Here is a 57,671-nt window from a genome sequence, read left to right on the forward strand (position 1 = left end):
TACTGTTCATTATAAATTTATTGAACGTGATTAATATAAAATTCAACCTCAAAACCTACCATCTCTTTTTTGTAGTTGCATTGCTATACTTGCTAATTTGTATCAAAAATCTTTATGAAGACACCAGTTTCGACATTAATTTGCACGATACTTATTATGTTATTCCATCGTTTTATTTAACTTTTGTAGTTTTTATATTTTATTTTTTTCAAGGATTTGTTTATTGGATTTTGCAAAAAATGATGAGAAAGAAATTAGTTAGATGGTTAACCATTCTTCATTCTTTTATTTTGATTGGAAGTTTTGCCTACTATTGGTTACTTATTGGTTATTACAAGTATTTGGCTGAAAACTCTAATCCTTTGTTGTATGATTCTTATCAAACGATCAATATCACTTTGACAATTTTGACTTTGCTTATATTCTTAATTGCAGTTCCTGCTTTCATTATCAATTTGATTATCGGCATTTTTAGAAAAGCTAATTGTTAATTTACACCTAACAGGTTTTGTCCCGAAACTTAGGGACTGTTAGGATCTTGCAAACGTTTTTTCTGATGTTCCCCAAACTCAATTCACTTTCCCCCTAGCCCCGACTTAAGGGAAAATCCTTTTTGTTTTTTTCTTTAAAAAACAAAAAGATTTGGAAAGAAGGCGGGAAAATGCCCCGAAGCTTCGGGACAAAAACGCCCTAACGATTCGCTCCTAAAAAAAAGCACTTTCGCTCGAAAACTATTGTGCTATTCCTTTGAATGTTAAATGTAGTTGCACTACTTTTGCACCTTTAAAAACTACAACACAATGAGCACAACTAAAACGATCAAATCTGCATTAATTTCGGTCTTCTCAAAGGACGGATTGGAACCAATTGTTAGAAAACTACACGAACAGAATGTCACTTTTTATTCGACCGGAGGAACAGAGGATTTCATCAAAAACCTTGGTATTCCTGTGGTTCCTGTTGAAGATGTAACTTCGTATCCGTCTATTCTTGGTGGAAGAGTAAAGACGTTGCACCCGAAAATTTTTGGTGGTATCCTTAACCGTCAAGATCATGAAGGTGATGTGCAGCAAATGGAGGAATACAACATTCCGCAGATCGATTTGGTGATTGTGGATTTGTATCCTTTTGAAAAAACGGTGGCTTCGGGAGCGAGTGAAGCGGATATTATTGAGAAAATTGATATTGGTGGGATTTCGTTGATTCGTGCTGCTGCAAAGAATTTCAAGGATACGGTTATTGTGGCTTCTGTTGACCAATACAGCGCTTTGCTTGATTTGATTACGGAGCAAAATGGAGCTACAACTTTGGAGAACAGAAAATTGTTTGCCACTAAAGCATTCCACGTTTCGTCTCATTATGATACTGCGATTTTTAATTATTTCAATACAGACGATACTATCTTCAAACAGAGCATCGCTGACGGACAAGTGTTGCGTTATGGAGAAAATCCGCACCAAAAAGGATTTTTCTTTGGTGATTTTGACGCAATGTTTACCAAACTTCACGGAAAAGAATTATCATACAACAACTTGCTTGACGTTGATGCTGCCGTGAATTTGATCTTGGAATTCAAGAATGAAGATCCAACTTTTGCCATCTTGAAACACAATAACGCTTGTGGTTTGGCTACAAGAAGCACGATGAGGGATGCTTATTTAACGGCTTTGGCTGGCGATCCTACTTCTGCTTTTGGAGGTGTCTTGATTGCAAACGGAAACATTGACGAAGCTACGGCTTTGGAAATCAACAAGCTTTTCTGTGAAGTAGTGATTGCTCCAAGCTATGACGAAAAAGCGATTGCAATTTTGGAAGAAAAGAAAAACAGAATCATCTTGGTTCAGAATGAGGTTGAATTGCCAAACCGACAAGTGAGAACTTGCTTGAACGGAATTTTGGTTCAAGATAAAAACAACATCACGGACAATAAAGAGCATTTAAAGACCGTTACAAACACTACACCTTCTGAACAAGAGATAGAAGATTTGATTTTTGCATCGAAAGTTTGCAAGAACACAAAATCGAACACGATTGTCTTCGCAAAAAACAAAACTTTGATTGCTTCTGGAACTGGACAAACGTCAAGAGTAGATGCCTTGAAACAAGCTGTTGAAAAAGCAGAAAATTTTGGCTTCAGCCTTAAAGGTGCTGTCATGGCAAGTGATGCTTTTTTCCCTTTCCCGGATTGTGTAGAATTGGCTCACAATGCAGGAATAACGGCAGTAATTCAGCCAGGTGGTTCGATAAAAGATGAATTGAGTATTAATTTTTGCAACGAAAATAAAGTTGCAATGGTATTTACAGGAACACGTCATTTCAAACATTAATTTGTTTAACTTTGCACGTTGATTTTATAATAATTTAAACCCTTAACAAACGTATGGGATTTTTTGATTTCATGACCGAGGATATTGCGATTGACCTTGGTACCGCAAACACACTGATCATTCACAACGACAAGGTTGTAATTGATAGTCCATCTATAGTAGCTCGCGACAGAATATCGGGCAAAATCATTGCCGTTGGGAAGGAAGCGAACTTGATGCAAGGTAAAACACATGAAAATATAAAGACCATCCGTCCGTTGAAAGACGGTGTTATTGCTGATTTTGATGCTTCGGAAAAAATGATCAGCATGTTCATCAAAAGCATTCCTGCTTTAAAGAAAAGACTTTTTACTCCTGCCTTGAGAATGGTGGTTTGTATTCCGTCTGGAATTACAGAGGTGGAAATGAGAGCCGTTAAGGAATCTTGCGAAAGAGTAAACGGAAAAGAAGTTTATTTGATTCACGAACCAATGGCTGCGGCAATTGGTATTGGTGTTGACATCATGCAACCTAAAGGAAACATGATTGTAGATATTGGTGGTGGAACAACTGAAATTGCCGTTATCGCTTTGGGCGGAATTGTTTGCGACAAATCGGTGAAGATTGCCGGTGACGTTTTCACGAACGACATCGTTTATTATATGAGAACACAGCACAACTTGTTTGTTGGAGAAAGTACGGCTGAAAAAATCAAAATTGAAATTGGTGCTGCTATCGAAGATCTTGAAACTCCACCAGACGACATGTCAGTTCAAGGACGAGATTTATTGACAGGAAAACCAAAACAAGTTGAAGTTTCCTATAGAGAAATTGCAAAAGCCTTGGACAAATCAATTCAAAGGATTGAGGATGCGGTAATGGAAACGCTATCTCAAACACCACCAGAATTAGCAGCCGATATCTACAACACGGGAATTTATCTTGCAGGTGGAGGATCAATGTTGAGAGGTTTGGACAAGAGAATTTCTCAAAAAACAGATTTACCGGTTTACATTGCCGAAGATCCTTTAAGAGCGGTAGTTCGTGGAACTGGAATGGCGTTGAAGAATTTAACGAAGTTTAGAAGCATTCTGATCAAATAAAATTTCAAGTTTCTCAATCTATCATCATCAATCTATATACAAACCATTTATGAAACTAATAAAAGTAAAACTTAAATCAATTTACTTACTTGCATTTACATTAATTTTATTGACCGGATGCCAAAACGAACATGATTTGCATCAGCATGAAGATAGCATCATCAAAAAAGTTTCAGTTGACGAAATTCCAGAAATTAAAAATTTTATTGATTCTCAAAGATCATTAATGGGTCGTAATAGCGACATGAGTATTCTTGACAGCATTAGTTCTGCCGATGTTATAGTAATTGAAGAAGAAAGTGGCTTGAAATCCTACACTTTTGCACTGACCATAGTTGAACCTTCAACGAGAATGACCAATTTGGTTATAAGAGAAACTATAGAAGGTCTTGACTATTTTACCGTAACCTATGAGTCTGAAAATTTAGACACTTGGAAATATGAATTAGAAAATAACCAAGAACCAACAGTTGAAGTAGAAATAACCAAAAACAATGTTTCCAATTACAGCTCACGAGAGGCATATTGCGAAGTTGCAGTTACAAGCTATACTTGCCCCTCTGGTCAACATAGCGGTGCACTCCAAGGAGATTGTGTCTACTCGCATGCTTACTGGAGTTATAAAGTTACTTTTATGTCAGTTCCTTGCGATAATGATGGAGGTGGAAATACTGGAGGAGGCTCAACGGGAACCACAAGTCCTAATACAGGAAATACTCCCACTCCAAATGAAAAAGAATTTGCAAAAATAAAGAACGTACTAAACTCAAAAAATAGATTTGATCCTACAAAAACCTATAAAGATGAGATAGTCGATTTAGCCAATACAGTTAATGATGTTGCCAATGAAAACGGACGCTATTTAACAGACACTAATTTGGTAGGCACCTCTATCCCAAATTTTACAGTTAATTTTTTGTTTACTATTAATTACAAATCCATTAGCCATACTCATAATGCTGACCCTGCTGGTAAATACTCGATTTTTTCTTTTGAAGATTTAAAAGTATTTTCAGAATTATTACATAAAGGAAAAATCAACGGTGATTTTGTGGCCACATTAAGCACCTCAAAGGGAACTCACTATGCCTTAACTATTTCCGATGTTGATAAATTTAAAGCTTTTTTCTATGCTCAAAATAATGATGCTACAGGTAGTAACTCTGATCAATGGAAGAATAATTATTTTAAGATGGATGGGATGGCAGAAAAATATTATAACAATAAAACTGCTCCTTTAATAAGCCAAACCGATACAAACAATGAGAATGTCTTAAAAAAGTTTTTAGAAATGATTACTGAAGCTGATATGGGAATTGCACTTTTTGAAGCTAATGCCAATTTCACTACCTTTACAAGAGTAACAACAGGCACATATGGAACAATATTAAGAGAATCTTTTAACTTATAAACCACTGCTATGAAAAAAAATATTTTACTATCAATACTCTTTATCATCTTTGGACTGTTGAGTATTACTAAAGCATCTTCGCAAACCAACCCTTTTATTGGAACATGGAAATACCAAAATGGAAACGAGATTTTTTATGTTACATTTTTTCAGGTAAGATCTAAAATAGAAGGAAACTACCGAAAAGTTTTGGTAAACAACAATGGTATTGAAACACAAGAAATCTACCGTTCCAACAAGTTTTTTAACGGTACAACAATAGAATGGCCGACATGTTTCTTCATAAGTAGTGACAGTACTAGTTTAGGAGGCACAATCAACGACAATACTATAGACTTTTCAAATCATCCTGGTAGAAGTTATAAATCTGGTATTTTGAGTGTCAAATTATTACCCTCTTGCAATGCATGTCCTGTTACGGCCGAATGGAAAGTAAAAAGAGCACAAGGAATACAACTTGAAGGTGAACCAGACTATAATATCCCAACGGATATTATTTTGACTAAAGTTAATTAAAGTTATTTTGAAAATTAATAAAACGCAAATTCCAATTTCCGATTGACTGTGTTTAAATCAATTGAAAATTTAGAATTAAAATATTTCAAAGTAAAAACTATTCCTGAAATTCAGGATGAAAATAAACACTGAATACCTAGTAAAAGATGCAGCAAATATTTATTTTTATATTTAAAAACAGCTATCGATTGCTGTTTTTGCTGCTTTTGGGTATTTCGTTATCATTGACGATTCAATCGCATTCTTTTCATAAGAGCAAAGTCATCAGTTCGGCTAATTTCTTGACAGGTGGCGTTTATGCACAGCTTAATTCAATCAACGAATATTTCAATCTTCGATCACATAATGAAGATCTTGCAAAGGAAAATGCACGATTGAAACAATTGCTTTTCAACCGAGTAGATTCTATAAAACCTGCTGATTTTGATTCGATTGTTGGGGTAAAGAAGACAGAAGTTGTAGTTGCAAAAGTCATTAAAAACGAATATAATTCTCATGAAAACTACCTGACAATCGATGCTGGATCCAATCAAGGTCTGAAAACCGATATGGGTGTAGTGAACGATTTGGGAATCATTGGAATTATCGAAAAGACTTCTCCAAAATATGCAACGGTTTTGAGTATTTTAAATTTAAAATCGCAGATCAATGCGAAGTTTAAAAAATCTAATCATTTTGGGTCTTTGGTTTGGAATGGAAAAAGCACCGGATTTGCTCAGTTAATTGATGTCCCAAGGCTAGCCTCTTCCGTTCGAAAAGGCGACACTATCGTTACAGGAGCTCAATCGGTTATTTTTCCCGAAAATATCGGAATTGGAACGGTTCATAAAATTTATACAGATAACAAGACCAATTATTACACCATTGATGTGAAATTATTTAATGACATGACCAATTTAGGCCATGTCTATATCATCAAAAGCAAAGAACGCCAAGAAGTTATTAAACTAGAAACCGAAACAAAAAAAGTAAATGAATAGTGCCTTATTAATCAATATCGCCCGTTTCGTATTGTTGCTTTTTGCACAAATCGCTATCTTCAATCAAATTGATTTTTCGGGATATCTAAATCCGTATCCTTATATTTTATTTATCCTTTTATATCCTGTAAACGGAAATAAATATGGACTCCTTTTGGCTAGTTTCTTTTTAGGATTGATCATGGATATGTTTAGCAATTCCGGAGGAGTTCATACTACAGCAGCAATAGCTTTGGCAGCCTTGAGGCCTACATTTTTTAAGTTTTCTTTTGGTGTCAGTTATGAATACCAAACCGTAAAAATTAATGATAAGCTCACGCCTGAACGTTTTTCTTTTATATTGGTTTCGGTTGTAACCCACCATTTTATATTATTTTTGTTAGAAGCATTCCGTATCAGTTTTTTCTGGGATATCTTATTACGAACTTTATTTAGTACTATCTTTACCATAATTATCTGCATTACAATAATCTACATTTTCAAGCCTAGCAAAAGATGAGAAAAGCATTACTTCCTACTATCATTATCATAGCAGCTATCCTGATTGTGATAAGGCTATTCTATTTGCAAGTTATTGATGATACATTAAAGTTAAAATCAGACAATAATGCTATCAAAATTATTTATGACTATCCGGAAAGGGGGTACATCTACGACCGAAATGGCAAACTGATTGTTGCCAATCAACCTTCGTATGATATTATGGTAACACCAAGAGATGTCAAAAATATTGACACTTTGGAACTTTGCAAATTACTGAACATCACGAAAGGCGATTTTGATAGGATTCTGGCAAAAGCGATTGTTTACAGTCCGCGACTTCCTTCTGTTTTCCTGCCTCAATTAAATAAAAAAGAATATGCAGCTTTTCAGGAAAAACAACGAAAATTTCAAGGATTTGAAATTGTAAAGCGTTCCTTGAGAGATTATCAAACTACAGCTGGCTCGAATATTTTTGGGTTTATCACACAAGCAAGCGAAAAAATAATCGAGAAAAACCCTTATTACAAACCTGGCGACTTGATTGGAAAACAAGGGGTTGAGCAAGAATATGAAGAAATTCTAAGAGGCCGAAAAGGCGTAAAATACCGCCAAAGGGACAAATTCAACAAAGATATTGGTTCCTATAAAGAAGGTAAATTTGATACTATTGCGATTCAAGGAGAAGATATCAACCTTACAATAGATATCGCATTGCAAGAATATGGCGAAGAATTAATGACCAATAAACGTGGTGGTATTGTTGCTATCGAACCTAAAACGGGCGAGATTTTAGCACTTGTAACAGCCCCTTCATACGATCCAGCAATTCTGGTAGGAAGAGAACGCTCTAGAAATTATACTAAACTTTTTAATGATTCTATTTCAAAACCTTTATTTGACAGAGGTCTTTTAGCTGTTTATCCTCCAGGTTCACCCTCAAAAATCATTACTGGATTAATCGGTTTGCAGGAGGGTGTTATTGATGAACAAACTACTTTTATGTGCAACCACGGGTTTAGTTATGCCAGAGGAAGGTTCATGAGATGTCACGGCTCTGGCCCACATCAACTTTATAACGGTATCACACAGTCTTGTAATGCATACTTTGGGAATGTCTATATGAAAACCATCAACAAATTTGTTCGTCCTGCAGATGGTGTTGATGTTTGGAGCAAACACGCTAGAAGCTTTGGTTTGGGCGAATATATGGGATATGATTTACCCGTTGGAAAGAGAGGGTTAATCCCGACATCAAAAACCTATAAAAGAATCTACCCGAATGGAGGATGGAGAAGTACAGCAATTGTCTCGAATGCTATTGGGCAAGGTGAGATCCTGATGACGCCTATTCAATTAGCAAATATGATGGCGACCGTTGCAAACGAAGGTTTTTACTATACACCTCACATTGTCAAACGAATTAAAGACCATCAAATTGAGCAAAAATTTAAGAATAAGCACGTCACAACAATTGATAAAAAATATTTCAAACCTGTGATAGAGGGTCTTCACGGAGTTTATAATGGTGGTACAGCTTCTGCATTAAAAATTGAAGGCATCGAAATCTGTGGTAAAACGGGGACTGCCGAAAATTTTGCCAAAATTAATGGTGTGAGAACTCAGCTTACCGACCACTCCATATTTGTAGCCTTTGCACCAAAAGACAATCCAAAAATTGCTATTGCAGTTTTGGTTGAGCATGGCTATTATGGTGCTAGAAATGCTGGTCCAATTGCCAGTTTAATGATCGAAAAATACTTGAAAGGTGTTATAACAAGAAAAGATTTAGAGAAAAAAATCTATGATAATGATCTTCAAAAAGAATACGCTAAATATATCAGCGGTCAACCATTTGGTATAAACGGAAGATAATATGAAGAATCAAAGCGTTAGAAGCAATATCGACTGGGTTATCGTTAGCATCTATATCATTTTAGTGATTTTAGGATGGTTAAACATTTTTTCTTCTTCCTCGCCAGTTGAAGTTACTTCCATTTTCGACATGAATTATGAGTATGGGAAACAACTGCTTTTTATCATTGTTACTATACCGCTTATTATTGTCGTATTATCCATTGATGCGAAATTCTACGAAAAATTTTCCAGTATTATTTATGCAGTTGCATTATTGGGTGTTGCAGGTTTATTCGTGTTTGGTAAAGAAATTAAAGGACAAACCAACTGGTATTCATTTGGATCCTTCAGTTTGCAGCCTGCCGAATTTGCAAAAGCTGCTACAGCATTGGCTTTGGCCAAATACTTGGGAGATGTTCAAATCAACCTGAATGACGTTCGAAAACAAATAATCGGACTTGCCATTATAGCACTTCCGATCCTTTTAATTATTCCAAATGACCCTGGAAGTGCATTAATTTTTACTGCATTGTCACTTGTTTTGTATCGCGAAGGACTACCTGCTTGGTATTTATGGACAGGTTTTATCGCCATTATTTTATTTGTGATGAGTTTGCTTTTGCAACCCGTTTATATTGTCTTGATTTCACTGGTTGTCATCGCTTTGATTTATTTAAGAACACGACTTGTCAATCGGAATATTGTTTTTAGCGCCATCATCTTAGTGCTTATTTCGGCTTATACATTTTCTGTAAGCTATGTTTTTGACAATGTTTTCCAAGACCACCACAGGGATCGTTTTAATGTCTTGCTTGGAAAAAGAGTCGATGATAAAGGAATTGGATACAACATCAATCAATCTAAAATCGCCATTGGTTCAGGTGGTTGGTACGGAAAAGGTTTTCTGGAAGGAACTCAAACTAAAGGTGGTTTCGTTCCCGAACAGCATACCGATTATATCTTTACAACCGTTGGAGAAGAATGGGGATTCATCGGCTCGACCGTAGTAATCCTGCTTTTCATAGGACTGATCCTAAGGATCATTTATTTGGCCGAAAGGCAAAAAACAAAGTTCAGTCGAGTCTACGGCTATTGTGTAGCCTCGATTCTATTTATCCACTTTTTTATCAATACAGCAATGGTTTTGGGAATGTTTCCAACTGTGGGAGTTCCGCTACCCATGTTTTCTTATGGGGGTTCAGGTCTTTTTGCTTTCACCATTTTGATCTTTATTTTTGTAAAAATGGATGCAAATAAAGTCAACGAGTGGTAATTGTTAGTTTTCTATACTGTTTATATCCTTTCATCTACATTTTGCAACCAACTCATTGACTTAAGTTTAGATTTTATCATTTTCTAGCTTTTTATTCTTATATTTAACGAGGCATAATTATTGTTATACCACCAATTAAAATCAAATGCTATGAAAAAGAATTTACTATTGTTATTATTTATTTGCACTGCAAGTGTTTTTGGCCAAGAAAAAACGCCTTTAACAGCTTCAGATAGTTTGAATGCAAGTTTACAAACTTCTAAAATTACGCAAGAGCGTGTGCTAAACAACGAGCAAATGGCAGCTATTGCCGCAAAAAATCAAAAAGAAAACGAAGCAGCCCAGAAAAAAATTGAAAAAGAAGCTCGAAAGCTCGAAAAAGAACAAAAGAAACTTGACAAAAAACAACGAAAATTTGAAAAGCATCAAGACAAAATAGCTAGTGCTGAAAAAGATGTTATCAAAAGCAAAAAAAGATTAGAAAAAGAACAACGCTCTTTTGAAAAAAATTCAAAAAAATATGACAAGGCTAGAGCCAAAGGAAAATCAGCTATTGATCTCAAAAAAATGGAGATTAAATTGAGTAAGCAACAAACTAAAATTAAAGAGTTGCAACTCAAGCATCAAAAAGAAGAAGCTGATTTGCGTGATAAAAGAAAGTAAGCTTTTCGTCGCATTTTTTCAAAGTCGCATTTTTTTGCGGCTTTTTTTATGCTTATAAACAGCACTACTCGTTTCGTCAAAATCTTCTCAAAGACTACAATCAAAATCTTATCTTTGCACTGAATTACAATTTATACGACACTAATGGACAAAGCAGTTTCTGGGTTTTCAAAACTATCAAAGGAAGAAAAGATTGAATGGATTGCAAATCGCTATTTTTCTGAACCAACAGGGGCCATTTCACTTCTAAAAAACTATTGGAATGCCGATGAAAAACTTCAAAAGCTTCATGATGATTTTATAGAAAACACCGTTACCAATTTTTATTTGCCATTAGGAATTGCACCGAATTTCCTAATTAATAGTAAGTTTTTTACCGTTCCGATGGTAATCGAAGAAAGCTCCGTTGTTGCAGCAGCTTCAAAAGCGGCTAAATTTTGGGCAGAACGTGGCGGTTTCAAGGCAACCGTTTTGAACACAGAAAAAATTGGCCAAGTACATTTTATTTTTAAAGGTGAAACCTCCCTATTAGAAAACTTCTTTACTAAAAATAAAAGCCTATTTTTCAAAGAAACTGAAAACATAACCAAAAACATGCAAAAGCGTGGTGGCGGAATTTTAGATATTGTCTTAAAAAACAAAACCGATCTCCTTCCAAATTATTATCAGCTTCATGCTACTTTTGAAACGAAGGATTCAATGGGAGCGAATTTTATCAACTCTTGTTTGGAGCAATTTGCAAAAACATTGAAAAATCTAGCTCAAGAAGAAAAAGATTTCAATGAAGAACAAAAAAATCTTCAGGTAGTAATGAGTATTTTGTCGAATTATGTTCCAAATTGTATCGTTCGAGCCGAAGTTTCGTGCAGAGTAGAAGACTTGGCCGATAACAAGAAAACAAATCCACAGGAATTTGCCGAAAAGTTCGTTAGAGCTGTCCAGATTGCCGAAGTAGAACCTTATCGAGCCGTAACCCACAATAAAGGAATCATGAACGGAATTGATGCCGTCGTTCTTGCAACAGGCAATGATTTCCGAGCGGTCGAAGCGGGAATTCATGCTTTTGCAGCAAAATCTGGAAAGTATACAAGTCTTTCACATGCTAAGATAGAAGATGGTATTTTTAGCTTTTGGATTGAAATTCCATTGGCCTTGGGAACAGTTGGAGGATTGACTTCTTTGCATCCACTGGTGAAATTTGCTCTTGAAATGCTCGAAAAACCTTCTGCAAAAGAATTGATGCAAATTGTAGCCGTTGCAGGTTTGGCACAAAATTTTGCCGCTTTAAAATCGTTGACCACAACGGGAATCCAGGAAGGCCACATGAAGATGCATCTTGGAAACATCATCAACCAATTTGAAGCCACGGATACTGAACGTTTGCAGATTGTCAATCATTTTGAAAACCATCCTGTTTCGCATGCAGCAGTTGTAGCCTACATCGAAAATTTAAGAAAAATAAAACTATAATCCATTGAAACAAACTTTCTACAGTAACGGAAAACTGCTGATTACAGGAGAATATGTAGTTCTCGATGGCGCCAAGGCTTTTGCTTTACCAACAAAATTTGGACAAAACTTGGTTATCGAAGAAAAAGATGGAAAAAAAATAACATGGAAAAGTTTCGACAAAGATGGCACTCTTTGGTTTGATGACACCATTACATTTCAAGAAATTATCGATGGGCCTCAAAAAGAGCAAGAAGATTCTATTAAAAAAACATTAATTGGCATCTTGCATCAAGCCTATTTATTGAATGGGAATTACATAAATATTGCAGAAGGTTATCACGTAACCACCGAACTCTCTTTTCCTAAATTTTGGGGTTTGGGAACCTCATCCACTTTAATTAACAATATTGCACAATGGGCAAATTGTGACGCATTCGAACTTTTAAACAACAGTTTTGGAGGAAGCGGTTATGATATTGCTTGTGCTCAAAATAACACTCCTATTCTCTATCATCTTGAGAACGCAAAACCAATCGTTGAGCAAGTGATTTTTGAGCCCGACTTTAAAGATCAATTATACTTTGTATACCTGAATCAAAAACAAAGCAGTAAAGCGGCAATTGCTTCCTATTATGCCAAGCAAAACAATTTATCGAAAGCCATTAACCATTTGGAAAAAATTACAGAAAAGATACTGTTATCAGATGATTTAAAAATCTTCGCCCATGAATTGGAAAAACATGAAATCATCATGAGTGATATTTTAGAAATGCAAACAGTAAAGGAACGTTTTTTTTCCGATTTTAAAGGTGTAATTAAAAGCCTTGGAGCTTGGGGAGGCGACTTTGTTCTTGTTGCTTCAAAAGAAAATCCATCCTTATATTTCAAGGAAAAAGGGTTTACCACCATTCTTTCCTACAATGAAATGATATTATAAATAAAAAAAATCCCGGATGAACCGGGATTTTTCTTGAACTAATATATCAACTTCTTAATAAAATAATTTTCTATCATCTTCAATTTCAGCATCGGCTTTCAAAGCACCGATTACTCTTCCTGGAGCCGAAGCACTTTGTCCGCTCAATTTAGCTACATATTCTTTATAGTCTGTAATTGCTGGAGCTTTAGCAACGCTTTTTGGTTGTACTACAAATACGCCAGAAAGACCTTCAATTGGAGCTGAAACTTTATTTGGAGCTAAAGCAAATGCAGTCCCTACTACTTTTTGCTCTTGACCAAATCCAGGTAAAACTGCATTTTCTAAAGTAGCATCAGCAACAGTTTGAACTGTACTTCCAGCAGCTTTTGCCATATCAGCCAAAGAACTACCTTTTAGTTTCGCTTTGATTAACTCGGCTTTTTTCTTGTTTTTCAATTTTGGTTCGATAGAAAGTCTTGCTTGATCGATTGCCATCAAACCTTCTTCATTCACTTTTTTCAATTTCACGATTACGTGTCCAGCATTTGGCACTTCATATCTTTTTACATCACCAACGCTTGTTTTCTTGTCAAAAGCCCATTTAACGATTTGTCTTTGGTTTTGGATAGGACCAAAACTTTCGTCCATCGCCTGTACTTTCACTGAAGGATTTACCGTCACTCCGCTAGCCTTTGCAACAGCAGCAAAATCTTTTTCAGCAGCTTCCATTTCGAAATTTACCGCTTTATTGTAAACTGCATTACTTGTAGCTTCAGAAGCATCAATTTTTCTAGCAATTGTAGCCAAACGAATTCCGTCTTGCTTATCAGTTACATTAATGATATGGAAACCAAATTCTGTTTCAACCAAACCAATTTTTCCAATTGGATTACCAAATACGAAATCATTGAATTTTGGAGTCATTTGTCCTTTAGAAAAATAACCTAAATCTCCACCTTGTTGTTTTGAAGAATCATCAGAGTTAGTCATAGCCAACATCATGAAAGATGATGGATTTGCTTGAACTTGAGCCAACAATTCATTAGCTTTAGCTTGAGCTTCTTCCTTTGTTCTTGTAACTGATGGATTCGCTCTCATTGCACCTTTGTAGGCCAAAAGGATATGACTCGCTTTTGCATTGATACCAGCTTGTCTTCCCAGAGATTTACTAACTGCATAGTATCCATTGTAAAGATAAGGTCCGAAAACTTCTCCTTGTGGAAGGTTGTATAATTGTTCAGCATATTCTGCAGGCAAACTACTTTTTGCAACAAATGAAGAATCATAAGGAAGATCAGAATTTGCATTTACAAATTCAGCGATATTTGAAGCTGATCTAAAACCTGGCAAAGTATCGTTCTTTTGCGTTTCTTTATTGTATGTAACTTTTCCAGCAAGTACTTGCTCTACTTCTTTTTTCACTAACTCTTCATCTTCTTTCGAAGCTTGGTCATTAATTACCACATATTCGATTTCACGAGTTTCGTCAGCTTTATATCTTTTTTCATTCTTTTTCATGAAATCAACGATCTCTGAATCAGATATTTTCACTTCGCTATCTTTAATTGTAGAATAAGCAACAGCAACAAAATCAAAATTCACTTTGTTAGCTTCCATTTCATATTTCAATTTCGCTTCAGTATTTGTAGTGTAAACACCCGCTTTTAGAAGAGAACTATAGATTTGGAATTTTGCATTTAGTGCTGCATCCGGTCTTCTTGCATTGATCATTGCAGCTTGCTCAGGATTTGCTTTAAAATATTCCTTAAATTTTGCAACATCAAAAACTCCAGCTTCGTTCAAGAACAAAGGATTTTGTCCGATATCTTGACTTTGCTTCAGCACTTCGATGATATGGTCTTCACCAACTCTTAAACCTAATTTTTCGAATTCAGTATTTAATAAAGAAACCGTTACTTCTTGTTCCCAAGCTCTGTTTACGGCTTGAGCAGAAGTCATTCCTTGACCACCTTTCTCGATATTATCAACTTTAACTCTAAATTCGTCGAAAGGAATCTCGTTTCCGTTAACGCTTCCAACATCTGTTGGTGTTTGATTAAAACCTCCTCCTTGAACAAGATCACCAATTACAAATGCCAATAAACAAAAGCCTATTACAAGTATTAAAAGAAGCGAACGTTGTCTAATTTTTGCTAAAACTGCCATTTTCTATGTTTGTTAATTTTAAAATTTAGTTTGCGAAAATACAATTATCTATTTAATAATTATAGTAGTAAGGATATAATTTACAATAAAAATTGATTTTTTTTCTAAAACTAATCTGTGATTGTCAATTTTACCAATTCAATCTTTTTATTGGTGGCTTCTTCAATAAAAAAATGGTAGTTTTCGATTTGTATATTTTCGCCTTTTTGGGGAATTTCTTTTGTAAAATCTACAATAAACCCTCCGAGTGTGGTATAGGAATCGCTTTCAGGAATATTGATCTTATATTTTTCATTAATCGTTTCAACATCCAGTCGAGCTGAAAATAGATAGACATTTTCTTGAAGCTGTTGATCGATTAATTCCTCGTCAAAGTCATGTTCGTCCTCGATTTCTCCAAACAATTCTTCTACAATATCTTCGATAGTAACCATTCCAGAAGTTCCTCCATATTCATCTAAAACAATCGCGACACTTTTTCTTTTTTTTGTGAGAAGGTTCATGACATCTTTGATGAAAATGGTTTCAGGAACAAACTCTACGGCAATCATGACCGATTTAATGGTTTTTGGCTTCTTGAACAATTCAAAAGAATGCACATATCCGATGATATCATCGAGTGAATTTTGATAGACCAATAGTTTTGAATAGCCGGTTTCTATAAAAAGAGCTTTGAGTTCCTGTACAGTATCATGGATTTCTACTGCAGCAATTTCGGTTCTTGGATTCATGATATCCCTTGCCTTCACTCCAGAAAATTCGAGAGCATTTTGAAAAATCTGAATTTCAGAATCTACTTCTTTTTGATCTTCAACAGATTTCATTTGTTCAGTGATATAATTTCCAAGCTCGATTTTGCTAAACAAAAGCTGTTCGTTATCTCCTTTTATATGGAAAATTTTAATCAAAATAATATCCGAAACATAAATAATGGCGGATGAAACATAGTAGAAAATCTGATAGAAAAAATAGGCAGGAATAGCCAAAACTTTTATCAAACTATTGGCATAAATCTGAAAGAAAACCTTCGGCAAAAACTCAGATGTGATGATAATTACGATAGATGCAATTATAATTTGCGCAATCATTACTGTCCATACAGAAAAAACAAATCCACAAGCATTAATCTGACTTACAATAAGTTCACCCATAAAAAAACCATACACCACCAAAGCAATATTGTTTCCAATAAGCATTGAAGCTATAAATTTTGAGGGGTTTTCGGTAAGCTTTGAGAGTATTTTCGAGAGGAAATTATCTTGTTTTTTCTCGATGCCAAGATATACCTTATTAGAGGAAATATAAGCGATTTCCATTCCAGAAAAAAAGGCCGATAGTATTAAGCAAATGATTATAATACTAACTTCCATGACTTATATATTTTTATTTCGATCTTCGAATTTTTTAGAAAAACTTCTTCTGAAAAAAAACATAAATATCGCTACAGCTGCAATTATAAAGCTCAACCACGGAGTTTCTTCGGTATTCAGTTTTGTGATTCCATCATAAATAAAGAAACCAGCAAAAGCTAGATATATGTATTGAGTAAACTTTAGATATTTCATTTTCTTGAATTGAATTTATTCAGATTGTTCTATTTCTCCTTTAAATTTTTGGGTGTTCATGATTTTGAAATCCTTGTCGAAATCGACTCCTTCTCCGTATGAAACACCTTTTGGAGCTGTAAATTTATACTTTTTTTCGGTAAAGAACCACGAGTTCTTTTGGTCATAATACAATTGTTCGGTTTCCAGAAGCTGATTGTCTTCTGTTCGGATTTTTACATTTCCTGACAAATCGATGATTTCCGTTCCTTTAAATTGCATCGCATGATCCGATCTCACGAATGTCCTTTTGCCTTTACTGTCATAAAGTGTTACTTCTACCCCTTTTGGAAATTCTGTAAAAGGATATTCAACCGTTGCATAATCGAGCATTTTTTCGCCTTTCAAGATCGCTTTGATTTTGCCCGAATCAGTATATTTTAAAGTAATCGAATCGGCTTCGCCACTTGGACTAAATTCCGAAACATTGATCTTTTGCACCTCCTTGAAATTACTTTCACAGCCGAAATTCAATGCACTGATTAAAGCGGCAATTGTATAGGAAAATACTATTTTCGGATTAAATCTCATACTAGTTTATACCGTTTGAATACTAAAATTAATCGTATTTCCTTTTGACAAACCATTTATCATTTAAAGACAAACTCAAGCTAAAGTTGAGATAATTTTCTTCTACTAAATTTTGAGCTTTTGTTCCTTTCTTTCCGTATTCTAAACCAAAATTGATATTAGAAAAAGATCCCGATATTGGAAATCCTAAACCAAATGTGACAGCTGTATCGTTAATTGATTTTTCATTGATCACCAATCCAGTGTTTTCATGTCTAAAACCAGCACGATAGGTCATTCTTTCCATGTAGCTCGTAAACGAATTATAATTTGGAATATAATACCCTCCAAAACTTATTTTAGAAGAATTTTCGAATGTTGCATTCGTAATATCATTGAATCTGTTGCCAAAATTGCTGGTGTTTTGAAATGTATACTCAGCACCAACTAACCATTTCCTAACCTCCCCAATACCTACACCCAATGCAATCTTAGAAGGAAGTTTTAAATCTGTTTTTGACGCATCAATTTCTCCAGGATCAACAATAGTCCCATTAGTCTGACTAATTATTGCAATACTTCTTTCGTTTGTAAAATTTAACTTGCTTTCTGGTGTATAAATTGCTGAGGCAAACATATCCAATTTCTTATAAATTCTTTTATTCCACATGGCTCCAGTATTAAAACTAACACCACGTATTTTTGACGTATTTAGCTCTCTTGTACCGTTTTCTATAACACTCCAAAACTCGTAGCTTGTAGTTTCGATTTCCCCAAAATTATAGTCAAGATTAGCTCCCAAGCTCAAATTTGGAGTTACTTGATAACCTATTCCTAAAAAAGCCCTATTAACACCACCCGTTCCCGAAGCTTGATTGGTTTTCATAATAGAAGTTGCATCATCTGTAGAGGATGACTGCAATTTATATCCGACTGAAGAATAAGGCATCAAACCAAAACCTACACCTACTTTGCTGCTAATTGGCAACCCTATAGCAAGATAATCGATTGTAGTCCTTCTAGGTTTCCCTTGTCCTGTATTCGTTTGTAAGTTTGTAGTTGCATACGTTCCTCCCAAGGTTAGGGTTGTTCTTTTTAATCCGGCATATCCGGCAGGATTTTGCAAATTGATGTGTGTGCTGTCTGGAAAAATACTCAATCCTCCCATAAAACGGTTTTCGGCAGTTCCTTTAAATCGAATATCCCCGATTCCGTAGAAAGAGTATGGCGATGCTGTTCCTTCTTGTGCAAATGTCCCGATAGCAAAAAGCAAACAGATGCCTACAATAACTTTTTTAATCATTTTTGACTTTATATTGAAATGTATGGTTCAAACTTTCTAATAGGAAATTTGAATTGGCAAATATGGTATTTTTTAATCGTTTAGCCAAAAAAACTGAGTCTCCACCAGTTAAAATTATGGTAAATTTTGAATATTGCTCCTTATACTGATTTATAAAACCATCAATTTCATGAACAACTCCGTTGACAACGCCAGAATGAATGGATTCATGGGTAGAACTTCCGATAAAATTTTCAGGATTTTCAATTGTCAACAAAGGCAATTTTGCAGTATAATTGTGTAAGGATTCATAACGTAGTCGAATTCCCGGAGAAATGGCACCTCCTAAATAATTATCTCCCGAATCTATAAAATCATACGTGATACAAGTTCCTGCATCAATAACCAATCTATTTTGATTGGGAAATTTTAAAACTGCACCCGCTGACAAAACCATCCTATCTATTCCTAATGTTAGTGGCGTTTCATAACTATTAAGAAAGGGAAATGAATCTTGATGTGTAATGAAATTGATTTTTATCGTATTTTCAAATACTAAAAAGTCTTCTTTTGAGATGGTTCCAACAGATGCAACGACTAAATCGGTTATGTTTTGATACTTTTTTAAAATAATTTCAATTTTTTTCTGAAGCTCTTTTTTATCAAAAACAAATTGTTCCAAAAGTATATTGTTCTCAAAAACAGCACTTTTAATTCTTGTATTTCCTACATCAACAGTTAAAATCATACTTGGAAGATTGAAGTTGCGAAGGTACGAATTCATTTTTTTAAAAAAATGTTTTGGATAACTCAAAAAAGCTTCTATATTTGCACCCGCAATCAACAAGCAGTACAGCTCGAAATTGTAACGGTACCTTAGCTCAGATGGTAGAGCAATGGACTGAAAATCCATGTGTCCCTGGTTCGATCCCTGGAGGTACCACGAAACCCGAATAGCAATATTCGGGTTTTTTGTTTTTAACAGCCAAAATTATCAATCTTTAATTCTGTTTTATTTATTACAAAACATAAATGAATTATTTGCGTAATAATATCAATTCAATTAAAAACTTCTCAAACGTAATTTATATATTTGATAGCTATTGTAGAATCAATCTCAAAAAAAATATTTCTGTATTAAAGCCTGATTTTTTGATTCACTTCAACAATTAATATTTTAATTTTATCATTCAAATGAATACAATCGTAACAGATATACATTATAAATTAACTTCCAAGAATAAGGAAATAGATTCCAAAAAATTAGTTTTGGAGTTTGCGAAAGAGCTTGGTTGGAATCCAAGTTACTTTATCCCACCATCACGTGAGGAAAAATCTAATGGATATCTTGTTATTGAGCATGGTTTACAAAACTCAGCTATTATATCTTTTCTAAATATTAGAAATGAAGAATTAACTAACATTGAAGAGGAAAATTTACTATCCCTTTCTTACAATAACCTTGTAAATTGGCATATTACAATTGACGAACGTTATGTCAATTACTATTTTATTTTAAACAAAGAGAAGCGAAAAGTTGATACACGAAAAATTGAGGTTGGAAATGAAGCAGAGGCATTAAGTATTGAAACATTCTATGAAATTATTGAAAAAAAACCCAATTCTAATATTAGAGCTCTTGATGATGTTTTAATTGAAAACATTTCGAATTGGAAAAGAATCATTTCCGCAGAATTCCATAATCAGATTGATTTAGTTTCATTATCTCATCTATTTAATACTATAATATTTCTTAGGTCTATTGAAGATAGTAAAAAAAGAAATGATGAAATTCCTCATCTAACTAAAATTTTAATTGATATAATTTCAAACAATCAAAATTCAAATTTATCACAAATTGTAATTAATGCAGAAAAGGTTTTAAATCAAATCCCAGATTTTATCGTTAGTAAAGAAAGATTAAAACTATTTGATAATTTATCACTTAACGATCTAAAAAGAATGTTTAACAGTTTTTATGAAAATGAATACAATCGTTTTAAATATGATTTTTCAATAATGACTAAACAAGCATTAAGTCGTATATATCAAAAATACGTTTCTTTATTAAGTATTTCTGATTTGGATTATAATGAAACTAATCTTTTCGGATTCTCCCCTATTCCATATGAGAAAATAAATAAACAAGCGGGAGCTTTTTACACCCCTGAATATATAGCAAGATTTTTTGCTAAATATATTTCAAAAAAATATTCTCCAAAAGAATTTGAAAATTTGAAAATTTTAGAACCTGCAGTTGGTTCAGGAATTTTTCTAAGAACGTTATTAGAAACTCAAATCGAAGAAAGAATTATTAAAAATGTTGACTTGCAAATAGACAAGCTATTTAATAATGTCATGGGAATTGATAATGATGCTAATGCTTGTTTAGCCACTAACCTTTCTTTAACTTTATTACACTATGTTTTTAACAATCAGCTTACTAAGCCTAATGTAATTCACGGCGATTCGATACCTATAATGGAGGATTTGATTAAAAAAAATGAATATGCTGACATAATTATTTCAAATCCACCATATATAAATCAAAACAAAAGAGATAAAGAATTTACAGAACCTCACAAAGAAATATTAGGTGAATTAACAAATGGAAAAGTTGATGTTTATCAAGTTTTTTTAAAACTTTCTGTCGATTTATTAAATCCAAACGGGCTTGGATTATTTGTTTTGCCACATAATTTTTTAACATCTGAAAGTTCTAAAAAATTACGTAATTATATTTTAAAGTATTGTAATATTGAAGTAGTTGCTGATTTATCAGCTATTAATGTGTTTGAAAATGTCAGTACATATACAATGCTTTTAATTCTCAGAAAAAAAGAAAATACAAATCAAATCAACTCATCATCTTGGCTTTTGAAGTGCAGGTCTTCAGTTGGTGAAGCATTAAATCAACTTCTTCATGAAAATGAATCTGACCAAAAGCAATACCAAGTATATAAAGCAAATAATTATTTTAAACTTGATAGCGAATGGTATATCTTAAATAAATCGGAATTTGATTTGCTAGCTAAAATGAAAGAGAATCGATCTATAGATGATTTTTTAAAACTTACCCAAGGCGTTGTAAGCGGTAAAGACAGTGTTTTTATTAGAAACTCAACAGACATACCGAAACAGGAAAAATCACTTTACAAACAATTTTTACCTGATAAAAAAATTAGTCAGTACATCTCCGAAAATGATAAAAATGAATTGATTTTTTATCCTTTCATTAATAACGAATTGATTGAAGAAGAAAGTCTGATAAAAGATTTTCCAATAACTTGGGATTATTTGAATAGCAATAAAAATGTTTTGTCAAATGAGAGAGGTAAAGTCATAAAAGGTCAATTAAGCTGGTGGAAACTTCATTCTGCTGGAAATTCCCAAGAAGCTAACTCTCCAAAAATAGTCGCTCCTTATCTTTCAATTACACCAAAATTTTCGTTAGACATTAAAGGAAATTTTATAACCTCACGGTCTCCTTATTTTACATTAAAAGAAAACGGAGATAGCAACTTATTATATTATTTTTTAGGAATTCTAAATTCAATTCCTTGTTATTGGACATTATCTATGCAAGCACATAAACAGGCAAGTGGATATAACATATTTACAATTAAAACTCTTAAAAAAACACCTGTGCCTGATCCAACAATAACTGAAAATTTTAGTTTAGTCAATAAAATGATTATTCTTGTAAAGAAAAGAGTTTCAGAAAAAAACAGTTTAAAACAGTTTGAGATGGAGCAAGAAATAAATAACATAGCATGTGAGTTATATAAGTTGACATCAAAGGAAAAAGATTTATTAGGTATTAATTTATGAGTATAAAAAATATCATTCAATCGGAAACAAATTTAAACTCAACAAGGAGCAATCAAATAAAAACTCTTGTTAGACATATTGCAGCCAACAACAGCATTCATGCTCAAAGGGTTGCTGCTTTATCACAACAAAAAATAATATTTTGCGTAGGCGATAATCGAATTACAGACTTGGGACAGTTCAATATTCAGAATGATATTAACGAACGTTTTAAAACCAGAAACCCAAAATTCAAAGCAAGTTATTATGAAATTTGGGATAAAATTCCATCTTCTCGAACAGACTACTCTTTAAACAGAATCTATTTTCATTTATACAGTGTTGAAAACAGAGAAGATAAGGAATATATACTACTTCATACCGATCCGAAAGATACTGACTTGACGCACGGTAACTACAAAAGAAGTCCACACCTACATATAAAGCAATCATGTGATGACATTATTCCTCATGCACATTTTGCTTTAAATATTAATGATTACGATTTAGCACTTTCTTCATTAGAAGAAATAAATAAATGCTTTCAAAATCATATTAAAATGTTAGCACATCAAATATTGAAGATATAAATAACACTAAGAATTGCTATTAGAAATCACAAATTAATTTTATACAAATCTCATTATGCAGACGATTTTGTTTGTTATTGTCCCTTAATCCCTAACCCAGAAATTCTAATAGATATCTTATATAAAAAGACATAAACTCATGTGCCCTTGGTTCTCCCGAAACTTCGGGACTGGAGGTACCACAAAACTCGAATAGTCCCGAAACTTCGGGATTCGTTTTTTTTTGTTTTTAACAGCTTTTTGGAGAATTATAAAACGTTATAAAAATTATATTCAAATCGCACCACAAAACCATTTGGAGCCGTTCGTAACATTTCACTATACAGCTCATGACGGTAGCCTAAATCAATTCTTGCCCGGCTTTTGATGATAAATTGAACTGATGGAGCGATGTCCAAATAGGATTTTCCATTTTCGTTCAGGCGTTGTCCTAAAAACTCAAGCATCAAATTAAAATTGGTTTGATCATAGCTTGTGTATTTTTTTGGAAGCATTAATTTTCCAACAGAAAAAGTATAATTCATCGCTGAACTTGACCATTCATCAGGAAATTCATAACTGCTATTGTTCATCGCTTGCTCGAAACTCAAGGAGGAACTCAAAGCTACTTTATGAAGCAATTGTGTGGCAATGATTCCACCTTCAAAACCCGAATTATGCCCGACAGTTTCAATTTCTTCCTGATGAATATCCGAATTATTGTAGCTCATTCTTCCATAAGCAGCCATGCGGAAATGTTTTTTCACTTCATCATTGTTCAGGAATTTATATTGAGCATAAATTCCGCCACCTTCAGAAACATAACCCGTTTCCCGATTACTGATATAAGCCTGGGCCTGAACCATCAATTTGCTCGAAATCCCATACCGAACTTCAGGCATAAAATGTATGTTTGTTCCGCTTTCGAATTTTTCCTTGTAAAAAGACGACATCAGCCTTGCACTTAAAAGATTTGCTGGAATGTTACTCGCTGGTTCGGTAAAAACATAGAGTTCTTGGGCTTCAACTTTACTCCCGAAAATAAAAATCATCAGTATTATTATTGCTTTTTTCATCCGAAAGAAATTAAAAAGTGACGTTATAAATTCTTTTATCGCCACTTGGTTCTAACCTGCTTTTAAGTTTTTTGAATTCTTTTGGAGAAATAAAATCCTTATCCACAATTCTGAACTCAACATCGCCATCTAGTACTTTATCTTTTATGTTTACGAAATAAAATGTTTTATCTCCTATTTCTGTTTTTTGCTGATTTTGAACTTTTAGATTATTCACATTCATGACAAACTTCAAACTTGCAACAGAAAATCCAGCCTTTTCAACCGCTTTTTGCAAGGCATCCAAATCGACTTCTTGATTGGTTTTAAATTTAATATTGAAAGTAGAAGTTTCAACATCACTGTCAACTTCCTCGATAAACGAGATGGTTTTCAATGATTTGTAGATAGAATTACTGCACATGCTACACGTTAGTCCGCTTGCCTGAAGACTGGCACTTTTTATTTGCCCGATTCCTAAAATAGGAAGTAGCATCATTAGTATGATTAAAATTATTTTTTTCATTTTGAATATAGATTGAAGCACGACGACGGATCATCGTGCTTGTTAGTAACAAATTAGTTCGAAATTATTCTGGAGAATTTTATTTGGTAGTTTTTGCTGGACGTTCATATTGGCAACAACCGTGCAAAGCATCATACACTTCATCTTTAGCCGTGTACTTGTCACTGTCATAACCTGCATCTGCTACTTTTTTGAGGATTGCGTCTTGCGAAGTTTTTTTTGTGTCATACGTTATGGTAAGCATTGCGGTTTCGACATTCCAATCAGCCTTTGAAATTCCTTTTTCGTTTGCAGCCGTTTCAATTTTCTTTTTGCACATCCCACAATTGCCGTATACTTTTACTGTTTCGGTTTTTGCATTTTTAATTTGTGCTTCGCAACTAGTCAAGGAGAATACAACCATTATTCCCATTAGTATTTTATTGAATGTTTTCATTTTGATCTATTTTAGGATTTAATTTTAGAAATGTGTAAATACACGAATAATCCGTTCTGCAACTGGTGCATCGGATTTCAAATTAAAACTGTAAAATCAAATTCTGAAAACGCTGTTCAGCAAATAAAGGGGTTCCCGATAGAGATTGGGGGGATGAAAAATTGAATAATTAATCCTGTCTATGCTTTTATAAGCAATAGGATTTTGAAAAACAAAAGGCTTTTCAATTTGAAGAACAAAAGCATTACTGAATTTTTGAGAAAATAATTCTGCTTTTTGCTGACTGTCGTCTATTTTAAAGGTTTGCTGTTTATCTTCACAACAGCCTTTTTTCATTTTATTTGGAGAACAGAAACACTTCTTTTTCTCCGATAATTGATGTGACACCGAAACCAATTCGCCTCCACAATAATGCATTGAAACATTGACTCCAATTGCTGGAATCACGTACAAGAACATTAATAAGATTGCGAAAAACCTTTTCATTATCAACTAATTATTGAGCAAAATTACACAAATCAGAATATATTTTTACTTAAATTGAGTTAAATTACTTTTTACAGCAATTATCAAGTCCCTCATAGGCAACTTCATCTGCTTTAAAATCATCGGCATCATATCCAAGCTTGGTGATGGCTGTTTTTATTTTTAGCAAATCGGTCTTTTTTGTATTGTACACTACCTCGATATTCATTTCCTTTTCATCAAGTGTCACCATCTGAATTCCTTTTTCACGAAGCAATACTTTCTGAAATCTTTCACCACAAGTTTCGCATTTTGCACAATGGTTGCAATAAATATTGGTTTTGATGATTGCTCTTTCAACCGCTTTTTGCTTTTGTGAAAATGCATTTCCAGAGCACACAATAAGAGTGAATATCAATAAAAATTGCTTTAGAATCTTCATATTTTATCGTTTTGTTTGTTCGCAAATATAAGAATTCATTTCACTTTACGTCAACCTCAACAAATTCAAGTATTAAAATATATATTTTGTGATTTCTTTTTTTGCCAGTTCACATTTGAAAAAGTATCTTTGCAAAAGTTTTAAAAAACCAAATGAAAGCCTTGAACGCTACTCAAAATACACTTTCGCTTAAATCTATTTTTACTGATTTCAAAGAAATCACTAAAGCAGGTTTGGCTGTTAGCGTTGTTTTTTCGTCTTTGGCGGGTTATCTTCTTGGAGTTTTTGATTTTAATGCTTCAAGCTGGACGACTTTAATAATGCTTGCCGTAGGCGGTTATTGCATGGTAGGAGCCTCGAATGCTTTCAATCAGATCATAGAAAAAGACCTCGACAAGTTAATGGATCGAACCAAAAACCGTCCTATTCCTGCCGAAAGAATGTCTACAACCACGGCATTTATTATCGCGTGTCTTTTAACCATTATCGGACTTACCATTTTATACAACATCAACCCAAAAACAGCAATGTTTGGAGCGGTTTCGATATTTCTTTACACAAGTGCTTATACGCCACTGAAAACCGTGACTTCGTTATCAGTTTTTGTTGGAGCGATTCCTGGAGCGATTCCGTTTATGCTAGGTTGGGTTGCTGCTACAGATGATTTCGGAATTGAAGCTGGAACCTTATTCCTTATTCAATTTTTCTGGCAATTTCCTCATTTTTGGTCCATCGGATGGTTTTTATATGAAGATTATGAAAAGGCTGGATTCTTTATGCTTCCAACAGGAAAAAAAGATAAAACTACAGCTTTACAAACCATTTTATATACCGTTTGGCTAATTGGAGCTTCCTTACTTCCTGTTTTAGGCTATACCGGACGATTATATTTGACACCAATTGCTGCAATAATTGTATTTTTGCTAGGAATTTGGATGTTAGTATATGCTGTAAAGCTATACAATTCCAGAACCGCAAAAGCAGCAAAAACATTGATGCTTGTGAGTGTTTCCTATATTACCCTATTACAAATTGTTTATATTCTAGATAAATTTTTACGATAATTATGCAAATGACATTTCAAGAACATAAAGACAAAAATGCTCGTTCAAAAAAACTGCTTTTGTGGTTTGCAATGATTAGCATGATAATGGTTTTCGCAGGATTGACAAGTGCCTATGTTGTAAGCAAATCAAGAGCCGACTGGAAAAGTTTTGAATTACCATCAGCATTTGTTTTAAGTACAGCAGTTATATTGTTGAGCAGCCTTACTTTTCATTTGGCAAAAAAAGCAATAGAAAAAGACAAAAGAAGCCAAACAACTGGACTACTTTTAGCAACCTTGGCTTTGGGAATTTTATTTGTAATCCTTCAATTTGAAGGATTTAAAGAATTGATCAAAATAGGACTATACCCAACAGGACCAACAAGTACTGTGACAACTTCTTTCTTATATGTAGTTGTTGTGGTACACCTTGCCCACTTGGCAGGAGGATTACTTTCTATTTTAGTTGTAATTTATAATCATTTTAAACAAAAATACAAATCAGGTCAAACCCTTGGATTAGAGCTAGGTGCGATGTTTTGGCACTTTCTCGATTTTCTATGGCTGTATTTGTTTTTATTTTTATATTTCTTTAAATAAGAAAAAAACGTAAATTTGGGAACTTTTTAACGAATTAATTTTATGGGAACGACAGTTACTACTGCAAAAAGCGAAGGTACAACTTGGGGTGGCGGAAATGAGCCAATGGGAGCCAGCTACGGTAAATTGATGATGTGGTTTTTCATCGTATCGGATGCTTTAACCTTTTCTGGATTTCTTGCCGCATATGGTTTTTCTAGATTTAAATTTATAGAAACTTGGCCTTTGCCAGACGAAGTTTTTAATCACTTTCCTTTTATGCATGGCGTTAATGCACCAATGTATTATGTGGCATTAATGACATTTATTTTGATCTTTTCATCTGTAACCATGGTTTTGGCAGTTGATGCTGGACATCATTTAAAGAAAAGCAAAGTGGCTTTTTATATGTTCCTTACCATCATTGGTGGTTTGATATTCGTTGGATCTCAGGCTTGGGAGTGGAAAAACTTCATCAAGGGAGAGTATGGTGCCATCGAAACCAAAGGCGGAAGTCTTTTACAATTTGTTGACAATACGGGAAAAAGAGTAAAACTTGAAGAATTTGCAGCAATTTTACCAGAAGACAGAGTTCAAGATACTAGAGACAAAGGCGTTTGGTTTTCTAGCGAAGGTTCTTTACCAACGTATTCCGTTGCAGAAGTTCAAGCGGGTTTCAAAGCACATCCTGAATTGTTAATTAGAACAGAGGTGATTTATGAAGGATCGAAAGAACAAAAAGCAGATAAAAAACTTCACCCTACATTAAACAGCAAGAAAAAACAAAAATCCATTCTTACAAGAGAAGAATCAGAAGCAATGTTAGCTAACGCTCATTATGTTGTGGAAGGAGCTAATCTGACAAGAAACGAATACGGAAGCAAATTGTTTGCCGATTTCTTCTTCTTTATAACAGGTTTCCACGGTTTCCACGTATTTTCTGGAGTTGTAATCAATATCATTATTTTCTTTAATGTAATTCTTGGAACTTATGAAAAAAGAAGAAGCTACGAAATGGTAGAAAAAGTTGGACTTTACTGGCACTTCGTGGATTTAGTTTGGGTATTTGTATTCACATTCTTCTATTTAGTTTAATTTCAAAAAAGTAAATTATTATGTCACACGAACACGTTTCTAATACAAAAAGAATTTGGATGGTTTTTGGATTATTATCTGTAGTAACAACTGTAGAGGTAATTCTTGGTATCCTAAAACCAGAAGCATTGCACATGAACAATTTCTTGTCAATGAATTTATTAAATTGGATTTTCATCATCTTGACAATTTATAAAGCATATTATATTGTTTGGGCATTTATGCACATGGAAGGCGAAAAATCAAGCCTAAGATGGTCCGTTGTTGCACCATTAATCTTTTTAGTTTTATACCTAGTTTTCATCCTTTTGGTTGAAGCCGATTATATTTACGAGGTTTTTAAAAATGCCACTATCAAATGGAATTTTTAACATCATATTAATTCACAAAAAAAGGGACGCTTTGCGTTCCTTTTTTTATTTTTGCACTACAATAATTTCAAATCCAAGATGAAAAAAAATCTAGTTCTTTTTTCGCTGTTTGTTTTGCCAATCGTAGCCTATATATTTTTTGCTTCTGGAGTAAATACTTTTTCAACATTGCCAACCTTGACTCCAAAAATTCAAGATCTTGGAAATTGGAAATCGCTTACGGGAGAAAAAGTAACATTGGACAAAAAGATTACCATTCTAGGATTTTCAGGCGCTGAACTTTTAAAAAATAGAGGCAACTATTTTAATCTGAACCAAAAAATCTACCAACGTTACCACAAATTCAATGATTTGCAATTTGTAGTAGTTTGCCCAATCGGAACAGAAAAAGACGCCATTTATATTCTTGACAAATTAGGCGAAATTACGGATGTCGCACAATGGAAATTCGTTTTTGCAAAGCCACAGGAAATACAAGCCTATTACAACCAATTACAATTAAGAGAAAAGCTAGACGAACATCTTGGAACTGCAAATGTGTATATCGTTGACAAGGAAAGAAACTTGAGAGGACGAAAAGTGCAGGATGAAAAAGAATATAAAGAAGGTTACAGCACATTTCACATTTCGGAATTAAGCAATGAAATGCTGGATGATTTCAAGATCATTCTTTATGAATACCGTGCCGCTTTGAAGAAGAACAACAACGCTTCAAGAAAAATTTAATACTTCACTTATTTTGAAAAACAAATCATACATCTGGGTTTCGCTCATCATCTTAATTTTTGGAATTCTGGTAATTCCTAAAATTGTTGATAGAGTAAAAAACAACGAAATCGTGAAAGGCGATAGATTAAATACGGTTACTTCACACAAAGAAAGCGGCTTGGCAAAAATTGGTCCAGCACCAAAATTTATTCTTACCGACCAAAACAAGAAACAGGTTTCAAACTCAACCTATGCTGGAAAAGTATATGTCTTGGAATTTTTCTTTTCGACTTGCCCTACCATTTGCCCGAAGATGAATGCCAATTTAAAGACGGTTCAGCAGGAATTTGCAGGAAACAATAATTTCGGAATAGCTTCCATAACAATTAATCCAGAAAATGACACGCCCGAAGTTTTAAAGAAACACGCCGAAGAATTAGGTTTCACATCTGACAATTGGCATTTCCTGACAGGAGACAAAGATTATATCTATCAAATTGCAAACAAAGGTTTCAATATGTATGCTGGCGAAAATGCTAAAGCGAACGGAGGTTTTGAACACTCCGGACTTTTTGCTTTGATTGACAAAAATGGAAATATAAGATGCCGTGAGGACGAATTTGGAAACCCAATTCTGTATTATGACGGATTAGAAGAAAAAGGAATCAAAACTTTAAAAGAAGATATTAAATTATTATTAGAAGAATAAGATGGAGAATAATTTGAATGCAGTAGAATTGAAATACAGAAAATGGATTATCATATTATCAGTAGCGATTCCTTTAGTAGTAGCACTTTTATTTGGTGTGAAATTAAAAGATTTTGGATATGATGTAGAACCGCTTTCCTTCCTTCCTCCTATTTATGCAACCATAAATGGAATCACGGCAGTTTTGCTAATTACAGCAGTTTGGGCTATCAAAAACGGAAAAAGACAATTGCACGAAAATTTAATGAAAACGGCAATTGCTTGTTCAGTGGCGTTTTTAGGAATGTATGTTGCCTATCACATGACGGCTGATTCAACAAAATTTGGTGGCGAAGGAACAATAAAATACATCTATTATTTTATCCTTTTCACACACATTATTCTTTCTGTAATCATCATTCCTTTCGTATTGATAACTTACGTTAGAGCCTTAGCAGAACGTTTCGACAAGCACAAAAAATTGGCCAGAATCACTTACCCAATGTGGTTATATGTTGCCGTAACTGGTGTTATTGTTTACCTAATGATATCTCCATATTATGCCCATTAAAAATAAATACAACTGGACCAGCAAAGCTTTAGACAAAACAATATTTGTCATTTGCTTTTTGTTTTTTGGAATTTCATCCAATGCCCAATGTGCCATGTGCCGTGCCGTTCTAGAAACCGAAGAAGGTGGCGTAAAAGCGGAAGCAGTTAACGACGGAATTGTCTATTTAATGGCCTTTCCATATGTTTTAGTTGGGATTTTAGGCTACGTAATCTACAAAACAAGACAGAAAAAGAAAGCCTAAATTCTATTTCAAGCCATCAACAGTAACGCTAACTTCTCCATTAACAGATAGAAAAGCAACTATCGCTTTATTTGTTAGTTGCACTTCTTTAAAAACAATATCCTCCATTTTTCCGTTCACAAAAACACCTGGCATTGGTGAGAAGTTGTTCAGATACTTCAGCATGGTTTGTTTTCCTTCTTCCAAATTTGGTTGAATCGAATAACGGCAACTTTCCTCCATTTTTTTCAAAATCATGCCCGAAGCTAGCCAATTTGCGGTTCTAATCAATTTGCTTTTAGTATCTATTGCATAATCCAATTTATCGAAATAAATCTCTTTTGTAGCTTCATTATATTGAGGAAAACCAGTCAAATAAACCGTTCCATTCAAACTTCCCGACAAATCTAAGGCAATAACCATCTTGTCGTTTTTGTGCCAAAGTGCCACATTCAAGACTTTCACTTTCTTGCTTCCAGAGCCAAACTCCTGTCCTTGAAAATTCTTAGTCATCACTTTCGAAGCATCTTGATAAGTAGAAACCGCTACGATATTTGCCGTGAAATTATCGGGCATTTTAGCAACCGGCTTCAACACAATCTTATTTCGATCAAACTTACTCACAGGTTTTTGACCAACCAAAGTTTCAATCGTACATTTTAAACCCATCTGCATGTTGATTGCTTGTCCTTTTAAAACCGCTTCTGTCGTATACAATTCAACCGGAACAATTCGCAACCAGCTTTCATATTCGGCACTCATTTCATTTGGAGTACAAATCGTTTCCAAAGCATCCAAAACATTCGGTTTGAAATCCAAAGATTTCTGAATCGCATCATCAATACTTTTTTCAATCTTTGACTTAAAAAGTTTGATTGCAGGATTAATCGCATACGTAATCGGCACTTTCTTTCCCAAAACATTCATCGACGGACTTTCCTTCCAATCCACCGATTTGAATTCGGTATTCGTTTTTAATTTCCAGTTCGTCAACGCCACCTCACTCATCAACGTCACCACACCATTAAAGTTGAATTCCTTCGTTTCATAAAGCGAAATTCCAAGTTTATCAGTTCCAATTCTATATTTCACATAAGCCTTCAAAGGCAAAACCGTCTTGATTTTTCCGCCTACATTCTCAATCGAAATCGGAGCCTGTTTCCATATTTTCAAAATATAATCATCATCCTCAATCTTGTTGTCTTCATAAATCAACCCGCTCATCAGCTTATTCGTCTGATTTTCAATATCCTTTATTTTTATCGTGATTGGCATACTGATAAATGATGGCTTATTATCATAAATCAAAGGTGTAGCATCGTCCGGCTCTGGTTTCAAGGTTTCAATCTTCTGAGTAGAAGAACATCCTAAGAAAAATAAAACAATAAAAATGGAAAGAAAATAATATCTGATGGTTAACATATTGATTGCTATTTTAAAACACCAAAATTAGAGAATTGCAACATACAAATGATAAAAATTTGGAGCGAATCATTTGGGCGTTTTTGGAATCCATTTTCCCGCCTTCCTTCCAAATCTTTTTTATTTTTGGCAGCAAAAACAAAAAGGATTTTCCCTCAAGTCGGGGCTAGATAACTTTTCATATTCACTTTGGAAACATCCCAAAAATATAATTCAACTAAAATGTAACATTTCAGCTTCTTTTGCGTCTTAATAGAGTGCAAGTAATTGAATTATTAACAGATTTTTATTACAACTCAATTTTTCAAATTCTTAATATTGCTCTCAAAATTATCCAAAAATGATTGAAATCAAAGACCTTCACAAATCCTACAAGACTGGAAAATCAGAACTACACGTTTTAAAAGGAATCAATTTTAGTGTAAAAGAAGGCGAATTGGTAGCAATCATGGGATCATCTGGTTCAGGAAAATCTACACTTTTAAATATTCTTGGAATACTAGACGAAGCTGATTCTGGGACTTATGTTTTAGATGGCGTTCCCATAAAAAATCTCAACGAGACACTTGCTTCTCAATACAGAAACAAATTCCTGGGATTTGTATTTCAATCCTTCAACCTTATCAATTATAAATCAGCCTTGGATAATGTAGCCTTACCTTTATATTATCAAGGAATCAAAAGCAAGGAACGAAACGAAATTGCAATGAGCTACTTGAAAAAAGTCGGACTTGAAACCCATTCACACCATTTGCCAAATGAATTATCAGGAGGACAAAAACAACGTGTAGCAATTGCAAGAGCGATGGCTTCCCACCCAAAAGTATTGTTGGCCGATGAACCAACAGGAGCTTTGGATACCAAAACTTCCTACGAAGTAATGGAACTTATTCAAGGCATCAACGATGAAGGGAAAACTATACTAATCGTGACACACGAACCCGATATTGCTGCAATGTGCAAGCGAAATGTGATCCTGCGAGATGGATTAATTGTAGAAGACAAATACATTACACAACAAAGAGTTACAGCAAATGTTTAATATCGAACGATGGCAGGAAATATTCGAAGCAATCAGCAAGAATAAGTTAAGAACTTTTCTTACTGGTGTTTCTGTAGCGTCTGGAATTTTCATTCTCGTTATATTATTAGGAGCTGGAAAAGGAATCCAAAACGGCATTCAAAACCAGTTTGCTCAAGATGCTACAAATAGAATTTCGATCTGGCCAGGAAATACTTCAAAAGAATATAAAGGTTTAGGAATTGGAAGGGAAACCAAACTTAAAAACCGCGATTATGAAATCGTAACCCAAAAATTTGAAGATTACATCGATAACAAATCCGCTATTTATTCGGTTTGGAGCGGTAATATTGTTTTTGGAAAAGAAACAGGAACCTACAGAGTTGAGGGTGTAAACCCTAACTATCAATTTATAGAAAATGCTTCAATCGTAGAAGGTCGTTTCATCAATTTGAGTGACATCGAAAACTATGAAAAAGCGGCAGTCATTGGAAAAAAAGTAGCAACTGATTTATTTAAAGAAAAAAATAAACCTCTTGGACAAAGCATCAATATTTCGGGAATGATGTACAAAGTGGTTGGTGTTTTCACTGATCCAGGTGGCGAACGAGAAGAACAGCGTGTTTTCATTCCGCTTTCAACTGCCCAAAAAGCCTATAGTGCTGGAGATAACATACGAAGTATGGCTTTCACAATGCCAAAAGAAACTAATTTCAACAAGGCTGTAGCCGAATCAAAAAAATTCACTGAAGAACTCGGAAAAGTTTTGAAGAAACGACACATGATCGCTCCAGACGATGAAAGTGCATTGTTTATCAACAACTCATTGGAAGAAGCTAAAAAAATCTACCAAATGACCGATATTATTCAAGCTTTCTTTTGGTTTGTTGGAATCTTGACCATAATTGCTGGCGTTGTAGGAGTTGGAAACATCATGTTGATTGTTGTAAAAGAAAGAACAAAGGAAATAGGAATCAGGAAAGCTTTAGGAGCTTCCCCAGCTTCTATAATCGCTATGATATTACAAGAATCGATTTTTATAACGCTAATTTCAGGTTTTATGGGACTGATTTTAGGACTTCTGGTTTGGGCTGGAATTGGTCCATCTGTGGAGAGTGATTTTTTCTCACATCCAGAAGTTGATTTCAATATTGCCTTAACAACCGTAATATTATTGACTGTTGCTGGAGCATTTGCGGGATTTATTCCGGCCTATAAAGCGGCAAAAATTAAACCAATTGTAGCACTAAGAGACGAATAATATGTTCAATAGAGACAGATGGAATGAAATACTTGAAGCCCTTTCGGCAAAACCATTACGTACTTTTATTACGGCATTTGGTGTGTTTTGGGGTATTACAATCTTGGTTATTCTTCTAGCAGCAAGTAAAGGATTGGAAAATGGTGTAAAAAAAGGATTTGGTGGAATGTCAACGAACTCCATGTTTGTTTGGGCAAATTCCACTTCAAAACCTTACAAAGGCTTACCACAAGGAAGATTTTTCAATTATAAAAACGGGGATGTTGACGCTATAAAAAGAGAATTTAAAGATTTACTATATGTCTCTCCTCGAAATCAATTAGGTGGCTTTCGCGGAAGCAACAATGTGATTAGAGGCACAAAAACTGGAGCTTATAACGTGTATGGCGATTACCCAGAATTCATTATGCAACAGCCGATGAAAATCCTCAAAGGACGTTTTCTCAATTATGAAGACATTAGTCAAAGGCGAAAAATTGCTGTTATTGGTGAAGGAATAATACGCGAAATGTATAAGCCTGAAGAAGAAGTTTTGGGGAGTTATGTCAAAATAAACGGTGTCAACTTTATGGTTGTGGGAGTTTACAAAAGCATCTCAAACATGGGTGGTGATGCCGAAGAAAGCCAGAAGCAAATTTTTACGCCTTTTACAAGCTTTCAACAAGCGTTTAATTATGGAGATGTTGTAGGATGGATGGCAATTACTGCAAAAGAAGGTGTTCCCATTACCGATTTAAAACCGAAAATTTTCGATTTATTGAAATCCCGACATACCATAGATCCAAAAGATGACAGGGCTATTGGAAATTTTGACTTGTATGCAGAATATTCAAAAATCAACGGTTTGTTTGTTATTTTAACTGTAGTTTCATTTGTAGTTGGAGGATTAGTGCTGTTTTCCGGAGTTATCGGAATTATCAATATCATGCTAATTGTCGTAAAAGAAAGAACCAAAGAAATTGGAATCCGTAGAGCTTTAGGTGCAACTCCTTGGGACATTAGGTTACAAATTCTAACAGAATCAGTCGTCCTATCTTTAATTGCAGGAATGGCTGGAATCATATTTTCAACAGGAATTATCGCAATTGCTAATTCTATTTTAGATGGCATTCCAGATTCCTCACAAGTAATGTTTGCCAATCCAAGCATAAGTCTTGGAATTGTAGTTGCAGCTTTGACAATACTAGTTGTTGCCGGATTGATAGCGGGATTTATTCCTGCTCAAACAGCCATCAAAACAAAACCAATTGACGCATTAAGAACCGAATAAAAAAATCATCAAAACAAAAATTAGATACTTTTTAGATATGAAAAAAAGAACCACCATTATCATTTTAATTTTCCTTGCGGTATTGTTCGGAGGAGCATTGTATTATTTATTCCAAAAAAATCAACAATCACCAACAGTTTATAAAACCGAAAAAGCGGAGATTAAAACCATAATAAAAAATACAGTTGCAACTGGAAAAATAGTTCCAAAAGAAGAAGTTTTAATTAAACCGAATATCTCTGGAATCATTGAGGAAGTCTATGTTGAAGCGGGAGATGATGTAAAAGCGGGAGATTTGATAGCCAAAATCAAAGTTGTACCAAATATCTCAAGTTTGAATGGTGCTCAAAATCAAGTGCAAACTGCAAAAATTGATTTGGATAACCAACTTAAATTATACAACCGCCAAAAAACATTGTTTGACAAAGGTGTGATTTCTGCCAATGATTTTGATGTAGCCGAAACAAGCTACAAACAATCACAACAAAACTACAGAGCTGCTTTGCAGAATGTAGAAATCATCAAAACGGGGACTTCAAAAGGAATGGCGAATGTGGCTCAAACTATGATTCGTTCAACAGTTAACGGGATGGTTCTTGATGTTCCCGTAAAAGCAGGCAATCAAGTAATTGAAAGTAATAATTTTAATGAAGGAACTACAATCGCTAGCTTGGCAGATGTTGGAAGTATGATTTTCGAAGGAAAATTAGATGAATCTGAAGTTGGGAAAATCAAATTGAATTTACCTTTAGAAATCACGGTTGGAGCTATCGAAAACAAAAAATTTAGTGCCGTTTTGGATTACATTGCTCCAAAAGGAACAGAAGAAAATGGTGCGGTTCAATTTCCAATCAAAGGAACCCTGGACAATAAAGACAATACCTTTATTCGTGCTGGATTGAGTGCAAATGCATCCATCATTTTGGAAAAAGCTGATAAAGTTTTAGCCATCAAAGAATCATTGGTACAATTTGACGAGAAAACAAAAAAGTCCTTTGTAGAGGTTGAAGTTGGAACTCAAAAATTCGAAAAAAGGGATGTAAAACTTGGAGTTAGCGACGGAATTTACGTTGAAATAAAAAGTGGTGTGACCAAAGATGATAAAATCAAAGTTTGGAACCAAGCTGCAGAATAATTTCCAAAAGAACTATTACCCTTTTCTTACTTGAACATGAAAAAATTAAATTACATAGCAGTTTTGAGCCTACTTTTTTCCGGATTGTCACTACAAGCCCAAGAAAAAAAATGGACTTTGCGAGAATGTGTTGAACACGCTTATCAAAACAACATTACCATTCAACAAACCGAATTGGATGCTCAACTTGCCACAATTGACAAGAAAGATGCCTTTGGAAATATGCTTCCTACAGTAAATGCAAATGCTTCTCACAACTGGAATATCGGTTTGAACTTTAACCCGATTACCAACTTGGCCGAAACACAGACGTTTCAAAACACAGGTCTTGGATTAAATGTTGGTATTGATATCTACAGAGGTATGCAAAACCAAAACCGCTTGAGTCGCTCCAGGTTAGCCATCATTGCTGCACAATATCAAACTTCAAAAATAAAAGATGATATCTCACTGAATGTTGCAAATGCTTTTTTACAAATTCTTTTCAACAAAGAGAATTTAAAGGTACAAAAAGAGCAACTTGCTAACAATCTAAAGCAACAAGAACGGTCTCAAGAATTAGTTGATGCAGGATCAGTACCTAGAGGTGATTTATTTGATATTAAAGCAACTGTCGCCACTAGCCAACAAGCAGTTGTTACTGCAGAAAATACGCTTTTGATTTCAAAATTAACTTTGGCTCAACTGCTGCAATTGGAAGATTTCCAAAATTTTGATATTGCCGATGATAGCTATGAAGTAACCGATAGCCAAACGATGTTGCAAACACCAAGCTCAATTTATGAAAAGGCAAAAGAACAAAGAGTAGAACTGAAAATCGCCCGAACCAATCTTGAAATTGCCGAAAAAGACATCGAGATTGCTAGAGGTGCTTTCCAGCCAAGTCTTCAAGGTTATTACAGTTTTAGTTCAAGAGCTACTGATGCCGATCGTGTGGTTACAGATGCAAACGGAAACTTGACCCTTCGCGGTCCATCTCCAATTTTCGATCAATTTAGCGATAACAAAGGGCATGCCTTTGGATTTCAATTGAACATTCCTATTTTGAATGGATTTTCTGTCCGAAATAATGTAGAACGGTCAAAGGTGGCATTAGAACGATCTAAAATCAATTTCAAACAACAAGAATTAGATTTGGAACGAAATGTTTTCACCGCTTTCACAGATGCAAAAGGTGCTTTAAATGCCTATGAAGCTGCAGTTGTAGCACTTGAAGCTAGAACCGAAGCTTATAATTACGCCAAAGAACGATTTGCCGTTGGACTAATGAATGCTTTCGATTTGAACCAATCTCAAACCCTCTATGCCAATGCTCAATCGGATGTTTTGAGAACAAAATATGACTATATTTTTAGAGTAAAAGTAGTAGAATTCTATTTTGGAATTCCAATTATGGAACAATAAATGATGACTTCAGAAAAGATTTATATTTTAAATATTGAAACCGCTACCAAGAATTGTTCGGTTTCAATTGCAGAAAATGGAACAACCTTGTTATGTAAGGAAATTGCAGAACAAGGTTATTCTCATGCCGAAAAACTACATGTTTTTATCGAGGAAATTCTTCGGGAATGCAAACTAACAACCAAAGATTTAGCAGCGATTGCCATCAGTCAAGGTCCTGGATCTTATACCGGTTTGCGAATTGGCATTTCGGCTGCAAAAGGGTTGTGTTTTGCATTAGACATTCCATTGATTGCTGTTGATACTTTGGAATCATTGGCCCGACAAGTCAATGACAAAGATGGTTTTATTGTTCCAATGATTGATGCTCGACGGATGGAAGTCTATAGTGCGATTTTCAATTCCAAACACGAAAAAACAAGAGATGTAGAAGCAGAAGTTATTACCGAAGAAAGCTTTAACGACATCAAAGAAAATATCTATTTCGTTGGCGATTGTAGTGAAAAATGCAAAGCCGTTTTGATCAAAGATAATTTTATTTTTCTTGAAAATATCATCTATCCTTCGGCAAACGAAATGAGCCAAATCAGTTTTGATAAATACAAAAAAAACGACACTGTTGATGTCGCTTACTTTGAACCTTTTTATTTGAAGGATTTTTTTATGGCGAAGTAATTTTAAAATTTATTGACCTTTTTCCATTTCAAAAACCGAAAATTGTCAATTTTAATTCCTAATTTTTAATTGAAGTTTATCCATGATAAACTCTTGAAAAAATAATTTTATTTTCTTTTACTTCCAAAACTTCGGCGACAAGCATTTCTTCTTCATTTTCGACAGTTCGGATGTATTCCATAAAAACTCGGTTTTCATTTGCTGTTAGCGAAGTTACTTTATAATGCAAGCTTGGCAAACGCTCAAAAGCATCTTTCCACCAACTTCTCAATGCTTCTTTGCCAATCACCAAACCATTCGTTTCCGGCAATCGAATTTTGAGTTTTGGACTGTAATGTTGTGCCTCGTCGTCATAAAGCGACAAAAGTTGTTCGAGATCATGTTTGTTGAAGGCATCAAACCATTTGAAGGCGATGGATTGCAAAACTTGTGGTGTCATGTGTTGAATTTAAAAACTCCTCTTTCAAAAGTTTCAAAAGAGGAGTTTATTTTATTTTTTTCTGAAGCTATTATACATTCTTCAAATTGATAATTTCCTGTTCGGTTAGCAATCTCCAGTTTCCTCTTGGAAGATTTTTCTTGGTCAAACCAGCGAAAGCAACACGGTCGATTCTCAAAACATCATATCCGAAATGTTCAAAAATGGAACGAACCACTTTAATATTTGAACTTCTTAATTTCAGTCCAACTTCGCTTTTTGGTTCCTTCTCAATATAACTGACTTCTTCAACAAAAACTCTGTGATTGTCAATCGTCAAACCTTTACTGATTTTTTCAAGGTCTTCGAATTTTAGATTTTTATCTAATGAAACTTGATAAATTTTTGAAGATTTCTGACTCGGAAGACTGAATTTTCGAATCATATCGGTGTCGTTGGTCAACAAAAGTAAACCTGTCGTATTCTTGTCCATTCTTCCGACAGCAGCAATTTTTGCAGTTGTAGAACCTTTTACCAATTCTAAAACATTGCGGTAATCTGTCCCCTCATCAAAGGCTGTTGTAAAGTTTTTTGGCTTGTTTAGAAGGATGTATTCCTTTTTTTCTGGCGTAAGATTAACACCGTCAAAATTCACAGCATCAGTTAATTTTACCAGATATCCCATTTCAGTAACTGGAATCCCATTTACTTTTACGTTTCCAGATTGGATGTAAATATCGGCATCACGACGTGAGCAAACTCCGGAATTGGAAATATATTTATTCAAACGAATCTCGTCTGAAGCTTTTGCTCTTTTTGGTGCCTGGTTTGGCTTTTTGGCGATTTTCTCGTCTTCTACTTTTGGTTTCTCAGTAGCTTTCTTAGGCTTTTGAGATCGTTTGGCCATTGCCGGTTTTGGCTTGTTCGAACTTGGTCTGCTTGAACCTGTTCGCTTACTATTGCCTCCATTGTTATTCATAAATCAACATAATTTGTGCAAAGATAGGTTATTTTAGATTGCAGATTTTAGATTGTAGATTTTAGATTGCAGAATTAGAACTTAAATAACTGATTTTGAAATTGAATTTTATGATTTCTATTCTTTTTTTTGAAATTGATTTTTGAAATTGTTATTGATTTAGCCCGGATTGTAACGAAAACCCCGGAATTGTGAAAGCTAGTTTTTCCTGACACAAAAGAGCGACCAACGGAAGCTCCTTTTGTGTCAGGAAAAACAGCTTTCACAATGAGGAGTTGCAGTGGAAAGCCGGATGAGCTCCTGAAAAATTATATCTTTAGAAGCAAATTTCTCCCGTTCCACAAAACGGCTGGATCAATGAGGACGATACAGAAAACGCCTGCAACGATGAGGAATTTCAGGACGTTGTGGAGTTTTAAAAATTGCTCTTTGGTTTTGGATTTCCAAAGATATAGGGTGAAAAATATCAGAATAATGAGGCAAACATAAAAATAGATGTCCATATAACCCACGTCGTCTAATTCGATGAGAATGTAAACCGGAATAATGGTAAGGAAACATAAAACCGTAATGATGTATTTGGAAACTTTTTCGCCATAAACGACCGGAATGGTTTGATAATCGTTTGAAAAATCGCCGATAATGTTCTCTAAATCTTTTATCATTTCGCGAATAAGAAGCAAGAGAAATAAAAATGTAGCGTGAGAAAAGATAACCACGTAGGAACTTTTGTCTTCAATGTCTTTATAATACATCAGGAAAATGGCGAAAAAAGGCAAAATTGCCATTAAGGTTGACATTAAATTTCCGATGATGGTGAAGCGTTTTATTTTATGAGAATAAAACCAAATCAGGAAAATATAGACCGAAAAAAACAGCGAAGCTCTCCAAGAAACGAGCAACGCCAAAATTGCTACGAGAAAATTGAGCGAAAAATAAACGGTAAGTTTTGTTTTTTGACTAACCAAACGGTCGAGCATCGATTTTCGAGGTCGGTTGATGAGATCTTTTTGGCTGTCGTAGAAATTATTGATGATATACCCCGAAGCTATCGTAAGCGAAGAAGCCAAAACGATGATAAAAAGATTGAAATCCAAAAGGGTTTCGAGTGCGGATTTATTTTTGGCTAATATAAAAATAGCCGAAAGATATTGGGCTAGAACTATAACTGGAATGTTATATCCTCTTACAACAGAGAACAAACTGATAATTTTCATTACGAGAAGTTTGTTCTTTCTGCTTAGCATTTTGTAGGTTTTGGATAAGGATTGTTAGAATTTAATCCAAAAGTAAACTTTAAAATTGGTAAACCACTTCAAGTTTGTAATCTTTTAAGGTTTGTTTTGCTTTTTCTAAATCTTGAGTGAAGCCTAAGATATAACCTCCTCCGCCTGATCCGCAAAGTTTCAAATAGTAATCGTTTGTGTCGATGCCTTGTTGCCAGATGCCGTGAAACTGTTCTGGAATCATAGGTTTGAAATTATTCAAAACCACTTTTGAAAGTTTTTTGGTGTTTGAAAACAAAGATTTGATGTCGCCACCAAGGAAGTTTTCTACACAAGCATCGGTATATTTCACGAATTGGTTTTTCAGCATGGCACGGAAACCTTTATCTTTTAAGTTTTCCATAAAAATATTGACCATTGGAGCAGTTTCGCCCACAATGCCAGAATCTAATAAAAACACAGCACCTTTTCCGTCAAAACTTTGTGTTGGGATTCCGGTTGCTTCGATATTATCTTTAGAATTGATAAGGATTGGAATACTCAAATAACTGTTTAAAGGATCTAAACCAGAACTTTTTCCGTGGAAAAAAGATTCCATTTGAGAGAAAATTGTTTTTAGAGTCAACAGTTTTTCTCTGGTAAGATTTTCTAAAACCGTGATTTTATTGTTGGCATATTTGTCGTAGATAGCGGCAACCAATGCACCACTACTTCCTACTCCATAACCTTGTGGAATACTAGAATCGAAATACATTCCAGCATCAACGTCTTTTTTTAAAGTGGATAAATCGAAAGTAACCAATTCCGGTTGTTCATCTTGTAAGTTTTCAAGATAAGAAACAAATCTTTTAAGACTTTGATTGGATTTTGCAGAAGCTTCATCCAAAACATCGGCTCCTTTCAAGGCACCGTTGTAAAAATTATAAGGAATGGATAAACCTTTAGAATCTCTGATAATTCCGTATTCTCCGAAGAGTAAAATTTTTGAGTAAAATAATGGTCCTTTCATATACATGTATTAAAAGCTAATACTAATTTGCAATTTTATTTTATTAAAGGTAATCAATTTTGGTTAATCAAAACAAAAAAAATGTTTCAAAATTCAACTGCACCACTTCCAATTACATCGCAAATATACTGCCGATTTTGACAAAAGCCAACTAATTCATCTTTAATAAATTGCAAAACCGCATCTCTAACGTTTTCGGGATATAAAACATGAACATTTGCTCCAGCATCTAATGTAAAACAAACTGGAATTTGAGTTTCGTTTCTAAATTTCCAAATTTTATTGATGATTTCCAACGTATTGGGTTTCATCAAAATAAAAAAAGGCATCGAAGTCATCATCATAGCGTGTAAAGTCAAGGCTTCACTTTCTACAATCTTGATGAATTCTTCTAGATTTCCTGTTTCTAAAATGGCTTTTATTTTCGACAGATTTTCGTGAGCCTGTTCAAATCGTCTTTCGGCAAATGGATGATTGTGCATCAAATCGTGACCGACTGTACTTGAAACCTGCTTTTCGCCTTTATCAACCAATAAAATAGTATCTTGATAATTTTGGAAATTTGGATGTACTGACCTGGAAAACTCAACCCCAAACAAATCCGAACTTCCAGGAATTTCGCCGTGAGCTCCCCATTCAACAATATTTCCTTTGATACTTCTACAAGCACTTCCCGAACCTAATCGCGCCAAAAATGAAGCTTTTTGATAAAAATATTCATCTGTCATTTCAGGCAGTAATACTTTTTCCAAAGACATTAAGTTCATTGACAAAGCTGCCATTCCCGAAGCGGACGAAGCAATTCCTGAACTATGCGGAAACGTATTTTGAGTATCAATCGTAAAATGATACTCCTTTAAAAATGGCAAATACACCAAAACCCTTTCGAAGAATTTCTGAATTTTTGGTTTGAAATCCTCTTTTGGTTGTCCTTCAAAAAGCAAATCGAACGAAAAATCATCTGAAGAAGCTGTTTTTCTTTCGAAAGACAATTCCGTGATGGTCTTGCAATTATTCAAAGTAAAACTGATCGATGGATTAGCCGGAATCTGATGTTCCTTTTTGCCCCAATATTTCACCAAGGCAATATTACTTGGAGCACTCCATTTGAAAGTTCCTTTTTCGATAGAAGAAGAATAATTTGACGGTATAAAATCATTTGCAACAACCATTGTCTTTTTTCTGCAAAGATACTTTTTTTGAACAATTAGAAAATTCGATTACGAATTAGAATCCCTTTTTAAAGCAGATTGTTTATTTTTGGGAAAAATTAGCTCTATGAACAAATACACCAAAATATTAGTAATGGTTGCCACTTGCTTGGTAATTGGCTATTTCTCCGGAATCGTAACCCAATCCAGCATTACAACTTGGTATCCTACCATCGAAAAACCAAGCTTTAATCCACCAAATTGGATTTTTGCCCCGGTGTGGACAGCTCTTTATATTATGATGGGAATTGCAGCTGGTTTGGTTTGGAATTTAATCGAAAGTAAAAGAGAAGAAGTTCGTTCTGCCTTGATTTTTTTTGCTATACAACTGGCTTTAAATTCTTTGTGGTCGTTTTTGTTTTTTGGTTTAAAAAATCCGCTATTGGCTTTCATCGAAATCGTACTTCTATGGCTGATGATTTATGAAACCTATAATAAGTTCAACAAACTCAATAAAATTGCTGGATATTTGTTCATTCCATACCTTTTATGGGTGAGTTTTGCCACGATTTTAAATGGTTCAATTTGGTGGCTTAATCAATAATTTTTAGTTCAATCTTTCGCTTGAAACCGAATTATTCTTCTGCAAAAACGATTTTATTTGAAGTAACTGCATTTTTTCATCTTATTTATAATGAATAAAAATTAGCTATTTACAACGATATAGTTAAACCTAATTTACATTTTATGGTTGTGATTTCAATTGCTGAAACCTATCTTTGTAAGCAAAATTTTTTTTGCTAAAAATAACACCATGCAATCAAATCAATTAGATTATTTTCCAATTTTAATGCAGCTTGTTTTAGCTGTAGGATTTGTCGTAGCAACCATAATTGGCTCTAGTTTTTTAGGTCCTAAAAGATCTTCAAAAAACAAAGACAAAAATTTTGAGTGCGGTATCGAATCTGTAGGAAACGCACGTATGCCTTTTTCTGTAAAATATTTTCTAGTAGCCATCCTTTTTGTTTTGTTCGATGTCGAAGTGATTTTTATGTATCCTTGGGCTGTGAATTTCAGAGAAATGGGATTTGAAGGCTTAGCAAAAATGGGCATTTTTATGTTTCTTCTTGTCGTAGGTTTTTTCTACGTAATGAAGAAAAAAGGATTGGAGTGGGAATAATTGAATTATTTTGAATTTTGAATTTATAAATTTTGAATGAAGATGCAGAAAATTTATAATTCATTATTTTAAATTTAAAACAACAATACAAATGAGTGATTCAAAAGTTAATATAGTAGATGCTCCAGAAGGATTAGCTGGAGAAGGCTTTTTCGCAACAAAACTGAGTGATGTTGTCGGGATGGCTCGTGCCAATTCGCTTTGGCCTCTTCCATTTGCAACTTCTTGTTGCGGGATTGAATTTATGGCAACCATGGCTTCTCATTATGATGTGGCACGTTTCGGTTCTGAACGTATGAGTTTTTCTCCTCGTCAAGCGGATATGCTACTGGTTATGGGAACAATTGCTAAAAAAATGGCTCCTATTTTACGTCAGGTTTACGAACAAATGGCCGAACCAAGATGGGTAATTGCCGTTGGAGCTTGTGCTTCATCTGGAGGAATTTTTGATACTTATTCAGTTTTGCAAGGAATTGATAAAGTAATCCCCGTTGACGTTTACGTTCCAGGATGTCCTCCAAGACCAGAACAAATTCTAGACGGAATTATGAGATTGCAAGATTTAGTACGATCAGAATCCGTTAGACGAAGAAGTTCCCCAGAATACACCGAATTATTGGCTTCTTATAACATCAAGTAATTATAAATGGCATTAGAAACCTCCGTTATACAAACAAAATTAGTTGATAAATTCGATACAATCGTAACCGACTTTGTTCAACAACACGACATATTTGCTTTTGAAGTAGATGCAACATCTATTATCGAAGTAATGCAATTTTTAAGAGACGACGCCACATTGCGTTTCAACTTCCTAACCGATCTTTGCGGAATTCACTATCCAGATGCAACCCCAGACAAGCAATTTGCTGTTGTTTATCACATGCACAACTGGAGAGATAATGTAAGAATCAGAATTAAATGCTTTTTAAATGCCGAGAATCCTGAAATAGATACCGTTACAAGTTTATTCTTGGGTGCTAATTGGCAAGAAAGAGAAACATACGATTTCTACGGAATCACATTTAAAGGTCATCCACAATTGAAAAGAATCTTGAACATGGATGAAATGACTTCTTTCCCAATGCGTAAGGAATTTCCTCTCGAAGATGGCGGAAGAACAGACAAAGACGACCGATTTTTCGGAAGAACAACGGATAATTGCTAATGCACCTGAAATAATATTGATATAAATGTCAGACTTATTATTACCACCAGAATTACGATATGCCGATATCATCAAACAAAGGCAAAATGAAGACGGAAGCGAGCTTTCGATTCTGAATTTAGGTCCTACTCACCCGGCTACTCACGGAATTTTCCAAAATATCCTTTTAATGGATGGGGAAAGAATCGTGGATGGCGAGGCGACAGTTGGTTATATCCATCGTGCATTCGAAAAAATCGCAGAAAACAGACCTTTTTACCAAATCACACCTTTGACGGACAGGATGAATTACTGTTCGGCACCTATCAACAATATGGGTTGGTGGATGACGTTGGAAAAAGCATTGAATATAGAAGTTCCAAAACGTGTACAATATATGAGGGTTATCATAATGGAATTGGCGAGAATTGCCGATCACATTATTTGTAACTCCGTTTTAGGTGTTGATACGGGAGCTTTGACTGGATTCTTATACGTTTTCCAATACAGAGAAAAAATCTACGAAATCTACGAAGAGATTTGTGGAGCCCGTTTGACAACCAATATGGGAAGAATCGGTGGTTTCGAAAGAGATTGGAGTCCGCTTGCTTTCAAAAAAATCGATGATTTCTTGGAAGAATTTCCAGCTATCTGGTCAGAATTTGAAAATTTGCTTACCAGAAATAGGATTTTCATGGACAGAACGATTGATGTTGGTCCAATTTCTGCCGAAAAAGCAATGAGTTATGGTTTTACAGGACCTAACTTGAGAGCGACAGGAGTTGATTATGACATTCGTGTGATGCAACCTTATAGTTCGTATGAAGATTTCGAATTTGATATTCCTGTTGGAAAGTCAGGCGATACATACGATCGTTTTTGCGTTCGTAATGGTGAAGTTTGGGAAAGCTTGAAAATTATCAAACAAGCCTTGGCAAAAATGCCGGAAGGACCATTCCATGCTGATGTTCCGGATTATTACCTTCCGCCAAAAGAAGATGTTTACAATACTATGGAAGGATTGATTTATCACTTTAAGATTGTAATGGGAGAAATTCCAGTTCCAGTAACCGAAGTATACCATCCAGTTGAAGGTGGAAACGGAGAATTAGGTTTTTATTTGATTACAGACGGAAGCCGAACTCCTTTCAGATTACATTTTAGAAGACCTTGCTTTATATACTACCAAGCTTTTAATGAAATGGTTCAAGGACAAATGCTTTCGGATGCCATTGCAACCTTATCAAGTTTGAATGTAATTGCAGGAGAATTAGACGCTTAAGGATTTCAGATTGTTGATTAACGATTTTAGATTTCAGATTTAGAAGAAAAATGGAAAGAACACATCATACACAAGAAATAAATATCACAGAAGCATTGATGACTCGCATCAATGAACTGATCAGTCATTATCCAGAGGATAAAAGAAAATCAGCTTTACTTCCTGTGCTTCACGAAGTTCAAGATGCTCACGACAACTGGTTGAGTATTGAATTGCAAGACAAAGTCGCTGAGATATTGCATATAAAACCTGTGGAAGTCTATGAAGTGGTGAGTTTTTACACCATGTTCAACAGAAGACCAATCGGGAAATATATGTTTGAATTCTGTCAAACTTCTCCTTGTTGCTTGAGAGGTGTCGAAAACCTCATGGATTATACCTGTGAAAAACTAGGTGTAAAAGTTGGAGAACCAACACAAGACGGAATGTTTGAAGTTCGTGGTGTGGAATGCCTTGGAGCTTGTGGTTATGCTCCAATGATGCAATTAGGCGATTTTTATCAGGAACATTTAACACCCGAAAAAATCGACCAGCTGATAGTAGATTGCAGAGATAACAAGATTACTTTACACGATAAATAATATGTCACAAAAAATATTATTAGATAAAATCAATGTCCCGGGAATCAAGACCTACGAGGTGTACCGTCGTGAAGGTGGTTATGCTTCTGTAGAAAAAGCCTTGAAAACCCTTACTCCTGATGAAGTAGTAGAAGAAGTAAAAACTTCTGGACTTCGTGGTCGTGGTGGTGCAGGATTTCCTGCCGGAATGAAGTGGAGTTTTATTGATAAAAAATCAGGAAAGCCAAGACATTTAGTTTGTAATGCCGATGAATCTGAGCCGGGAACATTCAAGGACAGATTCTTGATGGAATACATTCCGCACCTTTTGATTGAAGGAATGATTACGTCAAGCTATGCATTGGGAGCCAATCTATCTTACATCTATATTCGTGGCGAATATATGTGGGTCTATAAAATTTTAGAACGTGCCATTGCCGAAGCGAAAGCTGCCGGTTGGTTAGGAAAAAATATATTAGGTTCAGGATACGATTTGGAATTATACGTTCAAATTGGTGGTGGAGCTTATATCTGTGGAGAAGAAACAGCCTTGATTGAATCGTTGGAAGGTAAAAGAGGAAATCCTCGAATCAAACCACCGTTTCCTGCCGTTTCGGGTCTTTGGGCGAATCCAACGGTGGTAAATAATGTTGAAACTATTGCAGCAGTGCCGTGGATTGTAAACAATTCTGGTGCTGATTATGCAAAAATTGGAATCGGTCGTTCTACTGGAACCAAATTGATTTCGGCTTCAGGACATATCAAAAATCCAGGTGTTTACGAAATTGAATTGGGACTGAGTGTTCACGAATTTATGAACTCTGATGAATATTTGGGTGGAATGATAGACGACAGACCTTTGAAAGCTTTCGTTCCTGGAGGTTCTTCTGTCCCAGTTTTACCAGCAAATTTAATTTATAAAACAGCCAATGGCGAAGACCGTTTGATGACGTATGAATCTTTATCTGATGGTGGTTTCGCAACAGGTTCGATGCTAGGTTCTGGAGGATTTATTGTTTATAATGATACCGCTTGTATTGTTAGAAATACTTGGAATTTCTCAAGATTCTACCACCACGAAAGCTGTGGACAATGTTCGCCTTGTCGTGAAGGAACAGGTTGGTTGGAAAAAGTATTGCACAGGATTGAAAACGGTCACGGCCGTGAAGAAGATATTGAATTGCTTTGGAGCATTCAAAGCAGAATCGAAGGAAATACGATTTGTCCGTTAGGAGATGCAGCGGCTTGGCCTGTTGCAGCAGCTATTCGTCATTTCAAGGAAGAATTTGAATACCACATCCGTTTCCCAGAAAAAATTAAAAACAGAGACCATTTTGTAGCGGAGCCTTTTGAAAAGGTGAGACATTTGGTAGCGAAGCAAACAGTTTAATAGGTTTGAAGTTTAACGTTTAAAGTTACACAACCTTAAACGTTAAACCTTAAACTTTCAAACAAAATATAAGAATGAAAGTAACAATAGACGGTCAAAGTATAGAAGTAGAACCGGGGACCACCATCCTTCAGGCTGCTCGAATGATTGGAGGAGAATCTGTTCCGCCAGCGATGTGCTATTACTCTAAATTAAAAGGCAGTGGCGGAAAATGCCGTTGTTGTTTGGTTGAAGTTGCAAAAGGTAGCGATGCTGACCCAAGACCAATGCCAAAATTGATGGCATCTTGTGTAACAGGTTGTATGGACGGAATGGAAGTGAACAGTACAGCTTCTGAAAGAGTTCAGGATGCTAGAAAATCGGTAACGGAGTTCCTTTTGATCAACCACCCATTGGATTGCCCTGTTTGTGACCAAGCAGGAGAATGTGATTTGCAAAACTTGAGTTTCAAACACGGAAAATCACAAACCCGTTATATCGAAGAAAAAAGAACGTTCGAACCAGAAAATATAGGTCCGAATATCCAATTGCACATGAACCGTTGCATCCTTTGCTACCGTTGTGTAATGGTTGCCGATCAATTGACCGACAATCGTGTTCACGGTGTGATGGACAGAGGTGATCATTCCAACATCTCTACTTGTATTTCTAAAGCAATCGACAACGAGTTTTCTGGAAATATGATTGATGTTTGTCCTGTTGGAGCTTTGACTGACAAAACGTTCCGTTTCAAATCGAGAGTTTGGTTTAACAAGCCTTTTAACGCTCATAGAGAATGCACAACGCCAGGATGTTGCGGAAAAACTACGGTTTGGATGTTTGGTGGAGAAATTCAAAGGGTTACAGGAAGAAAAGATGAATACCACGAAGTGGAGAATTTTATCTGTAATACATGTCGTTTTGACAAAAAAGAAGTTTCAGATTGGACCATTGAAGGACCTCGTAAATTCGAGAAAGATTCGGTTATCAACCAAAATAATTATACCAGAAAATTAGATACTGTTGTGATTGAAACTGAAGAAGGAATATTGAAAGGTCGTGAAGAAGATCGTAAAAAAATCAGTATGCCTGCAGTTCCACTAGACAGGGAAGAAAATGCAGTTTTTAAAAACGGAAACGTATAACCAATGGATAGTGCAATTATTTTAGAAAAAGGAATTTTCATCGTAATCATATTTGCCATAACGATGTTGATGGCGATGTATTCTACATTGGCAGAAAGAAAAGTAGCGGCTTGGCTTCAGGACAGGATTGGACCAAACAGAGCTGGTAAAGGTGGGCTTTTGCAACCTTTGGCAGATGGTTTGAAATTATTTTCGAAAGAAGAATTTTTACCTGATACACCTAACAAATTTCTATTTGTTGTAGGTCCCGCGATTTCGATGAGTGTTGCCTTGATGACAAGTGCTGTTATTCCTTGGGGTGATAAATTACATTTATTTGGAAGAGATATTATTCTACAAGCAACTGATATTGATGTTGCCCTTTTATATGTTTTCGGAGTGCTGTCAGTTGGGGTTTATGGAATTATGATTGGTGGATGGGCTTCTAACAACAAGTTCTCTTTGATGAGTGCCATGAGAGCCGCTTCCCAGATGATTTCGTATGAAGTTGCAATGGGACTAGCAATTATTGCCTTGATTATGATGACGGGAACTTTGAGTTTGAGAGAAATTTCAGCTCAGCAAAGTGGCATGAACTGGAATATTTTCTATCAGCCGGTTGGATTTGTTATCTTCTTGATTTGTTCGTTTGCTGAAACCAACAGGACGCCTTTTGATTTGGCAGAATGTGAGGCGGAATTAATTGGAGGTTACCATACGGAATATTCTTCTATGCGAATGGGATTCTATTTATTTGCTGAATATGCAAGTATGTTTATCTCATCTACAATTTTGGCGGTTTTATATTTAGGAGCTTACAACTATCCAGGAATGTCTTGGGCGGTTGAAAACTGGGGTGTAAATATTGCAAACGTAATTGGAATATTTGTTTTATTTGCAAAAATTTGTTTCTTCATCTTCTTCTTTATGTGGGTAAGATGGACGATTCCAAGATTCCGTTATGACCAGTTGATGCGTTTGGGATGGCAAATGTTAATTCCGTTGGCAATTGCAAATATTGTGGTTACAGGAATTGTTATTTTGTTGTTTGACAACTAGGACCAAAAGTTTAAAAGAAGGCGAAAAGATTATCTTCTAGCCCCGATTGAAGTGGAAATCCTTTTCTTTTTTTCTTTAAAAAAGAAAAGATTGCAACGGAAAGCGGGAACATGGATTACAAATACAAAAGGACGATTTGCTCCTTAAAAAAAGAAATTAATTACGATATGTCAATAGAAACTATATCATTATCGGGAAGAAAAAAAGAGGTTTCGAACAAGAAGATGACTTTTTGGGAGAGCTTGTATCTTGTGGCAATTGTCAAGGGTTTGTTTATTACAATCAAGCACTTGTTTACCAGAAAAGTAACGATTAAATATCCTGAACAGGTGAGAACCCGAAGCGATGTTTATCGTGGACAACACATGTTGATGCGTGATGACGAAGGTCGTGAACGTTGCACTGCTTGTGGTTTATGTGCACTTTCGTGTCCGGCTGAAGCCATCACGATGAAGGCTGAGGAAAGAAAACCTGAGGAAAAACATTTGTACAGAGAAGAAAAATATGCTTCGATTTATGAAATCAATATGTTGCGTTGCATTTTCTGTGGATTGTGTGAAGAAGCTTGTCCGAAGGAGGCGATTTATTTGACAAAATCTAAAGTTTTGGTTCCTTCGAATTATGACAGGGAAGAATTTATTTTTGGAAAAGATAAATTGGTTATGCCGCTTGAAGCTGCAATTGCAAATGGTAAATTAAAAAACGCTAACTAATGTCAACAGTACTTATCATTTTTTGTATTCTCGCCGCTGTAACATTGGCTTCGGCATTTATGACCATTTTCACTAAGAATCCTATTCATAGTGCGATTTATCTGGTAATTTGTTTCTTCTCGATTGCTGGTCATTACTTATTGTTTAATGCTCAGTTTTTAGCTTTGGTTCACATCATTGTCTATTCAGGAGCGATTATGATCTTGATGTTGTTTACCCTGATGTTAATGAACCTCAACAAGGAAGACGAAGTGCACAAGCCTAGGATTACCAGACTTGGAGCGGTTGTTTCTTTCTTATTGATTATATCTGTACTGATTGCAATATTCATTCAAACGAAACCAATCGTTGGACCTTATGACACAACAGGAGAAGATTACCAATCGATAAAAGTATTGGGACAAGTGTTGCTTGACCAAGATAATGGCTTTATGGTTGCTTTTGAGTTTGCTTCCATCTTATTGCTTGTTGCCATGATTGGTGCGGTATTATTGTCTAAAAAAGAAAAATCATCTAAATAATTATGGATAGTGTTTTAAACCAAATTGGTATCGAAAATTATATCTTCCTTTCAGTGGCACTTTTTTGTATTGGTGTTTTTGGGGTGTTGTATAGACGAAATGCCATCATCGTTTTTATGTCGATTGAAATCATGTTGAATGCTGTGAACCTTTTGTTTGTTGCTTTTTCAACGTACCATCAGGATGCACAAGGTCAAGTCTTTGTATTTTTCTCTATGGCTGTTGCTGCTGCAGAAGTTGCCGTAGGTTTGGCGATTCTCGTTGCGATTTTCAGGAATTTAGGTTCGATTGATGTAGCTAATTTAAAAAACTTAAAAGGATAATTTTCGATGGATATAAATTTAGCTTTAGTATTATTATTAGCCCCTTTTTTAGGATTTTTAGCCAATATATTTCTTGGAAAAAGTTTAGGCAAAAACATTTCAGGAGCTATCGGGACAATTGCTGTCGTGGTTTCCTTTGCAATGTCGCTTTTCTTTTTTCTACAAATTAATCAAACAGGGCAGCCTATCTCTATTCATTTATTTGATTGGATTGCCATCAGTAATTTCAATATCGAATTTGGGTTCCTTTTAGACCAATTGTCATTGCTTTGGTTGCTGTTTGTAACCGGAATCGGTTCATTGATTCACCTTTATTCTATCTCTTACATGCACGATGACGAAAAGATGCATAAATTTTTTGCTTATTTGAACTTGTTCGTTTTCTTTATGATTACGCTTGTAATGGGGAGCAACTTGTTGATTATGTTTATCGGATGGGAAGGTGTCGGACTTTGTTCTTACCTACTTATCGGGTTTTGGTATAAAAATCAAAACTATAATGATGCCGCCAAAAAGGCTTTCATCATGAACCGAATTGGGGATTTAGGCTTCCTTGTTGGTATTTTCATCATCGGTTTCATGTTCAATACATTGGATTTTGCTACTTTGAAAGCTACCATTTTAGCAGGAAATAATTTAGATGCTTATTGGATCGCAGCTGCAGGATTGGCTTTGTTTATTGGAGCTTCTGGAAAATCTGCACAAATTCCGTTATATACATGGTTGCCAGACGCGATGGCGGGACCTACTCCAGTTTCGGCCTTGATTCACGCAGCAACGATGGTAACAGCTGGTATTTTCATGATTACCAGATTAAACTTCTTGTTTGATTTGGCTCCAGCCATTCAAGATATAATTGCTGTAATTGGTGCTATCACTTCCTTGGTTGCAGCAACAATTGGTTTGGTTCAGAACGATATCAAGAAGGTTTTGGCCTACTCTACCGTTTCACAATTGGGTCTGATGTTCTTGGCTTTAGGTTTGGGAGCTTATGAAATTGCCGTTTTCCACGTGATCACACATGCTTTCTTCAAAGCTTGTCTGTTCTTGGGTTCAGGTTCCGTAATCCATGCTTTGCACCACGAACAAGATATGCGAAAAATGGGTGGTTTGCGAAAAGCAATGCCTATCACGTTCATTACGATGCTGATTTCTAGTTTGGCAATTTCTGGTATATTCCCGCTTTCAGGGTTTTGGTCTAAGGATGAAATCTTGATGACGGCTTATCATCAAAGTCCGGTTCTTTGGGTAATTGGTTCGCTTGCTTCGATCTTGACAGCTTTTTATATGTTCCGATTGATGTATTTGACTTTCTTTAAAGAATTCCGCGGAAGCGAAGAACAAAAACATCATTTACACGAAAGTCCAGCGTTATTGACATTTCCATTAATTGTGTTGGCTATTTTGGCAGCAATTGGCGGTTTAATCAGTCTTCCAGGACACAGTTGGTTGAATCATTATCTTGAACCTTTATTTTCTAAAGCGCACGAAGCACATCATTTAGGAACTACTGAATATATGTTGATGGCTATTGCAACTGTTGGTGCATTATTAGGAATTGGAATTGCATACGCAAAATATATCAAGCAGGCTCAAGTTCCTGAAGAAGATGAAAAAATTACAGGTTTCTCTAAAGTTTTATACAACAAATATTATGTTGACGAAGTGTACGAAGCAATCATCGTAAAACCAATCAACCTGCTTTCTCGTTTCTTTAGGGATTATATTGAAACAGCTTTGGCTTCGATTGTTTTTGGCTTCGGAAAAGCGGCTAACGAACTTAGTTTCCAAGGAAAAAAATTACAGAATGGAAGTATCGGTTTTTACCTTTTCGCTTTCGTGATAGGCTTTTGTGCCATTGTTTCGTATTTAATTTTAGCTCAAAAAAAATTCTAACATAATGGATGTATCTTTTATACTAATTATACTTTTAATCGGTGCTTTTGCAACTTATTTTTCAGGAGATAAACTAGCTCCAAAAGTAGCCTTGCTTTTCGGATTGGTATCCTTAGGATTTTCCGTTTACCTGTTGAGCCTTTTTAATGCCGGACAAAATATTGATTTTATTTCGGCTTGGATCACAAAACCTAGTATTTCATTTTCGCTTAAAGCGGATGGATTATCGTTGGCCATGTTGCTTTTGAATACAGCCTTGACACCTTTGATCATCTTTTCAGCTTTTGGAAATGAATTCAGAAATGCAAAAAATTTCTATGCCCTAATCTTATTTATGTCTTTCGCAATGGCGGGAACTTTCCTAGCTGCTGACGGACTTTTATATTATATTTTTTGGGAATTGGCCTTGATTCCAATTTACTTTATCGCCTTGATTTGGGGTAATGGAGATGCCGAAGAACGTAAAAAAGCGGTTGTAAAATTCTTTATTTACACCTTGGCTGGTTCGTTGTTTATGTTGACGGCTTTTATCTATTTATACGGAAAAGCGGGAAGTTTCTTGATTGAAGATTTATACAAATTAGAACTTTCATCTCAGGAACAACTTTGGATTTTCCTTGCTTTTTTCTTGGCGTATGCCATCAAGATTCCGATTATTCCATTTCATACTTGGCAGGCAAAAGTGTATCAAAAAGCACCAACCGTTGGAACAATGTTGCTTTCAGGGATTATGCTAAAAATGGGATTGTACAGCGTTATCCGTTGGCAATTGCCTCTTGCTCCATCTGCAGCAAAAGAATATATGACTATTTTTATTGCTCTTGGAATTGCTGGAGTAATCTATGGTTCGATTGTAGCTTTGAGACAGAAAGACCTTAAAAAACTATTGGCTTATTCTTCTCTAGCTCACGTTGGGTTGATTGCAGCTGGAACTTATACTTTAAACCTTGACGGACTTCGTGGTGCTGTATTGCAAATGATCGCTCACGGTTTTGTAGTGGTTGGTTTATTCTTCGTAGCTGAAATCATCTACAGAAGATATGAAACCAGAGAAATCTCCGAAATGGGAGGTATCAGAAGCCAATCGCCTAAATTTACTTCTATGTTTATGATTTTGGTTTTAGCATCGGTTGCTTTACCTTCAACCTTTAACTTTATTGGAGAATTTACGGTATTGTATAGCTTGTCGCAAATTGGAATCATCTGGGCTATACTTGGTGGAACAACCATTATCTTAGGAGCTTATTATATGTTGAGAATGTTTCAACATGTGATGCTGGGCGAAACTAATGCGAAACTTTTTAAAGATGTAACTACTAATGAAACAATTGTTTTAGTTAGTATCATCACATTCCTATTATTCTTCGGAATTTATCCAAAACCTATAACAGATTTGATTACTCCAAGTCTTGAAAATATTATAACTATAATCAATCGATAACCCTCAAATAAAAAATGAATACATTAATAGCTATAACAGGATTAGGTGTTTTATGCCTTTTATTTGAAATTTTCAATTTTAGAAAAGGGATTATTCCTTTTACGATTGTGGGTTTGTTGGCCACACTTGCATTGACGGTTAACGATTATGGAACGAATGCTAGTTTCTACAACAACATGATAGTTGTAAATAATTTTTCGGTTACGTTTTCGAGTTTGTTTATCGTATTGACCATCTTTTTGGTGGCTTTGAGTCATAATTTTTATGAAAGTCATCCAACTAAAATATCTGATTTTATAGCCATCAAAATCTTCATGCTTTCAGGAGCTGTTGCAATGGTCTCTTTCGGAAACTTGGCGATGTTTTTCTTGGGAATTGAAATCCTTTCTATCGCCTTGTATATTTTATGTGCAAGTGATCGTTTGAATTTAAAGAGCAATGAATCGGGAATGAAGTATTTTCTGATGGGTTCATTTGCTTCAGGATTCATCCTTTTTGGAATTTGCTTAGTTTACGGAGCAATGGGAAGTTTTGATGTTATTGAAATTAGTGAATTATCTCGTTCGGCTGAATTACCGGATTGGTTCTTTATCGGGATTTTATTGCTTACCATCGGAATGCTTTTCAAGATTGCCGTTGTGCCTTTTCATTTTTGGGCTCCAGACGTTTATGAAGGTGCTCCAGCTCTAACGACTGCAACAATGAGTACATTGGCAAAAGTTGTGGCAATGGCGACTTTATTCAAGCTTCTAAGCGTTTTAAATGCTGATATTTCTGAGTCGTTCCAGATTGTTATTGTGGTGCTTTCTATCGCTTCAATGACGGTTGGAAACATTATGGCTTTACGTCAGGTGAATGTGAAGAGAATGCTTGCCTTTTCTGGTATTTCGCATGCTGGTTTTATGTTGATGACTCTATTGACCCTGACTACTTCTGCTTCTACTCTATTGTATTATGCGGCTGCTTATTCTATTTCGGGA

Annotated in this window: 61 protein-coding genes and 1 tRNA gene (2 of these 62 running past the window's edge); 45 read left to right on the top strand and 17 right to left on the bottom strand. The window is 35.1% G+C overall.

Translation table 11 applies throughout. From position 1 onward, the window contains the following. From G508_RS0106225 to G508_RS0106285, 13 genes are all read left to right on the top strand, one after another. On the top strand, nt 1–34 hold the end of the coding sequence (locus tag G508_RS0106225; protein WP_026704507.1) for a hypothetical protein. It extends 590 nt beyond the left edge of the window; 34 of the gene's 624 nt are visible here — the last part of the coding sequence; its start codon lies off the left edge, out of view; the stop codon is at nt 32–34. Further along, nucleotides 27–491 carry a hypothetical protein gene (locus tag G508_RS0106230; protein WP_157485888.1) on the top strand — a complete coding sequence of 155 codons (465 nt, stop codon included), beginning with the start codon at nt 27–29 and terminating at the stop codon, nt 489–491. Before G508_RS0106225 ends, G508_RS0106230 begins: the two co-directional genes overlap by 8 nt. Nucleotides 492–800: 309 nt before the next feature. Next, entirely contained in the window at nt 801–2,327 is a 1,527-nt protein-coding gene (gene purH, locus G508_RS0106235) for a bifunctional phosphoribosylaminoimidazolecarboxamide formyltransferase/IMP cyclohydrolase (RefSeq protein ID WP_026704509.1), read from the top strand. Nucleotides 2,328–2,380: 53 nt separating this feature from the next. Next, nucleotides 2,381–3,409, top strand: coding sequence for a rod shape-determining protein (locus G508_RS0106240; protein WP_026704510.1), 1,029 nt, complete (start codon nt 2,381–2,383; stop codon nt 3,407–3,409). 49 nt (nt 3,410–3,458) lie between these two features. Beyond that, complete coding sequence (locus tag G508_RS0106245) at nt 3,459–4,820, top strand: hypothetical protein (RefSeq protein ID WP_026704511.1); 1,362 nt, start codon at nt 3,459–3,461, stop codon at nt 4,818–4,820. A 9-nt stretch (nt 4,821–4,829) separates the two neighbouring features. Then, nucleotides 4,830–5,336 (top strand): DUF6705 family protein, encoded by a 507-nt coding sequence (locus G508_RS0106250; protein WP_026704512.1) that lies wholly within the window; start codon nt 4,830–4,832, stop codon nt 5,334–5,336. Between the two features lie 146 nt (nt 5,337–5,482). Further along, entirely contained in the window at nt 5,483–6,316 is an 834-nt protein-coding gene (mreC, locus tag G508_RS0106255; protein ID WP_026704513.1) for a rod shape-determining protein MreC, read from the top strand. Further along, nucleotides 6,309–6,815, top strand: coding sequence for a hypothetical protein (locus tag G508_RS0106260; RefSeq protein WP_026704514.1), 507 nt, complete (start codon nt 6,309–6,311; stop codon nt 6,813–6,815). The genes mreC and G508_RS0106260 overlap by 8 nt, the downstream gene beginning before the upstream one ends. Beyond that, on the top strand, nt 6,812–8,671 hold the full coding sequence (mrdA, locus tag G508_RS0106265; protein WP_026704515.1) for a penicillin-binding protein 2: 1,860 nt from the start codon (nt 6,812–6,814) through the stop codon (nt 8,669–8,671). The genes G508_RS0106260 and mrdA overlap by 4 nt, the downstream gene beginning before the upstream one ends. 1 nt (nt 8,672) lies before the next feature. Then, nucleotides 8,673–9,926 carry a rod shape-determining protein RodA gene (rodA, locus tag G508_RS0106270; protein ID WP_026704516.1) on the top strand — a complete coding sequence of 418 codons (1,254 nt, stop codon included), beginning with the start codon at nt 8,673–8,675 and terminating at the stop codon, nt 9,924–9,926. Between the two features lie 150 nt (nt 9,927–10,076). Continuing rightward, the gene (locus G508_RS0106275) at nt 10,077–10,589 is read left to right on the top strand and encodes a hypothetical protein (RefSeq protein ID WP_157485889.1); all 513 of its coding nucleotides are present in this window, start codon (nt 10,077–10,079) and stop codon (nt 10,587–10,589) included. 144 nt (nt 10,590–10,733) lie between these two features. Beyond that, nucleotides 10,734–12,059 (top strand): hydroxymethylglutaryl-CoA reductase, degradative, encoded by a 1,326-nt coding sequence (locus tag G508_RS0106280; protein ID WP_026704518.1) that lies wholly within the window; start codon nt 10,734–10,736, stop codon nt 12,057–12,059. Nucleotides 12,060–12,063: 4 nt separating this feature from the next. After that, complete coding sequence (locus G508_RS0106285; RefSeq protein ID WP_026704519.1) at nt 12,064–12,978, top strand: GYDIA family GHMP kinase; 915 nt, start codon at nt 12,064–12,066, stop codon at nt 12,976–12,978. A gap of 54 nt (nt 12,979–13,032) precedes the next feature. Here G508_RS0106285 and G508_RS0106290 read toward each other — a convergent pair whose 3' ends face one another. From G508_RS0106290 to G508_RS0106315, 6 genes are all read right to left on the bottom strand, one after another. After that, nucleotides 13,033–15,126, bottom strand: coding sequence for a peptidylprolyl isomerase (locus tag G508_RS0106290; RefSeq protein ID WP_026704520.1), 2,094 nt, complete (start codon nt 15,124–15,126; stop codon nt 13,033–13,035). Nucleotides 15,127–15,236: 110 nt separating this feature from the next. Beyond that, nucleotides 15,237–16,496 carry a hemolysin family protein gene (locus tag G508_RS0106295; protein WP_026704521.1) on the bottom strand — a complete coding sequence of 420 codons (1,260 nt, stop codon included), beginning with the start codon at nt 16,494–16,496 and terminating at the stop codon, nt 15,237–15,239. Nucleotides 16,497–16,499: 3 nt separating this feature from the next. Continuing rightward, nucleotides 16,500–16,691 carry a hypothetical protein gene (locus G508_RS0106300; RefSeq protein ID WP_026704522.1) on the bottom strand — a complete coding sequence of 64 codons (192 nt, stop codon included), beginning with the start codon at nt 16,689–16,691 and terminating at the stop codon, nt 16,500–16,502. A 15-nt stretch (nt 16,692–16,706) separates the two neighbouring features. Continuing rightward, nucleotides 16,707–17,261 (bottom strand): LPS export ABC transporter periplasmic protein LptC, encoded by a 555-nt coding sequence (lptC, locus tag G508_RS0106305; RefSeq protein ID WP_035694307.1) that lies wholly within the window; start codon nt 17,259–17,261, stop codon nt 16,707–16,709. A gap of 28 nt (nt 17,262–17,289) precedes the next feature. After that, complete coding sequence (locus G508_RS0106310) at nt 17,290–18,543, bottom strand: OmpP1/FadL family transporter (RefSeq protein WP_026704524.1); 1,254 nt, start codon at nt 18,541–18,543, stop codon at nt 17,290–17,292. Continuing rightward, nucleotides 18,536–19,270: a type III pantothenate kinase gene (locus tag G508_RS0106315; RefSeq protein WP_026704525.1), complete on the bottom strand. Its 735-nt coding sequence runs from the start codon at nt 19,268–19,270 to the stop codon at nt 18,536–18,538. The genes G508_RS0106310 and G508_RS0106315 overlap by 8 nt, the downstream gene beginning before the upstream one ends. Before the next feature lie 122 nt (nt 19,271–19,392). On the opposite strand from G508_RS0106315, the gene G508_RS0106320 reads away from it, so the two are divergent. The 3 genes from G508_RS0106320 (at nt 19,393) to G508_RS0106330 (ending at nt 22,922) form a co-directional block, all read left to right on the top strand. Then, nucleotides 19,393–19,465, top strand: a tRNA-Phe gene (locus G508_RS0106320). 251 nt (nt 19,466–19,716) lie between these two features. Continuing rightward, nucleotides 19,717–22,353: an Eco57I restriction-modification methylase domain-containing protein gene (locus G508_RS0106325; RefSeq protein ID WP_026704526.1), complete on the top strand. Its 2,637-nt coding sequence runs from the start codon at nt 19,717–19,719 to the stop codon at nt 22,351–22,353. Beyond that, complete coding sequence (locus tag G508_RS0106330) at nt 22,350–22,922, top strand: hypothetical protein (RefSeq protein WP_026704527.1); 573 nt, start codon at nt 22,350–22,352, stop codon at nt 22,920–22,922. The genes G508_RS0106325 and G508_RS0106330 overlap by 4 nt, the downstream gene beginning before the upstream one ends. A 248-nt stretch (nt 22,923–23,170) precedes the next feature. Here the strand turns inward: G508_RS0106330 and G508_RS0106335 are convergent, their stop codons facing one another. From G508_RS0106335 to G508_RS18665, 5 genes are all read right to left on the bottom strand, one after another. Beyond that, nucleotides 23,171–23,977 carry a hypothetical protein gene (locus G508_RS0106335; RefSeq protein ID WP_026704528.1) on the bottom strand — a complete coding sequence of 269 codons (807 nt, stop codon included), beginning with the start codon at nt 23,975–23,977 and terminating at the stop codon, nt 23,171–23,173. A gap of 10 nt (nt 23,978–23,987) precedes the next feature. Beyond that, nucleotides 23,988–24,482, bottom strand: coding sequence for a heavy-metal-associated domain-containing protein (locus G508_RS0106340; protein WP_157485890.1), 495 nt, complete (start codon nt 24,480–24,482; stop codon nt 23,988–23,990). Between the two features lie 79 nt (nt 24,483–24,561). Beyond that, nucleotides 24,562–24,918 (bottom strand): heavy-metal-associated domain-containing protein, encoded by a 357-nt coding sequence (locus tag G508_RS18655; RefSeq protein ID WP_035694312.1) that lies wholly within the window; start codon nt 24,916–24,918, stop codon nt 24,562–24,564. A gap of 96 nt (nt 24,919–25,014) precedes the next feature. Further along, entirely contained in the window at nt 25,015–25,404 is a 390-nt protein-coding gene (locus tag G508_RS19475) for an HYC_CC_PP family protein (protein ID WP_051197481.1), read from the bottom strand. 64 nt (nt 25,405–25,468) lie between these two features. Continuing rightward, nucleotides 25,469–25,825: a heavy-metal-associated domain-containing protein gene (locus G508_RS18665; RefSeq protein WP_035694313.1), complete on the bottom strand. Its 357-nt coding sequence runs from the start codon at nt 25,823–25,825 to the stop codon at nt 25,469–25,471. A 161-nt stretch (nt 25,826–25,986) separates the two neighbouring features. Between G508_RS18665 and cyoE the strand changes: the two genes are divergently transcribed. The 8 genes from cyoE to G508_RS0106395 all read left to right on the top strand — a co-directional run bounded on the left by cyoE (nt 25,987) and on the right by G508_RS0106395 (nt 31,126). After that, nucleotides 25,987–26,889 (top strand): heme o synthase, encoded by a 903-nt coding sequence (cyoE, locus tag G508_RS0106360; protein ID WP_026704530.1) that lies wholly within the window; start codon nt 25,987–25,989, stop codon nt 26,887–26,889. 8 nt (nt 26,890–26,897) lie between these two features. After that, a complete protein-coding gene (locus tag G508_RS0106365; protein ID WP_245569850.1) occupies nt 26,898–27,470 on the top strand; it encodes a cytochrome c oxidase subunit 3 in 573 nt (190 codons plus the stop codon). Between the two features lie 42 nt (nt 27,471–27,512). Beyond that, nucleotides 27,513–28,544: a cytochrome c oxidase subunit 3 gene (locus G508_RS0106370; RefSeq protein WP_026704532.1), complete on the top strand. Its 1,032-nt coding sequence runs from the start codon at nt 27,513–27,515 to the stop codon at nt 28,542–28,544. Nucleotides 28,545–28,564: 20 nt separating this feature from the next. Then, nucleotides 28,565–28,915 (top strand): cytochrome C oxidase subunit IV family protein, encoded by a 351-nt coding sequence (locus G508_RS0106375; protein WP_026704533.1) that lies wholly within the window; start codon nt 28,565–28,567, stop codon nt 28,913–28,915. A gap of 78 nt (nt 28,916–28,993) precedes the next feature. Further along, nucleotides 28,994–29,641: a hypothetical protein gene (locus tag G508_RS0106380; RefSeq protein WP_026704534.1), complete on the top strand. Its 648-nt coding sequence runs from the start codon at nt 28,994–28,996 to the stop codon at nt 29,639–29,641. Between the two features lie 10 nt (nt 29,642–29,651). Beyond that, nucleotides 29,652–30,332, top strand: a complete 681-nt coding sequence (locus G508_RS0106385) for an SCO family protein (RefSeq protein ID WP_026704535.1) — start codon at nt 29,652–29,654, stop codon at nt 30,330–30,332. A 1-nt stretch (nt 30,333) separates the two neighbouring features. Then, complete coding sequence (locus G508_RS0106390) at nt 30,334–30,882, top strand: DUF420 domain-containing protein (RefSeq protein WP_026704536.1); 549 nt, start codon at nt 30,334–30,336, stop codon at nt 30,880–30,882. Then, nucleotides 30,872–31,126 carry a hypothetical protein gene (locus G508_RS0106395; RefSeq protein WP_245569851.1) on the top strand — a complete coding sequence of 85 codons (255 nt, stop codon included), beginning with the start codon at nt 30,872–30,874 and terminating at the stop codon, nt 31,124–31,126. The genes G508_RS0106390 and G508_RS0106395 overlap by 11 nt, the downstream gene beginning before the upstream one ends. Nucleotides 31,127–31,129: 3 nt before the next feature. Here G508_RS0106395 and G508_RS0106400 read toward each other — a convergent pair whose 3' ends face one another. Next, nucleotides 31,130–32,527, bottom strand: coding sequence for a DUF4403 family protein (locus G508_RS0106400; RefSeq protein WP_157485892.1), 1,398 nt, complete (start codon nt 32,525–32,527; stop codon nt 31,130–31,132). A 340-nt stretch (nt 32,528–32,867) separates the two neighbouring features. Between G508_RS0106400 and G508_RS0106405 the strand changes: the two genes are divergently transcribed. Genes G508_RS0106405 through tsaB form a run of 6 tightly spaced genes read left to right on the top strand, consistent with a single transcriptional unit; the run spans nt 32,868 to nt 39,293 of the window. Beyond that, on the top strand, nt 32,868–33,569 hold the full coding sequence (locus tag G508_RS0106405; protein ID WP_026704539.1) for an ABC transporter ATP-binding protein: 702 nt from the start codon (nt 32,868–32,870) through the stop codon (nt 33,567–33,569). After that, entirely contained in the window at nt 33,562–34,809 is a 1,248-nt protein-coding gene (locus G508_RS0106410; RefSeq protein ID WP_026704540.1) for an ABC transporter permease, read from the top strand. Before G508_RS0106405 ends, G508_RS0106410 begins: the two co-directional genes overlap by 8 nt. Before the next feature lies 1 nt (nt 34,810). Beyond that, the gene (locus G508_RS0106415; RefSeq protein ID WP_026704541.1) at nt 34,811–36,079 is read left to right on the top strand and encodes an ABC transporter permease; all 1,269 of its coding nucleotides are present in this window, start codon (nt 34,811–34,813) and stop codon (nt 36,077–36,079) included. Between the two features lie 37 nt (nt 36,080–36,116). Beyond that, complete coding sequence (locus G508_RS0106420; RefSeq protein WP_026704542.1) at nt 36,117–37,214, top strand: efflux RND transporter periplasmic adaptor subunit; 1,098 nt, start codon at nt 36,117–36,119, stop codon at nt 37,212–37,214. A 36-nt stretch (nt 37,215–37,250) separates the two neighbouring features. Further along, nucleotides 37,251–38,618 (top strand): TolC family protein, encoded by a 1,368-nt coding sequence (locus tag G508_RS0106425; RefSeq protein WP_026704543.1) that lies wholly within the window; start codon nt 37,251–37,253, stop codon nt 38,616–38,618. Next, nucleotides 38,619–39,293: a tRNA (adenosine(37)-N6)-threonylcarbamoyltransferase complex dimerization subunit type 1 TsaB gene (tsaB, locus tag G508_RS0106430; protein WP_026704544.1), complete on the top strand. Its 675-nt coding sequence runs from the start codon at nt 38,619–38,621 to the stop codon at nt 39,291–39,293. 76 nt (nt 39,294–39,369) lie between these two features. On the opposite strand, the gene G508_RS0106435 is transcribed toward tsaB, so the two are convergent. The 5 genes from G508_RS0106435 to G508_RS0106460 form a co-directional block, all read right to left on the bottom strand. After that, nucleotides 39,370–39,732 (bottom strand): nuclear transport factor 2 family protein, encoded by a 363-nt coding sequence (locus G508_RS0106435; protein WP_026704545.1) that lies wholly within the window; start codon nt 39,730–39,732, stop codon nt 39,370–39,372. Between the two features lie 70 nt (nt 39,733–39,802). Continuing rightward, the gene (locus tag G508_RS0106440) at nt 39,803–40,690 is read right to left on the bottom strand and encodes a pseudouridine synthase (RefSeq protein ID WP_026704546.1); all 888 of its coding nucleotides are present in this window, start codon (nt 40,688–40,690) and stop codon (nt 39,803–39,805) included. 308 nt (nt 40,691–40,998) lie between these two features. Next, nucleotides 40,999–41,937, bottom strand: a complete 939-nt coding sequence (locus G508_RS0106450) for a geranylgeranylglycerol-phosphate geranylgeranyltransferase (protein WP_026704548.1) — start codon at nt 41,935–41,937, stop codon at nt 40,999–41,001. A 49-nt stretch (nt 41,938–41,986) separates the two neighbouring features. After that, the gene (locus G508_RS0106455; protein WP_026704549.1) at nt 41,987–42,925 is read right to left on the bottom strand and encodes a mevalonate kinase family protein; all 939 of its coding nucleotides are present in this window, start codon (nt 42,923–42,925) and stop codon (nt 41,987–41,989) included. Nucleotides 42,926–43,011: 86 nt separating this feature from the next. Further along, nucleotides 43,012–44,097 carry a diphosphomevalonate/mevalonate 3,5-bisphosphate decarboxylase family protein gene (locus G508_RS0106460; protein ID WP_026704550.1) on the bottom strand — a complete coding sequence of 362 codons (1,086 nt, stop codon included), beginning with the start codon at nt 44,095–44,097 and terminating at the stop codon, nt 43,012–43,014. A gap of 106 nt (nt 44,098–44,203) precedes the next feature. On the opposite strand from G508_RS0106460, the gene G508_RS0106465 reads away from it, so the two are divergent. From G508_RS0106465 to G508_RS0106540, 15 genes are all read left to right on the top strand, one after another. Continuing rightward, complete coding sequence (locus G508_RS0106465) at nt 44,204–44,680, top strand: TspO/MBR family protein (RefSeq protein ID WP_026704551.1); 477 nt, start codon at nt 44,204–44,206, stop codon at nt 44,678–44,680. 210 nt (nt 44,681–44,890) lie between these two features. Continuing rightward, nucleotides 44,891–45,256, top strand: a complete 366-nt coding sequence (locus G508_RS0106470; protein ID WP_026704552.1) for an NADH-quinone oxidoreductase subunit A — start codon at nt 44,891–44,893, stop codon at nt 45,254–45,256. A 91-nt stretch (nt 45,257–45,347) separates the two neighbouring features. Then, a complete protein-coding gene (locus tag G508_RS0106475) occupies nt 45,348–45,896 on the top strand; it encodes an NADH-quinone oxidoreductase subunit B (protein WP_026704553.1) in 549 nt (182 codons plus the stop codon). Between the two features lie 6 nt (nt 45,897–45,902). Then, complete coding sequence (locus G508_RS0106480; protein ID WP_026704554.1) at nt 45,903–46,424, top strand: NADH-quinone oxidoreductase subunit C; 522 nt, start codon at nt 45,903–45,905, stop codon at nt 46,422–46,424. A 25-nt stretch (nt 46,425–46,449) separates the two neighbouring features. Beyond that, complete coding sequence (locus tag G508_RS0106485) at nt 46,450–47,685, top strand: NADH-quinone oxidoreductase subunit D (protein ID WP_026704555.1); 1,236 nt, start codon at nt 46,450–46,452, stop codon at nt 47,683–47,685. A gap of 50 nt (nt 47,686–47,735) precedes the next feature. Further along, complete coding sequence (locus G508_RS0106490) at nt 47,736–48,266, top strand: complex I 24 kDa subunit family protein (protein WP_026704556.1); 531 nt, start codon at nt 47,736–47,738, stop codon at nt 48,264–48,266. A 1-nt stretch (nt 48,267) separates the two neighbouring features. After that, complete coding sequence (gene nuoF / locus G508_RS0106495) at nt 48,268–49,635, top strand: NADH-quinone oxidoreductase subunit NuoF (RefSeq protein ID WP_026704557.1); 1,368 nt, start codon at nt 48,268–48,270, stop codon at nt 49,633–49,635. 74 nt (nt 49,636–49,709) lie between these two features. Then, the gene (locus G508_RS0106500; RefSeq protein ID WP_026704558.1) at nt 49,710–50,759 is read left to right on the top strand and encodes a 2Fe-2S iron-sulfur cluster-binding protein; all 1,050 of its coding nucleotides are present in this window, start codon (nt 49,710–49,712) and stop codon (nt 50,757–50,759) included. Between the two features lie 3 nt (nt 50,760–50,762). Further along, a complete protein-coding gene (gene nuoH / locus G508_RS0106505) occupies nt 50,763–51,797 on the top strand; it encodes an NADH-quinone oxidoreductase subunit NuoH (protein ID WP_026704559.1) in 1,035 nt (344 codons plus the stop codon). A gap of 167 nt (nt 51,798–51,964) precedes the next feature. Next, the gene (locus G508_RS0106515) at nt 51,965–52,510 is read left to right on the top strand and encodes a NuoI/complex I 23 kDa subunit family protein (RefSeq protein ID WP_026704560.1); all 546 of its coding nucleotides are present in this window, start codon (nt 51,965–51,967) and stop codon (nt 52,508–52,510) included. Continuing rightward, nucleotides 52,510–53,031, top strand: a complete 522-nt coding sequence (locus G508_RS0106520) for an NADH-quinone oxidoreductase subunit J family protein (protein WP_026704561.1) — start codon at nt 52,510–52,512, stop codon at nt 53,029–53,031. The genes G508_RS0106515 and G508_RS0106520 overlap by 1 nt, the downstream gene beginning before the upstream one ends. Before the next feature lie 2 nt (nt 53,032–53,033). After that, nucleotides 53,034–53,354: an NADH-quinone oxidoreductase subunit NuoK gene (gene nuoK, locus G508_RS0106525; protein ID WP_026704562.1), complete on the top strand. Its 321-nt coding sequence runs from the start codon at nt 53,034–53,036 to the stop codon at nt 53,352–53,354. A gap of 6 nt (nt 53,355–53,360) precedes the next feature. Further along, a complete protein-coding gene (nuoL, locus tag G508_RS0106530) occupies nt 53,361–55,250 on the top strand; it encodes an NADH-quinone oxidoreductase subunit L (protein ID WP_026704563.1) in 1,890 nt (629 codons plus the stop codon). A 4-nt stretch (nt 55,251–55,254) separates the two neighbouring features. Then, nucleotides 55,255–56,691 carry a complex I subunit 4 family protein gene (locus G508_RS0106535; RefSeq protein ID WP_026704564.1) on the top strand — a complete coding sequence of 479 codons (1,437 nt, stop codon included), beginning with the start codon at nt 55,255–55,257 and terminating at the stop codon, nt 56,689–56,691. Between the two features lie 14 nt (nt 56,692–56,705). Continuing rightward, a protein-coding gene (locus tag G508_RS0106540) for an NADH-quinone oxidoreductase subunit N (protein WP_026704565.1) crosses the window boundary here: on the top strand, nt 56,706–57,671 show its 5' portion. 402 nt of this gene lie beyond the right edge of the window; 966 of the gene's 1,368 nt are visible here — the first part of the coding sequence; the start codon lies at nt 56,706–56,708; its stop codon lies off the right edge, out of view.

This window comes from Flavobacterium soli DSM 19725 (assembly GCF_000422705.1).
In the GTDB taxonomy this organism is placed as follows: domain Bacteria; phylum Bacteroidota; class Bacteroidia; order Flavobacteriales; family Flavobacteriaceae; genus Flavobacterium; species Flavobacterium soli.

Coding starts and splice junctions, on each gene's coding strand:
- G508_RS0106380 (WP_026704534.1), top strand. CDS start 28,994: ATGAAAAAAAATCTAGTTCTTTTTTCGCTGTTTGTTTTGCCAATCGTA.
- G508_RS0106370 (WP_026704532.1), top strand. CDS start 27,513: ATGGGAACGACAGTTACTACTGCAAAAAGCGAAGGTACAACTTGGGGT.
- G508_RS0106490 (WP_026704556.1), top strand. CDS start 47,736: ATGGAAAGAACACATCATACACAAGAAATAAATATCACAGAAGCATTG.
- G508_RS0106375 (WP_026704533.1), top strand. CDS start 28,565: ATGTCACACGAACACGTTTCTAATACAAAAAGAATTTGGATGGTTTTT.
- nuoF (WP_026704557.1), top strand. CDS start 48,268: ATGTCACAAAAAATATTATTAGATAAAATCAATGTCCCGGGAATCAAG.
- rodA (WP_026704516.1), top strand. CDS start 8,673: ATGAAGAATCAAAGCGTTAGAAGCAATATCGACTGGGTTATCGTTAGC.
- G508_RS0106440 (WP_026704546.1), bottom strand. CDS start 40,690: ATGAATAACAATGGAGGCAATAGTAAGCGAACAGGTTCAAGCAGACCA.
- G508_RS0106300 (WP_026704522.1), bottom strand. CDS start 16,691: ATGAAATATCTAAAGTTTACTCAATACATATATCTAGCTTTTGCTGGT.
- G508_RS0106275 (WP_157485889.1), top strand. CDS start 10,077: ATGAAAAAGAATTTACTATTGTTATTATTTATTTGCACTGCAAGTGTT.
- G508_RS0106480 (WP_026704554.1), top strand. CDS start 45,903: ATGGCATTAGAAACCTCCGTTATACAAACAAAATTAGTTGATAAATTC.
- G508_RS0106515 (WP_026704560.1), top strand. CDS start 51,965: ATGTCAATAGAAACTATATCATTATCGGGAAGAAAAAAAGAGGTTTCG.
- G508_RS18665 (WP_035694313.1), bottom strand. CDS start 25,825: ATGAAGATTCTAAAGCAATTTTTATTGATATTCACTCTTATTGTGTGC.
- G508_RS0106280 (WP_026704518.1), top strand. CDS start 10,734: ATGGACAAAGCAGTTTCTGGGTTTTCAAAACTATCAAAGGAAGAAAAG.
- G508_RS0106455 (WP_026704549.1), bottom strand. CDS start 42,925: ATGAAAGGACCATTATTTTACTCAAAAATTTTACTCTTCGGAGAATAC.
- tsaB (WP_026704544.1), top strand. CDS start 38,619: ATGATGACTTCAGAAAAGATTTATATTTTAAATATTGAAACCGCTACC.
- G508_RS0106395 (WP_245569851.1), top strand. CDS start 30,872: ATGCCCATTAAAAATAAATACAACTGGACCAGCAAAGCTTTAGACAAA.
- G508_RS0106260 (WP_026704514.1), top strand. CDS start 6,309: ATGAATAGTGCCTTATTAATCAATATCGCCCGTTTCGTATTGTTGCTT.
- G508_RS0106520 (WP_026704561.1), top strand. CDS start 52,510: ATGTCAACAGTACTTATCATTTTTTGTATTCTCGCCGCTGTAACATTG.
- G508_RS0106325 (WP_026704526.1), top strand. CDS start 19,717: ATGAATACAATCGTAACAGATATACATTATAAATTAACTTCCAAGAAT.
- nuoH (WP_026704559.1), top strand. CDS start 50,763: ATGGATAGTGCAATTATTTTAGAAAAAGGAATTTTCATCGTAATCATA.
- G508_RS0106500 (WP_026704558.1), top strand. CDS start 49,710: ATGAAAGTAACAATAGACGGTCAAAGTATAGAAGTAGAACCGGGGACC.
- G508_RS0106310 (WP_026704524.1), bottom strand. CDS start 18,543: ATGATTAAAAAAGTTATTGTAGGCATCTGTTTGCTTTTTGCTATCGGG.
- purH (WP_026704509.1), top strand. CDS start 801: ATGAGCACAACTAAAACGATCAAATCTGCATTAATTTCGGTCTTCTCA.
- G508_RS0106535 (WP_026704564.1), top strand. CDS start 55,255: ATGGATGTATCTTTTATACTAATTATACTTTTAATCGGTGCTTTTGCA.
- nuoK (WP_026704562.1), top strand. CDS start 53,034: ATGGATAGTGTTTTAAACCAAATTGGTATCGAAAATTATATCTTCCTT.
- G508_RS0106450 (WP_026704548.1), bottom strand. CDS start 41,937: ATGCTAAGCAGAAAGAACAAACTTCTCGTAATGAAAATTATCAGTTTG.
- G508_RS0106250 (WP_026704512.1), top strand. CDS start 4,830: ATGAAAAAAAATATTTTACTATCAATACTCTTTATCATCTTTGGACTG.
- G508_RS0106245 (WP_026704511.1), top strand. CDS start 3,459: ATGAAACTAATAAAAGTAAAACTTAAATCAATTTACTTACTTGCATTT.
- G508_RS0106290 (WP_026704520.1), bottom strand. CDS start 15,126: ATGGCAGTTTTAGCAAAAATTAGACAACGTTCGCTTCTTTTAATACTT.
- G508_RS0106405 (WP_026704539.1), top strand. CDS start 32,868: ATGATTGAAATCAAAGACCTTCACAAATCCTACAAGACTGGAAAATCA.
- G508_RS0106475 (WP_026704553.1), top strand. CDS start 45,348: ATGAGTGATTCAAAAGTTAATATAGTAGATGCTCCAGAAGGATTAGCT.
- G508_RS0106365 (WP_245569850.1), top strand. CDS start 26,898: ATGACATTTCAAGAACATAAAGACAAAAATGCTCGTTCAAAAAAACTG.
- G508_RS0106460 (WP_026704550.1), bottom strand. CDS start 44,097: ATGGTTGTTGCAAATGATTTTATACCGTCAAATTATTCTTCTTCTATC.
- mrdA (WP_026704515.1), top strand. CDS start 6,812: ATGAGAAAAGCATTACTTCCTACTATCATTATCATAGCAGCTATCCTG.
- G508_RS0106335 (WP_026704528.1), bottom strand. CDS start 23,977: ATGAAAAAAGCAATAATAATACTGATGATTTTTATTTTCGGGAGTAAA.
- nuoL (WP_026704563.1), top strand. CDS start 53,361: ATGGATATAAATTTAGCTTTAGTATTATTATTAGCCCCTTTTTTAGGA.
- G508_RS0106485 (WP_026704555.1), top strand. CDS start 46,450: ATGTCAGACTTATTATTACCACCAGAATTACGATATGCCGATATCATC.
- lptC (WP_035694307.1), bottom strand. CDS start 17,261: ATGAGATTTAATCCGAAAATAGTATTTTCCTATACAATTGCCGCTTTA.
- G508_RS18655 (WP_035694312.1), bottom strand. CDS start 24,918: ATGAAAACATTCAATAAAATACTAATGGGAATAATGGTTGTATTCTCC.
- G508_RS0106390 (WP_026704536.1), top strand. CDS start 30,334: ATGGAGAATAATTTGAATGCAGTAGAATTGAAATACAGAAAATGGATT.
- G508_RS0106240 (WP_026704510.1), top strand. CDS start 2,381: ATGGGATTTTTTGATTTCATGACCGAGGATATTGCGATTGACCTTGGT.
- G508_RS0106330 (WP_026704527.1), top strand. CDS start 22,350: ATGAGTATAAAAAATATCATTCAATCGGAAACAAATTTAAACTCAACA.
- G508_RS0106340 (WP_157485890.1), bottom strand. CDS start 24,482: ATGAAAAAAATAATTTTAATCATACTAATGATGCTACTTCCTATTTTA.
- G508_RS0106315 (WP_026704525.1), bottom strand. CDS start 19,270: ATGATTTTAACTGTTGATGTAGGAAATACAAGAATTAAAAGTGCTGTT.
- G508_RS0106435 (WP_026704545.1), bottom strand. CDS start 39,732: ATGACACCACAAGTTTTGCAATCCATCGCCTTCAAATGGTTTGATGCC.
- G508_RS0106415 (WP_026704541.1), top strand. CDS start 34,811: ATGTTCAATAGAGACAGATGGAATGAAATACTTGAAGCCCTTTCGGCA.
- G508_RS0106470 (WP_026704552.1), top strand. CDS start 44,891: ATGCAATCAAATCAATTAGATTATTTTCCAATTTTAATGCAGCTTGTT.
- G508_RS19475 (WP_051197481.1), bottom strand. CDS start 25,404: ATGAAAAGGTTTTTCGCAATCTTATTAATGTTCTTGTACGTGATTCCA.
- G508_RS0106410 (WP_026704540.1), top strand. CDS start 33,562: ATGTTTAATATCGAACGATGGCAGGAAATATTCGAAGCAATCAGCAAG.
- G508_RS0106420 (WP_026704542.1), top strand. CDS start 36,117: ATGAAAAAAAGAACCACCATTATCATTTTAATTTTCCTTGCGGTATTG.
- G508_RS0106295 (WP_026704521.1), bottom strand. CDS start 16,496: ATGGAAGTTAGTATTATAATCATTTGCTTAATACTATCGGCCTTTTTT.
- G508_RS0106400 (WP_157485892.1), bottom strand. CDS start 32,527: ATGTTAACCATCAGATATTATTTTCTTTCCATTTTTATTGTTTTATTT.
- G508_RS0106425 (WP_026704543.1), top strand. CDS start 37,251: ATGAAAAAATTAAATTACATAGCAGTTTTGAGCCTACTTTTTTCCGGA.
- mreC (WP_026704513.1), top strand. CDS start 5,483: ATGCAGCAAATATTTATTTTTATATTTAAAAACAGCTATCGATTGCTG.
- G508_RS0106465 (WP_026704551.1), top strand. CDS start 44,204: ATGAACAAATACACCAAAATATTAGTAATGGTTGCCACTTGCTTGGTA.